Raw genomic sequence first — 57,671 nt, forward strand, 5'->3', positions numbered from 1 at the left:
GTTCATTCGGATCAAACTGTTTACCAACAGCTGCAATCGCTTCAACACCTTCCTTAGTCAACGCTTCTAGCAATTGACGATGCACCATTTCCATACCTTGTAACAAGGATTTCGTTTGCTCGTCAGTCGTTTCCACTTGCATCGCTCTTTCAAAATTATCAAGAGCTGGCAAAATATCTGAAACTAGACTTTGTGCTCTATATTTATCAGCAGCCTGTTTATCCATTTGGACACGGCGCTTATAATTTTCAAAATCAGCTTGTAGACGTAATGTGCGACCTTCCGTTTCCGTTAGTTTCGCTTGTAACTCATCTACTTTTTCTTGTAAAAGAGCAGCCTCACTTTTTTCTTCTACAGTTTTTTCACTGTTTTCTGGCGTGACAGCTTCTTCAACTTGCGCTTCTTTCACTTCTTCTACCACTTGTTCGTTACGCTCTTCCACAATTTTCACCTCCTTAAAAGGTATTAGGTATCATGCTTAGCATGATTACCTAAGCATTATATATTACACACAGCAATGAAAATTTCATCACTTGAGCGAATGTATTACTCTCATTTACTTTTTAAGTCCGTCTGTAAATTGTCTTGTAAATAACTGCAGTAAACTAATTACACGAGAGTATTGCATTCTCGTCGGACCTAAAATTGCAATTGTTCCAAGTTGCTCTTCTCCAATCGAATACGTTGCAGAAATCAAACTGCAATCCTCCATTGCCGTAGAAGAATTTTCTCTACCAATTTTCACTTGAATTCCGACTTGTTTATGACGCAAAATGTCATAAAACGCAGCCTCATTATCGATCATCGTCAGCAAAGATCTTACTTTGTGAATGTCATGGAACTCTGGTTGCGAAAGCATATTTGCTTTTCCTCCAAAGTATATCTTTTCCGATAAAGGGACTTGAAATGTACCATCTAACATTTTTATTGCACTATCGTAATTATGAACATACCCACGCAAGACTGTAACAATCTCTTTAAAGATTTTATTATGAAGTTCTGCCATAGGTATACCAGATAGCTTTTCATTTAAAATATTAACCATTTTTTCTAAATCTGATAAATCAACAGATTCCGGAACGGTAATCGTTTTACTTTGCACATGCCCTGTATCTGTTACAATAATAGCGACTGCTGTTTGACGATCAAGCGGTACAATTTGTACATTTTTAAGTTTATTTGTGCTCAATTTGGGACCAAGAACAATGGCCGTATAATTCGTAAGCTCTGATAAAATTTGAGCTGATTGTTGTGCAATTTTTTCTGCTTCAAAAATTCTTTCAGCAAATAAATCTTTAATTTGTACAATTTCATCGGTCGGTAAGTTTTGCGGCGCTAAAAGATGGTCTACATAAAATCGGTATCCTTTTTCAGAAGGAACACGCCCAGAAGAACTATGCGTTTTTTCAATAAATCCTAGTTCTTCTAAATCAGCCATTTCATTTCGAATAGTAGCTGAACTAAACGTAATTTCATCTTTCTTAGCCAACGTCCTCGAACCAACTGGTTGCGCTGATCCAATAAAGTCATCAACAATTGTTTGTAAAATTAAGAGCTGACGTTCCGTAAGCATCTCATCATCACCTCTGTTAGCACTCTTTGTCTTCGAGTGCTAAATCTATTAATAACTTACCAAAATTGACATTCAATTGTCAACGGAAACGTCACGAAATAACAAAAATTTTTCGCGCTTATGGCACATTTAATTAATCAATCAAAAATGACTGGAATACTTCATTCCCTAATAGTTTCCCTTTCCTCGTTAAACAAACATGTCCATCTCTGTTTTCAAGTAATCCTTGTTCTTGATTACTTTGTAACTGCTTTGCAAAAACATGGTCCATCTCCACATTAAATTTCTTTTGGAATTCTAACTTAGAAACACCTTTTGTTTTTCGAAGTCCTAAGAACAACTCTTCTTCCATTTTTTCTTTCTCTGTCACTGGGTGAACATCTAAATATGGAAATCCTGTCTCATCAATTTTAGTGAAATATTGCTTGAGCGGACCTACATTTTGAATTCGTTCCCCGTTCACATAGCTATGCGCTCCAGCTCCAAATCCATAATACTCTTCATTATTCCAGTATGTGAGATTATGTCTACTTTCATTATTACCTTTTGAGAAGTTACTAATCTCATACTGGTTATAACCATGTTTCTCCATTTCATCCATTACCATTTCGTACATTTTCGCTTCATGGTCTTCACCTGGAAGTCTTAATTTCCCTTTATTCATTAAGTTATAAAACACGGTTTTCGGTTCCACAATTAAGGAATATGCCGAGAAATGTTGTACACCAAGCGTAAAAGCAATGTCTAATGTTTCCTTTACATCTTCTATCGTCTGTCCTGGCAGAGCATAAATTAAATCTACATTAATATTTGTAAAACCGACTTCCTGCGCTTCTCGAATTGCTACGAATGCATCTTCTCTCGTATGTCTGCGTCCAATCTTCTCAAGTAGCTCATCACGAAACGTTTGCACACCAAAACTAATTCGGTTTACTCCACCTTCTAGCAATACGTTCAACTTCTCTTTCGGTAAATCACCTGGATTCGCTTCAAATGTTAATTCACAATTCGGCGCAAATGGGCGCAAACGACGGTTAATGATGTCGAGTAGTTTTTTTGTTTGCTCCATATTTAAAGCTGTCGGAGTTCCTCCGCCAACAAAAATCGTTTTCATACTTTCAAACGGTACTTTTTGAACCGTATTTATTATTTCTTTCTCTAAATATTGTAAGTATTGATCAACCGGTTGGCGTTCAATAAATACTTTATTAAAATCACAATAGTGACAAATATGCTGACAAAATGGAATATGAATATATGCAGCTTGTACCAAATATAACTCCTACCTTTCTAAAAAGAAAACCTCCGCACTCCGGAGGATTCTTTACTTCTCTACTGTATTACGGATTTGTTCCATTCGCATTTTTCCCCAATCATACATCATTTCAACGATCGGTAAAAGCGACATACCTAATTCCGTCATATAGTACTCAACACGCGGAGGAATTTCCGGGTATACCGTTCGATCAACAATCCCGTCCTCCATTAACTCTTTCAATTGATTTGACAACACTTTATGAGAAATGCTCGGGAACAGACGTTGCAATTCACTAAAACGATGCGGACCTTCCACACCTAAGTGCCACAATATCACAACTTTCCACTTCCCACTAATTATAGAAAGCGTCAGTTCCTTTTCGCAATTAAAATTACCTTTTTGTATTTTCTCTCGAATATCTTTTCGAATATTTTCGGACATTAATAGTCTCCTAACTCTATATCAATCACTAAAAAGCTCTCTCACTATTGTAAATGAGAGATGATAAGATGTCTAAAAAGTAGCATATAAAAAAGAAGCCGAACGAACGGCTTCTACTTTTATCACGATTGGTGCGGGCTAATAATTAGCGAAGAATAGAAAAATCTCCACTAATTATAGTTCACTCCATTAGTTATCATCCATTTTCAGTACAGCCATGAATGCTTCTTGCGGCACTTCTACAGAACCAACAGACTTCATACGTTTTTTACCTTCTTTTTGCTTATCAAGAAGTTTACGCTTACGAGAAATGTCACCACCGTAACATTTTGCAAGTACGTTTTTACGCATCGCCTTAATTGTAGAACGAGATACAACTTTATTTCCGATAGTCGCCTGAATTGGCACTTCAAACTGTTGTCTTGGAATTAATTTCTTTAATTTCTCTACAATTACTTTACCACGGTCATACGCTGAATCACGATGTACAATAAATGATAAAGCATCCACTTGTTCATTATTTAAAAGAATATCCATTTTCACAAGTTTAGATGGTTTATAACCAATTAACTCGTAGTCAAATGATGCATATCCTTTCGTATTTGATTTCAATTGATCGAAGAAATCATATACGATTTCTGATAACGGGATTTCATATGTCAATGTAACACGTGTTTCATCTAAATATTGCATATCAATAAACGTTCCACGTTTCCCTTGGCAAATTTCCATTACAGCTCCAACATAGTCATTCGGAACCATAATTGCAGCCTTCACAAACGGCTCTTCTACACGATCGATAGTCTGTGGATCTGGCATATTAGATGGATTATCAACAATAAAATCTTCACCGTTTGTTAAATACACTTTATAAATAACACTTGGCGCTGTTGTAATTAAGTCAATCTTGAATTCACGTTCAATACGTTCTTGAATAATCTCCATGTGAAGAAGCCCTAAGAAACCACAACGGAAACCAAAACCTAAAGCTTGAGATGTTTCAGGCTCAAATTCAAGAGCAGAATCATTCAATTCTAGTTTTTCTAACGCATCACGTAAGTCGTTATAACGTGCAGAATCGATTGGATATAAACCACAGAATACCATTGGGTTTAATTTTCGATACCCTTTTAACGGCTCTGCAGCCGGACGTTTCGCATGTGTGATCGTATCACCTACGCGTGTATCGCCTACATTTTTAATAGATGCTGCCAAGAAACCTACATCACCTACTGTTAACTCGTCACGTTGCGTCGTTTTCGGTGTAAACACACCTACTTCTGTTACTTCAAATTCTTTTCCAGTTGCCATCATACGTACTTTATCGCCAACTTTTACCGTTCCATTTACAACACGGATATATGCAATTACACCACGGTACGGATCATATAAAGAATCGAAAATCATACATTGTAACGGCTCTTCTGAATCACCTGTTGGAGCTGGTACCTTTTCAACGATTTGTTCTAAAATATCTTCAATACCAATGCCAGCTTTCGCTGAAGCAAGTACAGCTTCCGATGCATCTAAACCAATTACATCTTCTACCTCTTGACGTACGCGTTCTGGGTCTGCACTTGGTAAGTCGATTTTATTAATAACTGGTAAGATTTCTAAATTATTATCAAGCGCTAAATATACGTTCGCTAATGTTTGCGCCTCAATTCCTTGCGCTGCATCCACTACAAGAATTGCACCTTCACAAGCCGCTAAACTACGAGATACTTCGTACGTAAAGTCGACGTGTCCTGGAGTATCGATTAAGTGAAGAATATACTCTTCACCGTCTTTCGCTTTATACGTTAGTTGTACTGCATTTAATTTAATTGTAATACCACGCTCACGCTCCAACTCCATAGAGTCAAGCAATTGCGCCTTCATTTCGCGCTGTGCCAACGCGTTTGTTTTCTCCAAAATACGGTCTGCCAACGTTGATTTCCCGTGGTCAATGTGAGCAATGATGGAGAAGTTACGAATTTTGGACTGTCTTTTTGCTCTTTCTTCTTTATTCATCTATGTTCTCAACTCCTAATAGTCTCGCCAATATACACTAGCACTGATTATATCAATAGAGCAGCAAAGATTCAATGAAAACTCGTGCTGCTTACAATACAAATCACTCTATCTATATCTTATGCGAACAAACCATAAGAGACAAACCTTTTTCAAATTAAAAGACAGCTCTCTTACAAACATAAGACAACCATCCTTCCCGCTACCCTTAACTAAAAATTCCTTTTATTGCCCCAACAACTATATCCGTTCCAAACTTTGTCATATCACGAGCAACACTTGCTATCGCCATACCGATACCTTCTACAACATTAAAACTTCTTAAGCTTTCTAACTGTTTTTGTTTTTCAATAATCGAAAACGTCTCTCCCGAAATTTCCGATTCAGCCCCATCGCCTTCTGTTCCTGTCATATGAGCAATTTGTTCATATGACAGCTGACGATATCCCTTCATACTTTTTAGACCATGATTAGCGAGTCCCACTCCAGCTATCATCATAAGCAAACATAAGACTGTACCGCATATACATAACAGCGTAAATTGACTCAAGCTATTTCTGCCTCTTTCCATCAATGTGTATATGCCCCTGTATTATCCTGATCAATCTGATGATGCAGCGCTGCATTTAAACCGCTGGCTATTACATTTGCCATATCCTCAATAAACGCATCTACTTCTTTTGGAGTTACCATTAAATTATGACCAAGAGGAGATAACACTTCATAAATTAACTTTCTCTTTTCTTCTTCTTCTAACGTACCAATAGCTCCTAAAAACATATTTCGACTCTTTTCATCTGGCATATCTTCTTCTGTTAATTTTTTCTTTTCTCCAAATGTAAAACCTGCTGGCAATAAAGAGCGTGACGGTTTGTTTCCTTCTTTCAGTTCCCGGCCAAAATGTTTCAAAATAAAATCAATTGTATCACTCGTAATCGAAACAGCATCTACCACAGTTGGCACACCAATTGCGATAACAGGAATACCTAATGTTTCTTTACTTAGTTCCTTACGCTTATTCCCAACACCAGATCCTGGATGAATTCCTGTATCAGAAATTTGTATCGTACTATTTACTCGTTCAATAGAACGCGCAGCTAATGCATCAATTGCGATGACAAAGTCTGGTTTTGTCTTCTCAATAATTCCGTAAATGACATCGCTCGTTTCAATCCCTGTAATTCCCATTACCCCTGGACGAATGGCACTAACAGGTCTAAACCCTTCTTCCACACTTTCAGGCTGCAATTTAAACAAATGTCTCGTCACCAATACGTTCTCTACAACTATCGGTCCGAGTGCATCCGGCGTTACATTCCAATTCCCAAGACCTACGATTAAACAACTCGCTTCTTTTGAAACTCCAACCTCTTCTAAGAAATAAGAAAATTCTTTTGCAAAAATACGCTCTACCTTTTGCTGAAGTTCCGTATCTTGTTGTCGTATACCTTGCACCTCAAGAGTTAAATAACTTCCAGGTTTTTTCCCCATCGACTCAGATGCAATTTCATCAATAGTTACTTTTGTAATTGTAACTCCCTCTTCTTCCCTCTCTTTTACAATAACTCCCTGTATCCCTTTTTGTTCTTCTTGGCGCTCTTGTAGCATTTGGTGCGCCTCTACAGCAAGGTCAGTTCTAACACTATATTTACTTAAATCTAATGGTTCTTTCATCGTATCTCCTCCGTAATTCATAGTAAATATCGTTAGATTTCCCCAAGTTATATTAGGTCATTCTTTCCTTTACGTGAAATTTCATTGATATACTATTGCAATTCTCTTCACCGTTTGATAAAATATCACTTGTTCTATGTAAGAATCGAGTCATTCGATTGCACCAGGGAGGTGAAAAGTATGGCAAACATCAAATCTGCTATCAAACGCGCTAAACTTAGCGAAGAGCGTCGTTCACATAACGCTTCTATCAAGTCTGACATGCGTACTGCTGTTAAAACTGTAGAAACTTTAGTTACTAATAACGATCTTGAAAATGCTAAAGAAGCTTTCAAAACTGCTTCTAAAAAACTTGACAAAGCAGCTCGTAAAGGTCTTATCCACCAAAACGCTGCAGCTCGTCAAAAATCTCGCTTAGCGAAACAAGTAAACGCGTAAGGCGTTTAAAAAACGATCCATTCGGATCGTTTTTTATATACACAAAAAAGTTCACGTACTAAGTACGTGAACTTTTTTGTGTCACTACATATGATTTAACCGCATTAAGAAAAACTCAAGCACAAGTTTCTTATCCATCTTTCCAGTCTTCATACTATAATCAGCTTCCGCCAATTCTATAATAACTTTTTTTAATTCTTCAAAAGAGAAAAACTTCGTTTGATTCATCGCCAACTTTACCCGGTACGGATGTACACCAATATGGGACGCGATTTGATTTTGTCCGTAACCACGCTGTTGCAACTCTTTCACTTGATGTAGCAAGCGGAACTGACTTACTAATAAAGCGAGCAGTTTAATCGGTTCTTCCTGCTGTGTAAATAATCCGTCTAAAATTTGCATCGCACCAGCGATATCTTTTTTCACCACTTTTTCTGTTAAAGCAAACACGTTTTGCTCAACAGATTTCGGCACAAGTTCCGTGACAAGTTTTGGCGTAATTTCTCCGCCCATACCGACGTATAACGTTAACTTGTCCATTTCCTTCGCCAACATTGTTACATTACTTCCCACAAGCTCTAACAATAAACTAACAGCTGCATTATCAATATGCACATGCACCTCATCCGCACGAGAAACAATCCACTTCTGAACATCCTGCACTTGCATCGCATTTGCTTCTATTACATCCGCTGTTTTCTTTAATAGTTTTGTAATTTTTTTTCGTTCGTCTAATTTTTCATAAGGCGCAACAAAAACAAGAATAGAAAAAGGAGATGGCTCCCCAATATATTCTTCTAAAATTTTTATATTTTGTTCTAATTTTTCTTTTTGTGCCGTTAAAAATAGTGGTGATTTTATTAATATAACTTTACGCTCTCCAAAAAAAGGAAGCGTATGCGCATCCTCAACTACATCTTCTAAATACGCTTCTTCCAAATCGTATGTCACAACATTAAACTCTCGATCTTCCTCTTCAAGCGCTTCCGTTGTAATAAGCTTTATCGTTTCATTTATAAAATAGGCTTCCGTTCCATACAGTACATACAACGGAGCGAACTGTTTCTTTTTAATCTTCTTATGTATATCACTCATATTTTTTCCTACTCCCTAACTTGGCAATATATATTTATACTAATGCCCTAGCTTTTGTTTTACAAGTACAAAGGGACGGTCTTTATAACCCGCCCCTTTATTTATATAAAACGCCACGCAATAAGCCCCGGATTTCTTATTGGTGTGCGGTAATCACCTTCCCTTTATTATTTACAATAATAATCTTAGTATAAGTGCCAACTGTTAACATGATTGGAAATGAAAAATTCACGCTACTTAACTAACTAGAAAAAGTATAAAAATACTCTATTTCACTTCATATGGAAATTGTAGATTTTTTTCTGACAATATTTTATACTAAAATGGAATGTTGGGGAGGGATTCTAAATGAATGATTTTGAACAAAACGTTCAAAGTAAACGCAATGACGCTATTGATTCAGGGGTAGGATTTATCGTCTCATTTGGTTTTTTCGCAACACTTTTCATTATTGCAACTGTTATTAAATTCATCGGTTCTTAAAGGCTGCTGCTTAACGGCAGTCTTCTTTTTTTCATCTTCTATGTGTTTCATCATATGTGATTTTACTTTGAAAGGTTCCTTTTTCTCCATTAAAAACATAGGAAATAGCACCTTGCTTATCCGTACGCCATATATCAATACCCCTCTTCTTAAAACGCTCTATAACTTCCTTATGCGGGTGCCCATACCTATTACGCTCCCCCACAGAAATAATCGCTACAGCAGGCTGTACAAGGCTTAAAAATGGATCTGTAGACGATGTTTTACTCCCATGGTGGGCAACTTTTAAAATATTAGCCCGCAAATCAGGATATGTTGATACTATAAACTTTTCTCCTTCTTCTTCTAGATCACCCGTAAATAGCCATGTTAGTCCCCCTAGTCTGGCCCATAGTACAATCGAAGAGTCATTTTCTCCCTTTTCTTTCCCCTTTGGAGCTAATACGAAAAATTCCGCTTCATTTACCCTCCAACCTTCCCCTTCTCCTACTACACTTATCTTCATGCTCTTTTCTAACGCCTTTTTCTTCACCACTTTTTCCAATACAGCATCTTGTTCCTTTCTCCCAAATACAACTTCTTTTACAATAATAGATGACAGCAAATCCAGCGCAGCACCTATATGATCCGCATCTCCGTGCGTTACAATTAATTTATCAATCGTTTTTATACCTTCTTTTTGTAAAAAAGGAACAAGAATATCATGCCCAACAGAAAATTCATGCTTTTTCTGTTGCCACGCTTCCTTCTTGACAGGAAGGGCTCCTCCTGTATCAATAAGATAAACCTCTTTATCGTACGGAAGACGAATTAATATCGCATCTCCCTGTCCAACATCAAGAAATGTAACACTCCCACTTTCGCGAAAATATGGATATACATAATGACAAGTACTAATAAAAAGAAACACACCCACAACTATGCACAAAATTTTTTTCGTTATTACCCTTTCCCAAAACACAAATATACTAACGATACTAAAACAATATATAGCCACAAGAAATAAAGGAGTTTGACCAAAAGTAAGTCGGATGAAAGGGAAACTTTCACAGTAACTTAGAAAATCATTAGAAATGGTTAAACATAGTGAAAGTACATATGCAATTCCTTTTGCGAAAAATGGAATAACCGGCATACATATAAGAATAATGATGCTACACGGCAATACAATAATGGATAGAAAAGGAACATATATAAGATTGAGGAAAATGCTATAAGGAGAAAAATAACCAAAATGATATAACAAGATGGGGGTACTAGCGAGCTGTGAAATTATAGAAATGTAAATAGAATTTCGAACTATCCCATTACTACGCCCTAATAATATCGGCGCAGATAGTAGTAAAGAAAAACTACCTACAAATGAGAATTGAAATCCAATGTTGAAAATAAGATACGGATCGTATATAAGCATACATATAGCCGTTATACTTAAGGCGTCTAGACTAGATAAGCGAACAGAGCACATGAAAGCTACCAATAATAAAACTCCTGTTATAGAAGCCCTCACAACAGATGGCGACGCCCCAGCTATGATCATATACAGAGGAATGCAAACTATAAGGCATACTGTTGCTATCTCTTTCGTCACACCACTTCTTAGCAAAACAAAATACATTATAACCATTAATAATACGATATGCGATCCTGAAATTGCTAACAAATGTATAAGACCAAATTGTTGATATTGCTCTTCTACCTCAAACGTCATTTGTTGTCGATCTCCAAATAATAATGCGTTCATAAATGCACCTGATTGTTCCGGGAACATTTCTGTAACTTTCGAGATTGTTTGTTGCCTGAGAAGGAAAATCCATTGCACGAGTGACAACGATGTTTTTTGACATTCAGAAATGTATGTCACATCAAATATAAAATGTATTTTTTGCTGATATAAATAATTACGATAATCAAAAACATGAAAATTCCGGGCAGTTTGTGGTTCTTTCACCTCCCCTTTAAATGTACACGATATACCTGCATGTAATTGTTGCAACTGCTTCTTTTCCGAAGCAGATTGTATTTTATAATTTAACTGCACTAAGTTTTTATTCTGATCTTCAATTTGAAAAGAGAGACGATCCCCATTAATTAGAGGTGTATTTTGCACGACCCCTCGTGTAACTTCATAGGACTCCCCTAGTGGCTTATTTAGACTCTGAACATACGTGGTGTACATAACGCCACTAAAACACGCTATTATACAAAATATGAAGGTTTTACGCGAAGTACGATATAAACAAAATAAAACATAACAAACGAAACAACAAGCAGCCAACAAATGCGATGCGGAAAAGGTAATTGCAATCCCAATTATAAACGAGATTGCAACATAGCCCCATTGCCCATTCAACTCATACTCACTCCTTATAGCATCATTTTCGCTTTAGTGAATACACGCTGTAATTCTTCCATTGATAAATTATCTTTTTCTAAAGCTGCGAATAATTCCTTTAGCTGTAAATGACGCTCTTGTTCCTCTAGCGATGTAATATCGTATTCTAGCGGAACGTGCTTTACTGTTACACTCGCTTGTTCAAATAACTCTACGGCATACGGATGATTTTTATAGTCCTGTGCATAATAAACCGCTGTAACACCACTTTGAATAATCGCCTTACAGCACTGCAAACAAGGAAAATGTGTGACATAAATTTCCGCTTCCTCTGTTTTTGCACCAAATTTCGCACATTGCAATAAAGCATTCATTTCAGCATGAATTGTACGAACGCAATGATTATCAATGACATAGCAACCATCGTCTATACAATGCACACCACCTTTAATTGAACCGTTATATCCACCAGCAATAATTCGTTTATCACGAACGATTGTCGCTCCTACCGCAAGCCTTGTACATGTACTACGTAAAGATAGTAGATGGCTTTGCGTCATAAAATATTGATCCCATGAAATTCGTTCCATATTTTTCACCTTCTTTTTTGTCTACTTGTAGTGTAGCGAAAAAAGAAAAACTTCGTCAATCTTTTATGGAATAATAATTTGATCTTTTATTTTCTCTAAAGACTTCGCACCAATCCCATCAATTTCTAATAAATCTTCTATTTTCTGAAACGGACCATGTTCTTCTCGGTATTTCAAAATACTTTCCGCTTTCCGAGAACCAATGCCTGTTATTTTTTCAAGTTGCTCTTTAGAAGCTGTATTTATTTGCACTTTACCCTCGCTTTTTGAAAAAGTAGCCCCTTCTTGCACTGGCTCATTCTTGTTAGGAACATAAAGAAGCATTTGGTCTTGGACCATTTGCGCCAAATTCACTTTCTTCACATCTGCATCCGGCAACAAACCACCAGCTTTTTCAACCGCCTCCTTCACCCGGTCCCCTTCCTTCATTTCATACACACCCTCTTTAAAAACCGCCCCTTTCACATCAATTATAATTATTTTTTTCTGCTCCTTTGTATCCAATACTTTCGGTTTACTTTTTTTCTCCACATCTTTCACTTGAACTTCCGTTGTAATGAGCGATTGCTCTGTTTGCTGATTCGTTTTCCAGAAAAAAAGAAAAATCAAAGTGCCAATAATAACCACTAATCCCAACCATTTTTTCGGAAAATCCCACATCATTTTACACCTCTAATCATAAATTTATAACATCATTCATATTGTTTAGGAGAAAGCTGTTACGAAGGAGGGATGAAACATTGAACATAGGAATTATAGGGACAGGGAACATGGGGAATATACTAATCGATGCCTTTTTAGAAACCCGTGCTGTCAAACCTTCGTGCCTTACTATTATTAATCGTACGCCTGCCAAAGCATATCATATAAAAGAAAAATACCCTTCTGTTCATATAGCCAAAACAATCCAAGAGGTAATCGAACAATCCCAGCTTATTTTCATTTGCGTAAAACCGATAGATATATACCCTATTCTACAAAAATACGCTGACCATTTTTCAGACGAAGATTGCTTAGTTTCTATCACAAGCCCTATATCTCCATCACAATTAGAAACACTTATACCTTGCCACGTCGCTCGTATCATTCCAAGCATCACAAACCGCGCCTTATCCGGCGCATCACTATTTACATTTGGAAATAACTGCTCTCTAGAATGGCAACAAAAACTACTTCGTCTATTCAAAAACATTTCTACTCCCCTTGTTATAAAAGAAGATATAACGCGCGTTTCATCTGATATAGCAAGCTGCGGCCCTGCTTTTTTTAGTTATTTATTACAATGTTTCATTAACGCTGCTGTAGATAAAACAAATATTACACATGAAGAAGCCACTACTTTAGTAAGTGAAATGGTCATTGGAATGGGGAAATTACTCGAAAAAGAAATTTTTACATTACCTACTTTACAAGAAAAGGTATGCGTTAAAGGCGGTGTTACAGGAGAAGGTATTCGTATTTTAGAAGAGCACGTTGGGGATATGTTTCATAAATTAATCGAACGGACACATGAGAAATTTGATGAAGATTTAAAATGCGTTGAGCAGCAATTCAATAAACACACATAATAAATACGCCATCGTAATCCCAAACCCTTTTTATTAATACTTATCTTTTTCATGCTACATTTTCACTAAAACTAGCATTTTTACACTTTACACATATCATCTTTTTATTTTTCTAGAACTAAAACTACATCTTTTCTATAAAATAAAAGCAACCTTATCGGTTGCTTTTGTTTTATCCATTCTTCTTCGCCATAAAAAAGATGCGCTCTGTTTGTTCTGTCACTTCAATTCGTTCAAAGTCACCTGTGACGCGAAGCACTGTAAACCCAGCTTCTTCAAGCCATTTTGTTAACACTTCAACCGAATACGCACGTTGCACGTGACATTCGTCAAAACGATGATACACATCTTCTTCTGAATCTTGTACAAAGAATGTCAAATCATGTTCCACACTATCTGATTCTTCTCCAGGGAAGCAGTTCCAAATAAGTGATATTTCTTCGCCGTTCACTGTATATGTTTCATTTTGAAATACGTGATGTATTTTATATAAAGAGTGTACATCGAATAAAAACAAGCCATCCTGACGTAAATGGTGGAAAACTCTTCTAAATGTTTCTTGCACTCCATCTTCTTGCAATACATAATTTAATGAGTCACAAAAGATTGTCACACAATCAAATTCACCAGGAACATCGAGCTCTCTCATGTCTTGTTGGTAAAAAGGAATAAAATAGCCTTCTCCCCCCAATTTTTGCTGCGCGACAGTTAACATTTCTTCCGAAAGATCTACACCAATTAAGTCATAACCTTTTCGCACAAGCGGAAGTGTTACGTTACCAGTTCCACATGCTACGTCAAGGATTCTTGCCTCTTTCATAGATGCCTGTTGTAAACTTTCCTCTGTGAATTCCACCCATTTATCATAAGGGACATCATTCATCAGTTCGTCATACAGCAAAGCAAATTGTTCGTATTTCATTGATCTAGCTCATCTGCAATATCTTCACGCGGCACATCGCCCCATAGACGCTCTAAATTATAGTGATTACGCTCATCTTTATGGAATACATGAGCAACCACATCACCAAGGTCTACTAAAACCCAACGTGCTTCATCAAAGCCTTCCATACGTTGTACGTTAATTTCGAACTCATGTGCCTTCGCTTTAATTTCACGTGCAATTGCTTGTACTTGCTTGTCTGAATTTCCGTGACAAATAATAAAATAGTCTGCAATCGGTGAAATACCTTGCATATTTAGTACAACCATATCTTCTGCTCTCTTATCATCAGCTGCTTTTGCCGCTAATACTAATAACTCTTTATCTTTCATTTATTAATTTCCTCCTTGATAACTTCATTGTATGTTTGGAATGTTAATGGATAAATCGTTTGATCTTTTTCCATTAAAAATTGAATTGTTCGCTTTAAAGCAAACAGTAAAGCTTGATTTATATCTTTATATGCGAGTTTCCTCGCTTCTTCCACACCAGGAAACTTACGTCCTGGTTCAATGTAATCTGCTACATAAATAACTTTATCTAACATTGTCATTTTTTCATGACCACTTGTATGATATGTAATAGCTTGTAGAATTTCAGGATCAGTAATGCCTACTTCTTTTTCTACTAAGTATGCCCCAACAGGTGCATGCCATAACTCTTTGTTATAGTGCAGTAGATCCTTTGGCAACGCTTCTCTCTTGATAATCTCTTCCATTTCTGGAATCGCTCTACATTTTGCATAATCGTGAAATATAGCAGCCGTCTCTGCCTTTTCCTCATCTACACCATATAACCGAGCAAGTTCAATCGCTGTTTCCATTACACCAACCGTGTGTATATAACGTTTTTCATGCATTTGTTGTTTGACAATACTAAGTGCTTCCTCACGATTCATACAACCCATTCCTCTCGATATATACCTGTACTTTTTCGGGGAGTAAATATTTGCACGTTTTCTTCGTCATATATCTCTCACGTAACAGAGAAGAAGAAACTGCAAACTCTGGAATTTCCACTTTTACGATATCATAAGGCGTATGTAATGTATAACCTGGTCTTGCAACTCCAACGAAAGTTACAAGCTTAAGTAACTTTTCAATGTTATACCACTTCGGCAAATACTCAACCATGTCTCCGCCAATAATAAAGTGAAACTGCACATCCGGATACTTCTCCGTTAATTGTACCATAGTATCGTACGTATAAGATGGGCCTTCTCTGTCTAGCTCTTCTAAACAAATTGAAAAGTATGCTTCTTCCTCAATCGCTATTTGCAGCATGTTTAATCGACTTTTCACACTCGTAATGTTACGTCCTTGCTTGTGCGGTGGAATTTGATTCGGCAAAAACCATACCTCTTCCAACCCTAAAGCATGATACACTTCATTTGCAATTAACAAATGCCCATTATGAGGTGGATCAAACGTGCCACCAATAATGCCAATTTTTCTCAAAAGAAACGCCCCTTCCTTTTACATACAGCAACTCTCCCCATACATATTCGAAGAGAGCCCACTGTTAATAAAAGTTCAATTGATTTCACTCTCTATCTATCAAGCGTCAATTATGGAAATAATATACGTGATTTTTATCCTGCTATTTGCCAACACCTCAAAAGTCACTGACAATAACTAGGTTAGATGGGAAATTAACTGCACACAAAAGCCCAATTGGTGAAGGCTAAAAAACGCAAATTAAAGTTTCAATTTATCGTGGAAGCTTAATCTGCTTATTTTCTCTTGATTCTTTGTATAAAACAATTGTGCTTCCGATTACTTGAACGATTTCAGCTCGTGCACCTTGTGCAAGCTCTTCTGCAACTTCACTACGATCAAATTCACAGTTTTGTAATACGCTCACTTTAAATAGTTCACGAACTTCTAATGCTTCTCCAATTTGTTTCACCATATTTTCATTCACGCCGCCTTTTCCAACTTGAAAAATCGGTGTTAAATGATGTGCCTTTGCACGTAAAAATCTTTTTTGTTTTCCTGTTAACATATAATTAGCCTCCAAGCTCTCTCATTACTAATTGTTTCATTCTATCAATATTCGGCACGCACCCTGTCCACATTTCAAACGCAAGTGCACCTTGATAAACGAACATATCGATTCCATTTTGAATTATTGCACCTTGTTCTTTCGCATCGCCTAAAATTTTCGTCTCAAATGGATTATAAATAATATCAGAAACAATCGTTCCTTGTTTCAATGAACGAATTTCCAGCGGCGTATACTCAACATGTGGATGCATACCTATCGTTGTTGTTTGGATGATAATATCATATTCCCCTTGATTTTCTGCTGCACATTCTAACGATAGAGCATGCGAATTAACATTTGCCATGCACCCAGAGATAAGGTTTTTCGCCTTATCTCTCGTACGATTAGCAATATCAATTTCTTTCACACCTACATCGGCAAGCGAGAAGTAAATAGCTCGACTAGCACCACCTGCACCGATTAATAAAATACGTCTCTCTTGAAGTGGATCTTCACTAATTGACTGCAGGGCACGAACAAAACCAATTCCATCTGTGTTATACCCAATCAATTTTCCATCTCGATGAACTACTGTATTTACCGCACCGATTTGCCTTGCTAACGGGGCAATCTCATCCAAGTACTCCATAATTGCAACTTTGTGCGGAGTCGTTACATTAAATCCTGAAATACCTAATGCTTTCAAACCTTTTACTGCTTCCCCTAGCGCTTCTTCTTCTACAAGAAACGCATGATAATGGGCATCCATATTCAAGTGTTCAAATGCATCGTTATGCATAACGGGTGATAATGAATGTCCAATTGGATTTCCGATTACACCATATAATTGTTTCATAAATCCCTCTCCATATTAAATTAAAGATTTACGTAATGAAACACTTACTCCCTTTGGTACATGAGCAACAATTTTCGCTCCTGATTCATTTACAGTAACCCAGCCCAATCCAGAGAATACAACATCCGTTTTTGGCTCACGAATATTAAATTCATATTTCACAAACTTAGGCATATTTTCTAATTCTTCTGGTGTCGGTGGATTCAATAATTCTCCAGCGTGTTTTTCGTACAATTCATCAGCCTTTTCAAGCTTTGTACGATGGATTGTTAAACGGTTTGAGAAATGACAAGTGAATGCACGACGGCCCCCACTTACATAATCAAATCGTGCTAATCCACCAAAGAATAATGTTTGTTCTTCGTTTAATTGGAATACCATTGGCTTAACTTCTGTAGTCGGTGTAATAAGCTTTAAGCTTTGTTTCCCAACATAATGCGCCATTTGATGATGATTAATAATACCTGGTGTATCGTATAAAGATGACGTTTCGTCTAATGGGATATCAATTAAATCAAGCGTTGTTCCTGGGAAATGTGATGTTGTAATTACATTCTCAGTCTCATCACTAAACTCTTTAATCATACGATTAATAAATGTTGATTTACCAACATTCGTACATCCAACAACATAAACATCTTTACCTTCGCGGTAATGCTCAATTGCATCAGCAAGTTCAGCGATTCCTTGTCCTTTAGCTGCACTAATTAAAAAGACATCTTCTGGTTTTAAACCAAGTTGCTTTGCACTATAGCGCATCCAATGTTTTACTTTATCATGCTTAACTGACTTTGGAATTAAGTCAGCCTTATTCCCTACAAGTAATACTTTATTGTTCCCTACAAAACGATGTAAGCCCGGTAACCAGCTACCATTGAAATCGAAAATATCTACGATTTTAACCACTAGTGCGTCTGACTGTCCAATTCCGTTCAAAATACGAAGGAAATCATCATCTGTTAAAGATACATCTTGAATTTCGTTATAATGTTTCAAACGAAAACAACGTTGGCAAATTACTTGTTCTTTTTCTAAAGATGATACAGGAGCGTATCCTACTTCATTTTTATTTTCTGTTTGAATTTCTACACCGCAACCAATACATTTAATTGTTTCAGTCAAACTTTATTCCTCCCAGTTAATTAAGCCTTTTTTCTTCATGTTTCTCATAATTCTTCGTTCAATTTTCCGATTAAATCGTGTCACCAATCCGTCCGTTTGCGCTACCGGTACAACTAAAATTGTATGAAGTCCCACACGATTCCCGCCGAGCACATCCGTTAGTAACTGATCTCCAATTACTACAACTTCATCTGGCTGCAGGTGCATCTCATGTATTGCACGCTTAAATGCGCGAACAAACGGTTTGCGCGCACTATGAATAAACGGAATACCTAATGGGTCAGCGAAGTCTTTAACGCGTTGCTCGTTGTTATTTGAAACGACCGTTACTTGAATATCATTTTCTTTCATTTTCAAAAACCACTCTTCAAGCTGTGGCGTTGCGTTTGGACGATCCCATTCAATTAAAGTGTTATCTAAATCAGTAATAACTCCTTTAATTCCACGTTTTTTCAAATCTTCTGGTTGAATATGATATATATTTTTCACATATTCATTTGGTAAAAATAACTTCAATTTCTTTCACCTCTTTGAGGATTTTCCATAAAATTTTTCGACAACATTTTTCGATAGATAACCTGTGGATAAACTTGTACACACTATCCACGTTAATTTTTCAGCCAATTTGGAATTTACTAACAATCTATCCACATTTTATCCACTGAGTTATGTGGATAACCTCTTGTTTGTGACTGTCATATTTTTTTGGTACATTAAATGCAACAACGAATCAATCCTTATATTATTAGGAGGTGACTCACCTTGAAAACAAAACATATGGAACAGTTATCTACTGATTTACTCACTGAGTCTTATTATAAAGCAAAAGAACTAAAATTAAATCCCGACTTCATTTTACTTATAAAACAAGAAATTATTAGACGCTCGTTAGAGGACAAGCTCGTCAAATCTTCTTGAGTACATATAGATTGCTGATTGGCCTGTAAAAAGAGCCATCCTGCGATGGCTCTCGAATAAACAAGTACTCCCATCTAGGGGATTTCTTCATTAAGCATCTTTGTCCACATTTCTTAATTAGAGCTTCATAAGTATATTATAAAACCTTTTCTTTACTTATGAGATACTCGGGTTGCAATTTTTTCACCAAGACGCAGCTCTTGCCCACTTGTCAATTCCTGCACTGCTTTAATCATATCTTTTTCAAATAATAAAACAACTGTTGAGCCAAATGTAAAGTATGCCATCTCTTCACCTTTTTGAACAGTACTTCTTTCATGAAGGAGCTCGATACTATTAACAAACATAGCACCTACTTTTACAAGCGCCATATGTTCGCCTTCACTATTTACTTCTGTAACAGAGCGATAATTTTTTGACAATGGTTCTTTCCCATACTCCATACCCGCTGCATTTACCGGATATGATTTTCTGCCGAGTACAAATCTTTCAGTCACAGAGCCAGAGAGCGGGCTATGAATACGATGATAATGACTTGGACTCAAATAAATTACCATATATGTACCGCCTGCATATCGCTTTGCACGCTCTTCATTACCTAGCATATCCACAATTGAATAACGCTTTCCTTTTATATCGAATGTTTTTGTATCCTCAATAGGACCTTGATCAGCAAAAACACCATCAACAGGACTAACGATACTCGATGCATCAGTATCAATACTACGCTTTCCTTCTTTTAGCCTACGTGTAAATAAATCATGCAATGTTCGATATTCCTTCAAACCCTTTTCCATCTCATCTTGATTAATTTGAAAAACTTTCACATACGATGGAATAATGATAGAGCTCAAACGAGATTGTGCAAATTTACGTAATATATAAGAAGTAAAACGACCATTTGTAAGTTCGATCATAAGTCGATATAATGTCCGTCGCAAATTACGAAACCTCCTAATCAGCCTATAACTTTAGTTTCCCCTTCTTTTCTCTCTATATCATATGTAAAATTGGTTCTTATTCCCACATATAGAATGGAGCCGTCTCGTTATACACGAAGAAAAACTAAGTATAATTTTTATTCTTAAATTGTTTAGCACCTTCTAATATTACAGATAGAACCCGCCATTTTCAACAGTGAACATGTATTTCTTCTTAGAACAGCTCGTTTTCTTTCCGTTTTCCCGAAAGAAAAGCAGCCACTTTTAAAGTGTAGCTGCTTACAATACACATTATTCTTTTGCTTTTTTCTCTTTCTCAGCCCGCACAAATTCATGGAACATTTTCATTAAAGCACGCTTTTCAATTCGCGATACGTAGCTTCTTGAAATACCGAGTGCCTTCGCAATCTCCCTCTGTGTTTTCTCTTTATCAAGCCCAAGTCCAAAACGCTTCACAATTACTTCTTTCTCTCGTTCGTCCAAAATATCGATATACTCTTTAATTTTTTCTAACTCCATACTAAGCTGAATCATATCAATTACATCTTCAGATTCTGATTTTAATATATCAATAAGTGATATTTCATTACCCTCTTTATCTTGCCCAATCGGATCATGAAGTGAAACGTCTTTTTTCGTTTTCTTCAGCACACGTAAATGCATCAAAATTTCATTTTCGATACAGCGTGCTGCATATGTTGCAAGCTTAGTTCCTTTCCCTGCTGAATAGCTTTCAATCGCTTTAATAAGCCCAATGGTACCAATTGAAATTAAATCTTCTGCATCTTCACCAGTGTTTTCGAATTTCTTAACAATATGAGCTACAAGCCGTAAATTATGTTCAATTAAAAGATTTCTCGCTTGAGCATCACCTTGCTCCATTAACTCTAAGTACTTTCTCTCATCATCTGATGATAACGGCTGCGGGAACGCATTGTTCTTCACATAAGAAACAAATACAAACACTTCTCGAACCATATATCCAATTGCGGCGAATAGACTCAAACCTTTCACCTCCGCCAAAATAGTGGTCTTTACTATGTGTATGTGGGCATGAGGTTGTTTGTGTCTGTACGATATCATTCCAACATGTTTTTAAGCATGATATTTGTCGCACAAAACTTCGTTACGTATACTTAAACAAAAGATAGGAGGGTAAAATGTGAAACATTTTATTACCTTCTTGTACCAGAGTAGCTTGTAAGAGATGAACTCCTTGTACGCTCTTGCAAGCTGCTTGTACTACAAGGAGGGATTACAAATATGAAATTTGAAAGAACACGCGCTTATACAAGACACCAACGTCAGCGTACAATGCACCGAAAGATGAATATTGCAAAACACGCATGGGGATATACTCCTGAAATTGTCGGTATTTTTGCAAAAGGAAAAGTTCACTGTTCTTGCGGAATGTGTACAACAAAGTGGAGAACAGAAGGACCACCTGCCAGTGTACAGAAGTGGTTATACAAAATTGATACATGCGAAGAATAATCGTTCTTTCTAAAAAAGGTCTTCTCTCGAAGACTTTTTTCCCTATTTAAAGACTTATTTACTCCAAATCTTTTCCCCAGTGTGGGCATCAATATAACGAATTTCTCGACTACAATCGAAGGGCTCTTTATGATTTTCACTCGTCGTTTGTTTATACAGCAGTTTATATTTCATTTCCTCTGCATCATGATCTATACACCATTCTAATTTTACTCGAATTACCTCTTTATATATTTCTAACGCTTTTTCTTTTGTTACTTTTGGTGTTGTTTCATATGCAAGTAATTCTTTTATAAAGTTGCTAGATTCTCCTGAGTAGTGCATCACAGCACCATTTTCTGTATTGATGTTGATCATAAATTGCATATAGTCTATTGGAATTCCATTCACATATACGGAAAAGGTAAATCTTTCAATCCCATCTTCTGCTTCTTCACGTTCTTCCCAAAGACGAAGATATTGTGTGGTATCTGGAATAACTCGTTCTAAAAATTGAAGTGCTTTTTCTAAACATTCCTCTCTAGACAGTATTTGTTTTACTTCTTTATCGTCTGCCAGTTTTATAAAACCAATTAATTCATTGGTTGATTTATCAATCATAATGCCAACTAAATTATTATATTTTAACATCGGTAAATGCTTTTTAAAGAATTCATTCATTAAATATGGATTCTTTTCCTCTTTCTGTTTTTGCAATTCCTCTTTCAGCACAAATTCCATCCTTATTTCATCTTCATTTTCCGTCTCAGCTACTTTTGTAAAGCTATCTTTATTCCAGTCAAATAAATCAAATATATCACCTTGTTGACCACCTTTTTTCGGTTTTTCAACAGCTACAGTTGGAGGCAATTTATAATGATCTGGGCCAAACAAATCTTTACTTGTACTTGCATCAATAAACGCATGACTAGGTTCTGGCTCATACACAAGATGGTACCCTTTTACTTCTTCTCCACTTTCATATTCACATGAGGAGTATGTTAAATCAGCAAATACAAGTCTTATATCTTGTCTAGCCTTGAGGTTATCTAAAACCGTGCTCTCATCAACAATTTCAATTGGCCATAACGGTTTTCCCTGTATACTTTCCCCTCCGTTATAACGGAAATTCACAACATTACCTGAAGGATGAACTCGCACAACACATCCTGTATCCGGCAATGGATATCCATTCACTTCTTGCATATAATTTATTTCTTTCCAACCACGCCAGTCATCCTTAATTGACACATATGTATAAAATTCTAATTCTTCTTCCACATATTTTTTTATAAATACATTTGCAATCTCTCTTGCCTTATTCTCCTCTATCACTTCTTTATCACTCGAAAAATAATTTTCATCATCTATCCTGAATTCAAATAAATTACCCGTATGTCTATTTAATGTAATTTGTATCTTTTTCTCCTCATCCTCTTTATGCCCCCACCATAATAGATGATACGGATCATCCACTCCTTCTTGATCATCTACAACAAGCCTATATTCATCTGGAATTTCAATAATATGAGCCACTTGCTCTTTTCTTTTTTTATCTTTTGGATTCATCATACCCTCTCCCTTATTACAATTTAAGGTAATTACAACAAACAAAACCAAAAATCATTAACAAAAAGACAAAAAGCTGAAACAATTAGTTCATACGAATTTCACATGAATCTATTACTATAAGAATTGTACATAGTGAAATTACTAACAATGACGTTTATTCATATATAATTTTATTTGAAAGGGGTTGAAAAGATGAAAACTAAATATCGCTTTATGATCTCATCATTTGCTGCTTGCGCCTACATGATTTGGTGTTTAGTATAATAACAACTTCACTTGTAAATAAGAAAAGGTGTGTATATAAATGGAATATAACCAATCAACCGTTAACTACTGGAAAGCTTTTGTATTACCTTATACATTTGCTTTAGAAGAGTTAAAAACTAAATTTGAAATTATGAACCGGGAAGCTCAATTTTTAGAAGACTACAACCCGTTTGAACATATAAAAACAAGACTTAAACAACCCGAAAGTATCATCAGGAAGCTTGAGCGTAAAAACTTATCACCAACAGTTGAAAATGCTCAAACACAATTACAAGATATTATTGGCATCCGTATTACATGTTGCTTTGTAGAAGATATTTATCATTTAAAAGAAGTTATTGAAAATCGTGGAGATATGGAAATTGTAGAAGTAAAAGATTATATTGCTAATCCAAAAGGAAATGGCTATAAAAGTTTGCATATGATTATTAAATATCCATTGTCACTAAATTCTGGTACGAAAGATGTCTTTGCAGAAATTCAATTACGTACACTTGCCATGGACTTTTGGGCAAGTTTAGAACATAAGCTTTACTACAAATATGAAGGAAATATACCTGACTATTTGAAAGATGAACTACATGACGCTGCTATGAAAGCTGAAGACCTCGATAATAAGATGGCAACAATCCGTCAAGATATTGATGACATTGAAGCATGTTCAAATCAAATTTTATTACCACTTTAAAAGGTTCTCTCCTATGAGAACCTTTTTATCCCGCTATTTGCGTGCAGTAAGACTCCCACTGATTAAAGTTTCACTTTATTTCTTCTCTATCGTACGAACCTCTTCAATCTTCCACCCTTCTTCTTCTTTTCCAAGTGCGTACTGCATTTTCTTCTGAAGAGTAACCTCTCCATCTACTTCTTTTTCCTCCGTTTCAACAATAACAAGCCCACCTTTAAGAGCTTTCATATTCATATGTTCTAACTCTATTTTCTTATTTCCCTTTTGAAATGCCGCTTCCTTTTGTGTTTTTAAGTCTTCAGCACTAGGCATCTTCTTTGAAAATAACTCCATATGTTCAGCAAGATTTTTTTCATTCGTCGTCCGTACAAATGCCTCAATAACATCTTGAATGGATTTCTCTTCTTCTTTCGTTATATGTACCTTTTCCTCAGTTTTCCCAGCAGATTTTTGTTCTATATTATTCTCTTGAGATTGACATCCAACTAGCAATAATACGAATACTAGAAGGAATCTTAATTTCCCTAAAAAAAATCTCATCTTTCCATCTCCTAAAAAGAAAAGTGAGGCATTTCGCCTCACTTTCATTTATAATTAGCGTCTTCCTTTATTCGGATCGCCACCGCCAACGATGTCAAAGACACGTTTAGCTATATTTGTATTCTCTTGAACGCCAGAGAATAAGTATTTACCTGGTCCGAATGCATATACGTTCACATCTTCACCTGTATGTCCACCCGTTGTCCAACCTGTAACCGAACGCTTATTGAAGATATCTTCAATTGCATTATCAATCTTTGTTACATCTTTTGATGGAGCTATATCATTTACAGCTTTAATTTCTTCTGGTGTTAATTGTAGATCAATATACTTTTTCAATGTTTCTTCTACATTTGCACCTTTTACAATCTCACTTGCCATAAAGTCTGGCGTACGTTTCGCAGCTTTAATCGGATCTACTTTAAAATTATACTCACCATTCGCACCTAAAGATAATCCGCCAGTAGCATGATCTGCTGTTGCAACAACTAATGTGTTCTTATCTTTTTTCGCAAACTCAATTGCTGCTTTAAACGCTTTTTCGAAGTCTTCCATTTCACTCATTGCACCGACAATATCATTATCATGTCCAGCCCAATCAATTTGACTACCTTCGACCATTAAGAAGAAACCGTCTTTATTTTTGTTCAAGCGCTCAATCGCTGCATTTGTCATCTCTTCTAATGAAGGTGTTTTGTCAGTACGGTCAATCATTTTGTCTAAACCACCTGGTGCAAATAAGCCAAGAACTTGATCGCTTTTATCATTTAATAATTGATTACGATCTGTTACATAACTATAACCAGACTTCTTAAATTCTTCTGTAAGATTGCGGTCTTTTCTAACAAAGTTCTTTACGCCCCCGCCAAGCATAACATCTATTTTATGCTTACCTTTAATTTTTTCATCAAAGTAATCATTTGCAATTGCGTCCATATTTTTACGACTAATATCATGTGCACCGAATGCAGCTGGTGTTGCATGCGTAATTTCAGAAGTTGCAACGAGTCCCGTTGACTTCCCTTTTTCTTTCGCTTGCTCCAATACTGTTTTCACTTCAGCTTTATCATTATCTACTGCAATAGCTGCGTTATATGTTTTTATACCTGCTGACATCGCAGTAGCTGCCGATGCAGAGTCTGTAATATTTTCATGTTCATCTTCTGGATATGTTTTTTGTGTTCCTACAAGATGCTTATCAAATTCTGTAGATTCCATCTCAAATGTTTTTGGATTATCTTTCATATAACGATGAGCTGTCATATATGAAGGCCCCATACCGTCCCCAATTAATACAATGACATTTTTAATTTTTGCATTGTTTCCGTTCTCATCTGCATTAACCTCACTAGAACGCGTAAAATTCCATGTTGCTACCGAAGTAACTGCTAACGACGCCACAACTGCAAATGGCCATGCTTTTTTTACAAACTTTTTCACTGTCTTGTCCCCCTAATTAGGTTATTCATTTCCCACTATCAAATTTAATAGAAGACTGTTAAGAGAAAATGAGTTATATGTAAATTTTTTGTTAACTTATGTAAATTTAAGTTATAATTTGTATAAGTTTGTCTTTTCATATCAAGCATACTCCCCTTTACAAAGATAAATATAAACATGTTGGATTTCTTTTAATACGAACCTATTATTTTACATTTCTTAATATTATTCTTATTTTTTCTAATTTAAATAGAAATATGGTGAACTTTATGAAAACAGTAAAACTAGACGAATCTTCCATTCCAGATTTACTCTCTCTTTGCGAATCAGTTGGGTGGTTACAGCATGAGAGTTTTATGAAAGAGCAATTCCATATGTACCTTTCCATTGGCACAATTTTTGGCTATGTACATGAGAATAAACTTGTTGCAGCGGGCGGGGTCTTTTCGTTTGCCCATGGATTTTCTTCTATCGGTATGTTAATCGTGCATCCTGATTTTCAAAGAAAAGGAATTGGCCGTATTTTGTTAAACAATAGCTTAAAAGTAACTTATCCATCGCTCCCTATTACGCTCATTGCAACAAAAGCTGGTGAATCCTTATATGAATCTTATGGATTTCAATCAATAACAACAATTCATCGTTTCGAAAAACAAGCGGCTCATATAAGTACAAATTCTTTTCCCATAAAACAAATTCAGCAAGCCGATCTTCAATCTCTCATTTTTCTTGATCAAACTGCGACTGGTGCAGATCGTTCTAAGCTTTATTTATCACTACTATCGAGAGCTACTTACTCCTTTAAAATAGAGCCGGATAATCAAATAGATGCTTTTGCTTTATGCATACAAAAAGGAAATGTACTATGTATCACTCCGCTTATTTCAAAAAAAGAAAAAGACGCTATTCAGTTATTAGAAATAATTTGCAACTCGTGGAATGGGACAATACGCATTGATGTTCCGCACTCACAATTCATTTTCCGTCAATTTCTTCAAACAGAAAATTTCCAGGAAACGCTCCTTTCACCTCTTATGATAAAGAACGGTAATCAACTTCCTGGAAATCGTAATATACTATTTGCTATGATAGATGCAGCGTTATGTTAGAAAGGGGACACCTAATTGAAGCGATTTAGCTATTTTATGGTAGGTTGTCTTACTCTTACACTATTAGTAGGATGTAGTGCAGCAGAAAAGCCAGTAGAACAAGTAAAACAATTTAAAAATACAATTACAGCGAAACTAACTACCGAGGAAAAAATGGTAGAGATAGATGGTCAAACGATTTACTTTAAAAAGATTGGTGATGAAAAACCACCTTTACTTATGATCCATGGATTTGGAGGATCATCCAATGGTTTTCAAAAGGTTTACTCAGATTTAGCAAAAGATCATACGATTATTTCTGTTGATGCTTTAGGATTCGGACGTTCCTCTAAACCGATGGATTTTTATTATTCTTTCCCAACTCATGCAAATTTGTATTATAAGTTAATGAAAAAATTAGGGTATGACTCATTCGCAATACTGGGACATTCTATGGGCGGAGAAATTTCTCTTAATTTAACATATTTATACCCCGAAGCGGTTACCCACCTTATTTTAACTGATGCTACAGGCGGCCCTCATACGTTCGTTAATAAACAAGGTTCACCAAAACCAAAGTTGTCGACTGATTTAAGTGCCGTTTCTTCTATTGCAGATTATGATGAGAGCAAAGTTAAATTCAAGCGTAATGATGAAGAGCATTATAATAAAATGAAATTATGGCCTAGGCGTCTTCAAATCAATGCAACTGAAATTAAGCAACCAACTTTAATTATATGGGGAAGAAATGATAGTAGCGTTTCTTGGAAAGAAGGAGAAACTTATCATCAATTCTTAAAAAATAGCACTTTCCATATTATTGAAAAAGGTTATCATGCTCCATTTCGTCAAGAGCCACAAGAATTTGTAGGGTATGTAAAAGATTTCTTCGAGAAAAATGCTATAAGTGCTGAAAAATAAACGGGTATCTCATTTTGAGATACCCGTTTTCATATATTAAGCAGCTTGCTTTTGGCGTTTTTGAATTTTTGATCCTAGTACTTTTGGAATAACTAAGCCATCAATTCCAAGTTTTCCAGCATTCATACCAGAAACAAGAACGAACATGGATAAGATAACCATTTCAGGGTTTACACCAATTGACCCACTAAACATATAGGAAAAGTTCATTACAAGACCGAAAAAGACCGCTGTTTTTGTTAAACAGCCTACAATTAAACCAATTCCGACTAAAATTTCTCCCCACGTCACAAGTGTATTAAATAAATCAACGTTTGGAATTGCAAAATCTTGTAAGAATGATGCCCACCAAGATTGAACAGCTGGTTGTGCTCCTTTAGATTTTTCAATTGCACCTTGTAAATAACCAGTTGCATCGAAGCCTTTTCCTTGTAGTTTACCGATTCCAGCCATTACCCATGTGTAACCAAGATACACTCGAATTATCGCTAAAACAAAAGAAACTGCTTTGTTTTCTCTTAAAAATTGAATAATCATATCTTCCTCCTAAAGTTGTAATTAAGTCAGTTACAGATAATATAATAACATTAGTTACTTACTTTTAAAATGTTAATCGTGAATAATTTGTGACATACATAAAAAACATTAAATACTAACGTTTATATAGTAACTTTTATTACCTGTAAAAACTTGAACATATCATACCACAGGTGATAATCATTTTCATTGAAAAAAATGTAAAAAAACTGTGAGTTAAATGTGAAACGCATTCATTCGAATATAGAATAAATCCGTTTCATATTGTTTATATACTCGAAATGCACATGTCTCCTCATCGGTTAATCTCGCTTCTCGAACAACTTCTTCTAACATTTTGTCATGGTTAATAAGCCTGTAAAATACAGCGTATTGTAAACATAAGTACTACATTTCCATCTACATAATCTATCGATCTAACATGCGATTTTGCACCATTATGTAAAATCGATTCTACTAGTTTCAACTCCCCAAACTTATACCAACCATTTACAATATGTGCAATATGCAATTTTGCATATTATTTAATTTCCGCTACGCTAAAGTATACTCTCGGCTCATTTAAGTCGTATACATCTTCTCCTAACTCTTCCATTACAAATTTCCTCTCCTATAAGTCCATTTCATATATATCCGTTTCTTTCAAAAAATCAGCTCTAGTTAAAGCGACTTTCTGTAAATATTGCCTATACGCTGTAATTGTTCCATCGTGTGCAACGATACAAATTTTTTCTGCTTTTAACTGATAGCACCAGTGCAGAAATTCATCTACTATTTGCTGAAATTCCATCTCCGAGATGATATTGACTCCCTCATTCCATAACAATTCATTTCTACTTTCTTCTAATGAAAAATGTGGAAATAATTTTTGTATTATCTTTCGATCTAACAATTGATCGCACGGTAATGTTTTGGCGGATTCCCGATAAGGAAAAATACGCGAGGATATATATGGGTGAACAATTTTTTGACAAGCAACTTCCGCACTCCATATTGTCGCAGTTTGTAAAGTTCGAAGTGTAGGACTAGCGATTAATATATCCTTTTCTTGTAATGGTACATCGCACTGAAGCAATTTAGCCTGCTTCTTTCCCACGCCTGTCAATGGCGGATTCACTGCTTGTAAACTTAATGGTAAATCTTTCGTATGTTCACCTTCACCATGCCGAACAAAAATAAGTTTCATTCTCCTCTTCCTCTCACTATCAAATAGTCTCACATATTTCTTCCCTATTTTTTTCTTTACTCCTGCTATTTTAAAAAGCAGAATGTAAAAAGTGTTTGACACCAACGTTTGAAAAATATTACAATTATATATGTAAAATACTTTTTACAATAAGAGGAGGATTACAAATATGAAATGGATTATCGTCTTTATGGGAATGATCATATGGGGATACATAAATGGCTTTTTTAATAGTGATAAAACTGCTAATCCTTGGATTACAGATGATGAGCGTGAAACAAAAATTAAACAAAAAGCAATTATCGCAAGCTGGTCTGGTGTTTTCATATTTTGTATCATGAACCTCTTAAACAAATGGTTAGGTTTAGGAACGAGCGCTACATCACCTTACTTACCATCTTCTGTCGCAACTATTTTAAAAGAAAATGTAGAGTTACAAGTTTTACTTATGTTATTCATTACATATGGCATATTTTACGTATACTACCGAAGAAAACTAAGTGCTTAACTTTTATCTCATGATTATCCTCCTAAATGGTTATAGTAACTAGGACGCAATGAAAAAAGGAGAGATATAAAAATGAGTAACTCAAATGACTTTTTAGATACATTACATGAAAAACAAGCAAAAGATGAACAAAATAGAAAGCGCCAAGGGAACGGAAACCCTGCGAAAAAAAAGCCAAATAAAACACATAAATAACATTGAAAAACCTGCCTAAAAATTATATTTTAGGCAGGTTTTTTTTACTCGTCTTTAACCGAAACGACATCTTCCCAATTCCATTTCTCATAATACCACTCTGGCACATCTATATTTTCAATCCACTTCTTTTCATGTTTTTCATCGCTATGAGCAAGCCATACATCAGCTTTCTTACGATTTGAACGGAGCCACATTAATTGGTTGCTTTTCTTACTAAAAATAGGGTTATAATCGCCTTGGCTATTTGATGGCTTTGTAATTTGATGTTGTTCATCTGTTGTACTATTTATTTCATATAAAGATGGTAGTGGTCTTTTTTCTAGAGGGACCGATAGCTCTGCTTCCTTTGCCCTTGAAACGATAATTACATTATCGTTCTTCCATGTGAAATCCCAATCAACATAGCCTTTTGGAGTAAATGTATTTTGCTGGAGAGCCGGCAATTCTTTTATTTTTAAATGCTTATTCTCTAAAGCCACTCTCCCGCTTCCTTCAATATAGGCTAATATATTCTTTGATGGCGCCCATTTGAACCATTGTGTGTTTAATAACATTTGATCTACTGTTTCAAAACGACTGCCCTCTGCTCGAATTAAGCAAAGGGTATTACCATCAGCTGACAAAGAAGCTGTTGGTACTGCCAAAAACGAAATCCATTTTTGATCTGGCGACCACTTAAATCCACTTCCAACTAATGCTAAAAAGTCATCATGCTCATTCGGTAGTGCATATAAATGTTTCATCTTATGAGGATTCATATTTGCATCCTTTTGTATTTCATATAACTGAGCACCTGTCCATCCTGTTGGAAGCAAGTACGCTTCTGATGATACAAGAAACTTCTTACCATCAGGATACCATGCATAGTCACCTACACCATTAGCTACGTTTTCAAAATCTGCTTTCTTTTTTTCAGCATCAAATGTATTTAATGTGCGTGCAAATACAAATGCAATTATATTCTCTGTTGGTGACCATTGATAATTCGATGCTTCTGATTGAGATGGCGTAACTTTCTTTCCATCTTTCAGCCGATACAGTTCAAAGTGATTTCGCTTCTTTCCTTTTGCATATGCAAGCCATTCTCCATTGTGTGACCATTTCGGCCCTGTTATGTACTCTCCTTTTGTAATTTGTTTTTCTTTTTCACCGACTTTAATCCATAGATTATGATTACGAATAAAGGCAACTTTTACTCCATTGTTTTCTGCGCTAGTAATAGAACTTGAACAGAAAAAAAGGAACAAAATCACGATTCCACTTACTATAAACCTTTTCATATAGCACCCCCATTTCCCCCTTTAGCATTCCTCATATTCCGCTTACTATATGCAAATATTATCCATTCGACATAATTCCAAAAAATTTCCCAAGAAATTTTCAATTCAAAGAGGTTTGGTATGAATTATGTCGAATGTATAGTTTAGCCAACATCCGTTCCTATAATTAACGATAAAAATGTAATATTTATTTTCGGAAAATTGGCACTTTTTATCAGGGGGAGTTTCAATGAAGAAAACTACATCAACACTATTAAGTATGGCGCTCGTCTTTTCGAGCTTTGGAGCATTAAGCGCCCATGCTGAATCACTGCAAAAAGAGAAGCAATTTAGCCCACAGTTAAAAGCAAATATTGAACAATGGGGAGAAAACAAAATCGCGCAAAATGTTGAAACAAAAACATCAAAAGAAATTTCAGTTATTGTAGAATTGCAACATGCTCCACTCGCTTCACAAAGTAACATTCAACATGCTCCGGACCTACAAAATAGCAATGTGCAATCATACCATGCACAACTAAAAAAAGCACAAGAGGATACAACAAAGAAAATAAAAGAAAAAGCACCGAAAGCAACCATAAAAGAAACGTATAGTACGTTATTTTCTGGATTTTCTATTTCTATCCCAGGGGATCAAATTGCCGCTCTAGCTTCTTTACCTGAAGTAAAAGCAATTTATCCGAACTTAACATATAAATTACATGAAACGTCAAAAAGCCTAGCAGATCAAGAAACACCAAACGTTGGAGGCCCTACAGTTGGTGCACCTGAAGCTTGGAATTTAAAAGATCCGACTGGCAAATCCCTTGATGGAAAAGGGATGAAAGTCGCTATTATCGATTCAGGTGTCGACTATACCCATCCTGATTTACAAGCAAATTATATCGGTGGCTATGATACAGTCGATGAGGATAATGATCCGATGGATGGAAACGTTCACGGTACCCATGTTGCAGGAATTATTGCTGGTAACGGAAAAATAAAGGGGATTGCTCCGAATGCTTCTATACTTGCTTACCGTGTCATGAATGATGGTGGTACTGGTACGACCGAAGATATTATTCAAGGTATTGAGCGCGCTATTCAAGATGGTGCCGATGTTTTAAATCTATCTCTTGGTCAAGATTTGAATGTACCTGATCAACCTGTAACAATGACGTTAGAACGCGCAGCAAAACTTGGTGTTACTGCGGTCGTCTCAAATGGAAATGATGGACCAAAACCTTGGTCTGTTGACGCTCCTGGTAACGCAAGTAGTGTCATCTCTGTTGGAGCATCTACAGTTTCTATTCCATTTCCAACATTCCAAGTAGCTGGTTCCAATAAATCTTACCAAGGATTACCGTTATCAAAAGCAGACTTCCAAGTAGGAAACGATGCTCAGCTTGTATATGTTGGCTACGGTAATTCAAGCGATTACGCTAAACAAGATGTAAAAGGTAAGTTCGCCCTTGTTTTACAAGGAACTTCGAGCACATTAGTAAAAGCAGAACAAGCGAAACAAGCTGGCGCTCTTGGCGTGCTACTAATTTCTAACGAAAAAGAAATTAATCTTATGCCCGAATATTTTGCACGTGAAGATGTAGCTCTTCCAGTTATGCAACTATCAAATACAAATGGCGAAGAGTTAAAAACTTTAATTACAAAACGAAAGAAAAATATAAAAATTGGACAACCAAAGCAAACAGAACTTATTGGTAACTTTAGTTCAAGAGGACCATCACAAGGTAGTTGGCTTATAAAACCTGATATAGTTGCACCTGGAGTGAAAATTACTAGTACAGTGCCGAGAGGTGGCTATGAATCTCACGACGGAACAAGTATGGCTGCGCCACAAGTAGCGGGAGCCGTTGCCCTGCTGCGTCAAATGCACCCTGATTGGACGACAGAACAATTGAAAGCAGCTCTTGCCAACACTGCAAAAACATTAAAGGATGTCAATGAAAATGCATATCCTGTCATGGCACAAGGATCTGGTTTAATTAACATTCCAAAAGCAGCCCAAACAGATGCATTAGTGAAACCTAACAATGTAAGTTTCGGTCTTATTAAACCTAATAGCGGCAAAGTGAAGTTAACACAAAATATTACGTTACAAAATCTTTCTAACAAAAAGAAAAACTTTTCAACTCGCATTGAATTACTAGATACAAAAACAAAAGTCCAGACTTCTTTCTCTTCTTCTATTAGTGTGAAACCTAATAGTAACATTGAAAAGCCTTTTACTATTACTGTAGATAGCTCCTTACCACAAGGTGTATATACAGTAAATCTATATGTGAAAGAGCAAGGTAAGACTGAAGAAATGCGTATTCCATTTACGTTTAGCATTGATCCGAAAGAATACAAACGTATTGATGGTCTTGAAATCGTTAATTCTACTTTTAGTCCAAATAATGATGGAATACTAGATGACAACCTGATCAATTACTATTTAGTTACACCAGTGGAGGATGTAACATTTCACGCTAATTTAATTACGAAAGACCGTGTAACATATCAAGGCATGATACATCAAGGTAAAAACGAAACACCTGGTTATAAATCTTTCAAATGGAATGGTACGAAAACTGACGGATCTCCTCTACCTGATGGCTTATACCAAATCGAAGCTGTTGCTTCTAACTCTGGTGGAGAAACGAAACAGACAGGAGCTGTGTTTGTCGATCGTACTGCACCGAAATTATCGTCTGAAGTAGATCAAGAAAACCTCGTAATTAGAGGTAAAGTAGATGATATACTTTTGGATTGGATGGCAGAATCCGGATGGGTTGCTCCAGGACATCCCGTAACGATACAGTATGAAATTAACGGAAATGGAGCATGGGAAAGTGCATACCTAAATCCTTGGGAGAAAAACTATGAAATTTATTTCGATCGTAGTCAATTACAACAAGGAAAGAATACAATTCATATTGTAGCAACCGATGCAGCTGGAAATAAATCTAATTTAAACGTCGATTTAGAAGTGAAATAATAAAATTATTGTTGACAAACTTTTAAATATAGTTTTATAATACAAAACATAGTTTAGTTGAACGAATTATATATCGGCTTTGAAGGAATACTAGTAGCGACTTATATCCCTGTCTCAGAGAACTGATGGTTGGTGCGAATCAGTACATATACAAGCGTGAATTACAATTCTGGAGCTTCTTTCCCGTAATGCTTTTTATGCATGAAGAGAAAGACGGATCTTTCCGTTATCTTAAAGTAAGTGGTAAACAATTAATTGTTTACAAATAGGGTGGTACCGCGATTTTTATCGTCCCTATCGGATTTTCCGATAGGGGCTTTTTTGCGTCCTTCCCTTTTAAATAACTTCATATATACGCGTTGAAAGAATCGCAGTAGTATTTTGTATCCCTGTTTCAGAGAGCTAATGGTCGGTGGGAATTAGCACATATATAAGTACGAATTACAATTCTGGAGCTTCTTTTTCGTAGTGCTTTTATGCATGAAGGAAAAGACGGGATTTTTCCGTTATCATTAGTTGAGATGTAAGTATATTTTCACTTACAAATAGGGTGGTACCGCGATTTTTTCGCCCCTATCGGATTTTCCGATAGGGGATTTTTCTATTTCTCACGCAAACAGTTGTTAAAGAATTTCGAATGTTATGATAAAATTTTATAAGCGCTTACAATTATGAAAGGAGGTGGTACAAGCTATACAAAACTGGTATTCATTTTTATAGAGAAAAAGGAGGACGTCTAAATGACAAAGAAAAAAGAAATTCCATCACATTTAAAACCATTCGTATCCACACAGCATTATGATCAATACACACCGGTGAATCACGCTGTTTGGCGTTACATTATGAGACAAAACCATAGCTTCTTAAAAGATGTTGCTCATCCATCCTATGTTAACGGACTACAATCATCTGGTATTAATATAGATGCAATTCCAAAAGTAGAAGAAATGAATGACTGTTTAGCACCAAGCGGCTGGGGTGCCGTAACGATTGACGGACTTATTCCCGGCGTCGCATTCTTCGATTTTCAGGGGCATGGATTACTACCAATCGCAACAGATATTCGTAAAGTAGAAAATATCGAGTATACACCCGCTCCTGATATCGTTCATGAAGCTGCAGGCCACGCACCGATTTTGCTTGATTCTACATATGCAAAATATGTGAAACGCTTTGGACAAATTGGAGCGAAAGCTTTCTCCACAAAAGAAGAACATGATGCTTTTGAAGCCGTTCGTACATTAACGATCGTAAAAGAAAGCCCTACTTCTACACCTGAAGAAGTTGCAGTTGCTGAAAATGCTGTAATCGAAAAACAAAACTTAGTTTCTGGTTTATCAGAAGCAGAACAAATTTCACGTTTATTCTGGTGGACAGTGGAATACGGCTTAATCGGCAATATAAATGATCCGAAAATTTACGGTGCTGGTCTCCTTTCCTCTGTCGGTGAAAGTAAGCATTGCTTAACAAACGCTGTAAAGAAAGTCCCATTCTCAATTGAAGCTTGCACCGGGACAACTTATGATGTAACAAAAATGCAACCACAGCTATTTGTTTGTGAATCATTTGAAGAATTGACTGAGGCCCTTGAGCAGTTCTCTACAACGATGGCATTTAAAACAGGTGGAACAGAAGGATTAGAAAAAGCAATCCGCTCCGAAAATCATGCTACAACTGAGCTAAGTAGTGGATTACAAATTACGGGTACATTTACAGAGACAATTAAAAATGATACTGGTGAAGTTATTTACACACGAACAAGCTCACCAACTGCATTAGCAATTCATAATAAACAACTAGCAAATCATTCTACATCTGTGCACAGCGATGGATTCGGGACACCAATCGGATTACTAGATGGAGATATTGCATTAGAAAATTGTACAGAAGAACAATTACAATCATTAGGCATTACAATTGGAAGCAGTGCAGAGTTTACTTTTGCAAGTGGCATTCATGTAAAAGGAACAGTAACAGACATTGTAAAGAATGATAAAAAAATTGCTCTTATCTCCTTTATAAATTGTGCAGTTACTCATAAAGATCGCTTATTATTTGATCCTTCATGGGGAGCATTTGATATGGCTGTCGGCTCACAAATCACTTCTGTATTCCCAGGAGCGGCAGATGCGGCTGCATTTTTCCCGATGAATGAAGAAGTACAAGAAACGCCTGATCCACTTGTACTGAATAAGCTTGAACGTATGTATCAAACAGTTCGAGATATACGTAACGATAGTATTTTACACGATACTCATACTGATCAATTAATAGCTATTCAAGAAGTATTAAATAAATTTCATCCGAAAGAATGGTTGCTTCGTCTTGAAATTTTAGAATTGCTTTTAGAACATAACAAAGGTCACGAAGCATCAGCAGCATTATTACAACAACTTTCTACTTTCACAACTGAAGAATCTGTAACACGTCTTATTAACAATGGTCTTGCGTTACTGCAGGTAAAGGATGTGAAAAATGATGCTACGATTAACTAATGAAGAAGTACAAGAGGAGTTAGCAAAGCTGGATAAATGGACAGTGAAAGATGAAAAATGGATTGAAAGAAAATATATGTTTTCCGACTACTTAAAAGGAGTCGAATTTGTCTCTGAAGCCGCCAAACTATCAGAAGAACATAATCACCACCCATTTATCCTTATCCAGTATAAAGCAGTCATTATTACTTTGTCATCTTGGAATGCAAAAGGTTTAACGAAACTAGATTTTGACCTTGCAAAGCAATTTGATGAACTATTTTTACAAAATGAAAAAGCTATTATAAGAAAGTAAAAAAAAGAGAAGCCTTTATTTAGGCTTCTCCTTTTACTTTAAAATGTATACAATGTCCAAACGGATCCTTGGCCTGTAATATTCCATCTTTATACGTAGCCACTACGCCAATATATTTTAAGCTTTCACACACTTGCTCTTTTTGTTTTTCATCTGCTAGTATAATTGTGAAATACTTTAAGCCAACGGAATTTGGCATTTGTGATGGTATACCTTCACCTTGCCATGTATTTAAACCGATATGGTGATGATAACCGCCTGCTGACACAAACAGTGCTCCATTACGAGCTGGGATCGTTACATCAAAGCCAAGACCATCAACATAGAAACGTTTCGCTTCCTTCAAATCAGCTACATGGACATGAATATGCCCCATCACAGTACCAGCTGGAAATCCACTCCATGTACTTCCTTGCTGTAATAATCCTTCGCCGTCTAACGGGTTACTAACAAATGGTAGCTCTCCATTTTCATCATGCCAAACTTCTTTTTGGCGATCATGATAAATTTCAATCCCGTTTCCATCTGGATCAGCTAAATAAAGAGCTTCACTAAAGTAATGGTCGGCTCCGCCGTGCAGTGGATATACCATCTCTACAAGATGACGAAGAATGTTCGCTAAGTCCTGTCTGTTTGGTAATAAAATCGCGTAATGATATAACCCTGTTCTCCCTCTTTGCTTTGGTAAAGCTTCTTTCTTCTCTTCAATAATAAGGAGTGGTTCTTCATTTTCATTCCCAAATGTAACGACTGTTTCCTCTTCTTTTAGCACTTTCATACTTAATACTTCTGTATAAAACTCTAGCGATTTCTTTAAATTTGATACATATAAATGAACAACCCCAAGTGTTGTTTCGGGATGAAGTGGAAAGCCCATTTTGTTATACCCCCATTTTAATTAATTCTTCTTTAACATTTTCTCTTTTAAGAAATTATCTACAAAACCATTAGCTTTCGCAACAAATAAGTAAGCACCCATCGCTAATAATGCAAGTTCTAACTCAAATCCAGGATTTTTCCCGTCTCCTAACAAACCAGCTGACCATTTTACTTTCACAATCGCTCCAACCATAACAAGTGCAAATAATAAGCCAATATACCTTACGCCTAAACCTAGAATTAACAATAGACCTCCAACTAATTCAACTGTTGCTACACCGTATGCAAGTCCTCCTGGTAAACCAATGCTTGTAAACCACCCTGCAATATTGTCAATTCCTGATTGGAATTTTGTTAAACCGTGCATAAAGAACGTTACCCCTAACACGATACGAATAATTAAGTTACCAATATGTTGATTCATTTCTTTCTCTCCTTTATAGTTTTGTTATACAAAACTTTTATTTACATTACAAAACATACACTAATTATTTTTATTCGTCAATTCATTTTTCATGAGAAAAAATATTTTTTTTTTGCTATGATACAAATAGTTGTTTACAAAAAGGAGCATGATTTTATGAATATCGGTTCTGCGATTCGTGAAATTCGTCAACGTAGAGGAATTACGATTGCCCAAATTTGTGAAGGAACAGGTCTTTCTAAAGGCTTTATGAGTCAGGTTGAAAACAATAAAACATCACCATCTATCTCAACTTTAGAAATGATCGCTAATTTTTTAAATGTTCCCCTTCCATATTTATTGTTAGAACAAAAAGATCGTTTGAAAATTGTAAAAAAAGAAGAGCGTAAATACAGTGTGTATGGAAAAGATGAACAAAGAATTGAACATGTTGCGGAGCAAGGTGGTCTCCGCCTATCTCTAGTAGAAATTTCTGCCGGATTCCCGAAAGAAAACTCACCAAATGCTCATGAAGGTGAAGAGTGTCATCTTGTATTACGCGGAAAACTAGAAGTTCAACATGGAGAAGATATTGCGATTGTAGAAGAAGGTGATTCTTTCTCTTGGAATGCATGCGTTCCTCATATTGTTCGCAATATAGGTGAAGAATCTGCATTATTACTTATCTCTAGTCATGCGGAAAATCGAAAACGTGTTTACTAAACGATAAAAAAGAAGCCTGTTTCGTAACAGGCTTCTTTTTTATTCCCTTATAATTCCATAACTCGTCCCAACTAGTACGGTCTTTTCATGTTGATTGCGATAAACTGACTCAATTGAAACTTTTTTATATCCTTCCATTTGCTCAATATTTGTTAAAGTTAATTCACAAGTAACCGTATCCCCTGTAAAAACTGGTCTAATAAACTCACTTACTAATTCCCTCGCTATGTAATGTAACTCTTCGCCTACTTTCGTCCCAATGCTAGCAGTCAATAAACCATGGACCATTAATCGTCCATTCTCATCATATTCCATATGATGTCTACCTTTATCGCCTGTAATATTTGCAAATTCAAAAACTTCTTCCTCGGTAAATCTTCTTTCGTATTTAAATATATCCCCAACTTTTACATTCATTTTTATCCCCCGTTTAATAAACTGAATTTTCTTTTATTTTACCACAAAATGAGTCTCAGTTCAGTTTATATTATTAAAATAGCAATCCTTTTTCTTTATTACCTTATAAGTTATCGATGCCCTTCCTTTTTTGCCACTTGATACCCATAGTACGCACATGTTCCATTTCTTGATAACTCTCTTACTTCAAAATCACAACTTCTATAAAAATCAAAATTGTTAGCGGACGTATGCGCAAACCAATCGCCATGCGGAAGCTTTTGTAAACAAAGAGCTACAAGTTTCTTACCTAACCCTTTCCCCCTATACTCACACTTCACAACTAAATTTACTATGTTAGCAACCATGATTTGATCAGAAATAACTCTAACCATCGCGACCATTTCTTCTTCATCCCAAATTGTGAAAGCCCATGTTGAATTTTCAAATGCAATCGTAAACTTTTCAATTTGCCAAGAAGGGATATTATCATTACTCCAGCCAGCATCTTCAAATAATGTCTTAATCGCATATGCTGGCACTCCATTCGTTCCTTCACGAATAATTAGTCCATTATGATAAATATACATGTAATCCCTCCCTTTATTTTTTATATACCATTCTCCAAAAAATGCAATTCACCTTTTTTCATCCAACCCGCTTAATGGAATAAACGAGAACATCCATCTCATGAAATGAAGTTGTTTTCTCATAACTAAGCCCTGTTTTTCTAGCAACAAATATTGAAGCTGGGTGGTTCGGATTAATAAGTGAAATTAATTTATTCATTTGTAATGCTTGAAAACCATAGTCTCGAAATGCCGCCGCAGCCTCTTTCGCATACCCTTTCCCCCAATACTTAGGAAGTAGCCAATAGCCAATCTCAATTTCCTCTTTTCCATCTACCTTCTGCTTGACAAGTCCTGCATGACCAATTCTTATCCCAGTTTCCTTTTCAATCATTACAAATAAACCGAGACCATTTTTATAATTTGGAAGTACCCTCTCCTCCAAACTTTTTTTACATTGCATAAATGTTTTTAACGTTCCATTTCCAATATAGCGCATTACCTTCTCATCCCCCCATAAAGAAGCATAAAATGGTAAATCATCCATTGTATATTTGCGAAATTGTAAGCGATCTGTATGGAACACTCTTTTATTCACTCCCATCATTTTGAACCTCATTACATAACAACATATTTCAAACTACGTAAGTGTTGAATAATTCATATCAGGAAAGTTACCAAAAAGAAAGAAAATTCAATCTTATAAAAGTGTATTATATCAAAAAAAAGCAGTAGACAAAAGAGTGTCTACTGCATCCATATCATAACTAGTATAAAGAAAACTACAATTGAGGGGGTGTAGGATTTTCAAATATACTAGATACTTATCCCGTTCTAACGGGCGGTAAACCTTCCAATCCTTTGAGTGGAAAGTTTACCGCACATAAGAACTTTGCGGTCATTAAGAAAGCACTGTTAAGTACTCAAATACACGCTGAGCTTTTTCTCCACCCATTCGTGCATGTTGAAGAAGAGAGATGCCATGTGGGCCAGATGCACGTAATGCTTCTGGTTGTGCTACTAAAATGGCTTGTACGACTTCAAGTTCACCCAGCATAGCTGCTGCAAAAATATCCATCCGAGCTCCCTTTTCCAGTAAATAAAGAGCAATATCTTTACGGCCTACATGGGCCGCTGCTCCTAAGGCACTTTCCCAATCTGAGCCACCCCAATTATAAGAAGCATGAAGTAAGCTCGGTGATTCGGCCAAAAGCTCCTGTACTCTTTCTAGATCTCCGTGAGCTGCCATAACAAATTCCCTTACTAACTCAGTGGTAATACGCTCGTCTGTTTGCATCTCTCTTCTCCCTTTTCACAAATTCGTTTCGGTGTAAAAAATGGCTTGTCACTCCCTTGGAATATATCAACTTCAATTCCAAATACACGCTGAAACATTTGATGACATAGTACTTCTTCTGGTACGCCATCATACTGAATCTTCCCTTGTTTTAATACGAGTAAACGATCGCTATATTGAGCCGCTTGATTAATATCATGTAAAACCATTACAATCGTCATACCAAACTCTTCGTTTAATCGTTTAACAAGTTCCATTACTTCTAACTGATGGACGATATCTAAAAAGGTTGTTGGTTCATCTAATAGTAAGACATTTGTGCGTTGTGCAAGCGTCATTGCAATCCAAGCACGTTGCCTTTCTCCTCCTGATAAGGATTGTAAAAGACGATATTCATACCCTTCAAGCTTTGTAACAGACAATGCCCAATCAACAATTTCTTCATCTTCTTTATTTAAGCGACTACTCCATGATTTATGAGGACCTCTTCCGAACTCTATTAGTTCTTTCACTGTTAAATCTAATTGATGATCGTGCATTTGTGGTAACATCGCTAATTGCTTCGCTACATCTGCACTCTTCATCGTATAAATATTTTCCCCATCTAAAATGATGTCTCCTTCGCTTTGTTTAAGTAGCCGTGCTATTAAACGAAGCAAAGTAGATTTCCCCGATCCATTCGGACCGATTAAACTAACGATTTCTCCAGCTTTAATATGTACATTCATATTTTGCATTTGAAATCTTTCAGAATGTGCGTAAAACACTTTGTTAACGGAAATCACGTTGTTTTCCTCCTCTATGGATTAAATATAAGAAGAACGGACCACCTAAGAAGGACAATAAAATACCAACAGGCAATTCGATTGGATCGAACCAACTTCGAGCTATCGCATCCGCAAAAACAAGTAATATCCCACCGCCAAGGCATGATAATGGCAGTAAATATTTATAGTCATTTCCAACTAATAAACGTAACATATGCGGTACAACAAGACCGACAAATCCAATAAGACCAGAAACACTAACTGCTATTCCAGCTAACATTGTACTTACTACTATTAAATAAAACCGACTTCTTTCCACGTTATATCCTAATAATTTTGCCATTTCATCCCCAAGCATTAATACTCGAATATGTTTAATACCGAAGAAAGCTAATATAATAGCGAATATCGCATAGTAAATAATCATATTTAAATGTGCCCAACTAACACCACCAATACCACCAGCTAACCACGGTAAAACTGATTGTACTTTGTCGCTATGTAATAACATTAGCGCTGAAGTCGCTGCACCAATTAAGGCGTTTATTGAAACACCTACTAATACAATTCGTGAAGGTGGCGCCCCCTTTTGCCATGATAGTGCGTAAATGACCATTGCTGTAATAAAAGCTCCTAAAAACGCTCCTAGTGGTAAGAATGCCATATGTTGAGGAAATAAAATCATGATTATAATTGCTACAAGACCTGCTCCTGATGAAACTCCGATAATTCCAGGATCTGCAAGAGGATTTCTCATAACCCCTTGCAATAATGCTCCTGATGCAGCTAAACACGTTCCTACTATAAAACCAACGAGCACTCTCGGTATACGAAGATCCCATACAATTCGATGAACTGTCGAACCTTCATCTTGTATACCTTCTATAATGTCTCGTAAAGAAAAAGATAAGCTCCCTGCAAAAAGGCCATAAAAAAGACCTAGAACAGTTAATACGACTAAAGTAACTGTTATTATCCACCTTTTTCTCGCAAAAGGATGTTCCTTTTCTCTTACTATTTCACTACTCTCCATACTTATCATTTCCTTACATCTTGTATACTTTTATACATAAAGTCCATCGCTTCTGTAACTTTTGTCCCAGGATTTGATCCAAATAAATCTGGTGGTAAAATAACTACACGATTTTGTTTTACTGCATCTAAATTTTTCCATGCTTCATTTTTCATCATTTCGCCTTCAAATGCTTTTTTCACACTATTGGGATCTCCATGTGTAATTAAATAAATCACATCTGGATTTGCTTCAATAATACGTTCTACACTTAGCTGTGCATATTGCGGATACTCTTTCATTTCTGGAAAACTAGCTGCGATATTTTTCCCGCCTGTTTTTTCTAAAATATCCCCTGATAGAGATGTTGGTAATGCTGCTAAATAAGTGCCTGGTGCTCCATAAACTAGCAACGCTTTAACATCACTCTTTTTCTCATATTTCTTCATTTGATCATTAATTTTTTGGTTAAGCTCTTTTGCTTTATCTTCTTTCTTCATTACTGTTCCATACATTTCAATACCCTTTTGAATATCTTTTACAGAGTTGGCTGAAGAAATGATTACTTTTGTTCCTTGTCCTTCGACCGTTGGAATGTTCTTTTGGAATCCATTGTTAGCAACAAGTACATCCGGTTTTAAACTAGCAATTTGCTCAAAGTTCGGTTGATGTGCATTCCCGATTACTTGTGCTTTCTTTAATTCCTCTGGGAGAGTTAATTTTGTATCAGGACGACCTACTATTTTTCCACCTAAAGCATGAATGATATCCATGTCTCCCATACTCAACGTAGCAAAACTTTCAGGAACTTTATTGAATGTTATCTTTCTGTCTGAGAGATCGGTAATTTCGATTTTGTCTGTTCCTTTGTCTGTTTTTGTTGCGGATGCTTTTTCGTTTTCTTTTGCACTGCAACCTATTAATAAGAAAAAAATAGATAAAATCGCTGTGAACAGCGTAATAGATTTGTTCATTCTTTCACCTCTAATTGATAATAATAATCATTAACTACTATTCTACTTTAATTGATAAGGATTATCATTGTCAATATGAAACGCATACATTTTCTACAAAAATGAAAAAACGCTACAAAAAGATTTCTTCTTTTCGTAGCGCCCTATTTAACAATTTTCTTCATATTCGCTCTCCTCTAATTGATCACGCATCGTTCTAACACGCTTAAAGAAGAAAAAAGCAAGAACTAAAAATACAATAATACTCCCCATCATAACAAAAGACTGTACCATACTTTTTATTCCACTTGGAATTAATAAACCGATCATTAAAAATGTACTTATAGCTAAAAGTACTTGTGCAAACCGGGTATAATCTGCTATTTTTTCTTGTAATTCTTTCATCTGCTTATCACTCCCATCCTCACTTTATCACATTCTATCAAGCTTAAAGACAAGTAAATAGAACCAATCTGGGAGATGTTTTCCAAAGTAAAAAAGAGCCGCTTACTCGCGGCTCTTTTTTATCTATTATACGCCTTTATATGCTTCCATATAGATTTCTTTCAGCTCTGAAATGAGCGGTAATTTTGGATTAGCTGTTGTACATTGATCTTCAAAAGCTCTTTCTGCTAATAATCCAACAACCCCTTCAAATTGGTCTTTAGCAACTCCTTGTCCTGCAATACTCATATTTATATTTAAGCTTTTTCCAAGCTCAATAATTGCTTGGACGAGTGATTCCACACCTTCCGCTGTTGAGCTTGCTGGAAGCCCTAGCATTCTCGCAATATGTGCATAGCGTTCATCAGCCACAAAGTGCTCATATTTTGGGAACAATGCGTGTTTTCTTGGCTTAATAGCATTATAGCGAACTACGTGCGGCATAAGAATTGCATTCGCACGTCCATGCGGAATATGGAATTCCGGTCCAATTTTATGCGCTAAACTATGATTAATACCTAGGAAAGCATTTGCAAATGCCATCCCTGCGATTGCGGAAGCATTATGCATTTTTTCTCGTGCTTCTTCATCATTTCCATTTTTATATGCTCTCGGTAAATATTTAAATACGAGATCAATTGCTTTTAATGCTAAACCATCAGTATAGTCATTTGCCAGAACAGACACATACGCTTCAATTGCATGTGTTAATACGTCCATACCAGTATCTGCCGTCACATGAGGTGGTACTGTCATTACAAATTGCGGATCAACAATCGCTACATCTGGTGTTAATTCATAATCCGCAAGCGGGTATTTAATATTATTTTTCTTATCTGTAATAACCGCAAATGGCGTCACTTCTGATCCCGTCCCTGATGTTGTTGGAATGGCAACAAATTGTGCTTTATTTCCCAAGTTCGGATACTTACATGTACGTTTTCTTATATCTAAAAACTTCTGTTTTATTCCATAGAATGTCGTTTCTGGGTGCTCATAGAATAGCCACATCCCTTTTGCTGCATCCATAGCTGAACCGCCACCAAGCGCGATAATTACATCTGGTTTAAAGCTTTTCATCATGTCCGCACCTTTAAATACAGTTTCATCTGATGGATCTGGCTCAACTTCAAAGAAAACTTCAACTTTCACATCATTTGCATGCTTACGTAAATAGTGCGTAACTGTATCTACATAACCGTGCTCAACCATCCCTGGATCCGTTACAATAAATGCGCGGGAAATGTTAGGCATGTTTGCTAAATATGCTGTCGCATGTTTTTCAAAATAAATTTTGGGTGGTAATTTGAACCACTGCATATTCTTTTTTCTATTTGCCAACCTTTTTATATTTAATAAATGAGTCGCCGTTACGTTTTGGGAAACTGAGTTTTTCCCGTAGGAGCCACAACCAAGCGTAAGTGATGGAATAAATCCATTATATATATCACCAATTCCACCTTGTGATGAAGGTGCATTTACAATGAGACGGCAGGCTTTCATACGTAACCCAAATTGTTTTTGTACTTCTTTATTTGTAGAATGGATAACCGCTGAATGCCCTAGGCCACCAAGCTCTAACATTTCTTCGCAATATGTAAATCCTTCTTCTAATGAATTTGCTTTTACACAAGCTAACACTGGGCTCAGTTTCTCACGAGATAGTGGATACGCTGCTCCGATGCCTTTAATTTCAGCTGCAAGCATTTTTGTATGTTCAGGTACAGTAATTCCTACTAATTCAGCAATATACTGTGCTGATTTCCCAACAATATCACTATTTACTGCACATGTATTTTCATTAATAACAAGCTTTTCTAATTTCTTTCTCTCTTCCTCTGTTACAAAATAACAATTATTTGCAATCATTTCTGCTTTAACATCATTATAGATTTCCTTATCTACAATGATGGCTTGTTCTGACGCACAAATCATACCGTTATCAAATGTTTTCGATAAAATCAAGTCATTAACAGCACGTTTTACATGTGCCGATTTCTCTATATAACATGGTACATTACCTGGCCCTACACCTAGCGCGGGTTTACCAGTAGAATAAGCCGATTTCACCATACCAGCCCCTCCAGTTGCTAGAACGAGTGCGACACCATCATGGTTCATTAATTGTTTCGTTGCTTCCACAGAAGGTCTTTCAATCCATTGAATACAATGCTTTGGTGCACCAGCTTTCACTGCTGCATCATATACTGTTTTTGCCGCTGCAACGGAACAGTTTTGTGCAGAAGGATGAAATGCGAAAATAATTGGATTTCTCGTTTTTATCGCGATTAATGCTTTAAACATTGTTGTCGATGTTGGATTCGTTACTGGCGTTACCCCAGCTACTACACCGACAGGTTCTGCGATTTCTATTATTTCTTCATGAGGATCTTCATGAATAATTCCTACCGTTTTATCTTTCTTTATACTATGCCAAATATATTCAGTGGCAAAAATATTTTTAATGCATTTATCTTCATATACGCCACGGCCCGTTTCTTCAACAGCCAACTTCGCAAGCGGCATATGTTGATCGACACCCGCAAGCGCCATTTCATGAACAATGTTGTCAATTTGCTCTTGTGTAAAACTTTCTAATGCTTGTAAAGCTTTTTGACCGTTATCTACTAACGTATCAATCATCTCTTTTACCTCTTGCATTTCATTTACAACTTTCTCTTTGACTACCATGTAAATTTCCTCCTATTCTGCTATCTTGGACTTCATAAGTCCCTATAGGTCATAAAAAGTCCCGATTAGCGTAAAAAAATAGAGTTACCTTCCTACATGAATCCCATCACTTGTGAAACATTTCACAAGTTTGTTCGTGAATAATATTTCATGAATTCAATATACATGAAATCATTTCATTTGTGTATGTCTAATTTGTGAAATATTTCACATATTAATATAGTAAAAATGCACTGCTCTATATTAGCAGTGCATTTTTACTATGCTAGTGCTTGTGCCAAATCTTCAATTAAATCTTCTCCATCTTCAATACCAACAGAGATTCGAATTAATGTATCTGTAATTCCTAATTCTTTACGGCGATCTGCTGGGATTGATGCATGTGTCATTTGTGATGGAATGGAAATTAAGCTTTCTACTGCTCCTAAGCTTTCAGCAAGTGTAAAGTACTGTAACTTCTCAAGTACTCTATTTAATGTTTCTTCACTATCTACATCGAATGAGATGATTGCACCAAATCCGTTCGCCTGTTCTTTTGCTAATTCATGATTTTGATGTGATTCAAGACCTGGATAATATACTTTATTTACTTTCGGATGGTTATTTAAAAACTCAGCAATTGCGCGTGAATTTATTTCATGCTCCTCCATACGAATTCCTAATGTTTTTAAACCACGAAGTAGTAAGAAGCTGTCTTGTGGTCCAAGAATACCTCCTGTTGAGTTTTGTACGAAATGAAGGTCTTCTGCTAGTTGCGGGCTATTTACAGCTACTAGGCCTGCAACTACATCACTATGCCCACCTAAATATTTCGTTGCACTATGAAGTACAATGTCTGCTCCTAAAGAAATTGGCGACTGCCAATATGGCGTCATGAATGTGTTATCAATAATTGTTAATAAATCGTTTTCTTTAGCAAGAGCGGATATTTTCTTAATATCAGTAATTTTCAGTAATGGATTCGTTGGTGTTTCCACATAAATCGCTTTCGTATTTGGGCGAATTGCTTCTACAACTTCCTCTAGGTTTGTTGTATCTACAAATGTATGCTCAATGCCGAAACGGTTTAGTACTTTTGTAATAACGCGATACGTACCGCCATAAACATCATCTGTTAAAATGACGTGATCTCCTTTTGAGAATAGCATAATAGTTGCTGTAATAGCTGCCATCCCTGAACCAAATGCAAATCCAGCATGACCATTTTCTAACACTGCAATCATTTCTTCTAAAGCTGAACGAGTTGGATTACCTGTTCGTGAATATTCATATCCTTGATGCTTACCAACTGCTTCTTGTTTGTACGTACTCGTTTGATATATCGGCACGTTTACAGATCCAGTTGAAGGTTCTCCTATGCGAATACCATGAATTAACTTTGTCTTTGCTCTCATTTTTTATTCCCATCCTTTGTATATGTCTTTACTTAAATAGCGCTCACTACTATCAGGAAAAATCGTTACAATATTTGTACCTGGTGCTGCGTTTTCTGCCTCAAGTAAGCTTGCATGAAATGCCGCTCCTGAAGAGCTTCCAACGAGAAGGCCTTCCTTTTGCGCCAATTCTTTTACACGTAAAAATGCATTTCGATCAGAAATCGTATGAATTTCATCAAAATAAGATGTTTTTAAAAATGGTGGAATGAATTCAAGACCAATACCTTCTGTTTCATGTGAACCAGCTTTACCGCCATTTAAAATAGATCCTTCTGGTTCTACAATAACCGTTTTAATATCAATATTTCTTTCTTTTAAATAAGACGCAGTTCCCATAAACGTACCACCAGTTCCTGCCCCTGCAACAAATATATTAATCTCTCCATTCAGCGCATCCCAAAGTTCAGGACCTAGTGTTTTGAAATAAGCACGAGGGTTTGCTTCATTAGCAAACTGACTTGGAGAGTATGAATTTGGTATTTCCTTTACTAATTCTTTTGCCTTTGCAATTGCGCCGGTCATTCCTTGCTCAGTCGGTGTATGCACGACCGTTGCACCTAGCGCTTTCATTAATTCTTGTTTTTCAATACTAAATTTCTCTGGTACACAAACAATGACGCGTAAATCATGTTCTAACGCTGCAAGTGCCAGTCCAATGCCAGTATTCCCAGCCGTCGGTTCAATAATTGTTCCGCCCTCTGCAACAAGCCCTTTTTCTAGTGCATCTTCGATTAATTCTCTTCCTAAACGATCCTTAACGCTTCCGCCTGGGTTGTAAAATTCAAGCTTTGCAAATAAACGGACTCCTTTCGGAAGTGAAAAACGAGTAATTTCCACGATTGGTGTATGACCAATCAACTCATGAACTCCACGATATACATTCATCGTGTTCTCCCCCTTATTTGCCAATAAAGAAAAGGCAACTGTATGTATTTTCTTTATATGAGACAGTTGCCTTTTTGTTACATTACTTTAACTCTTCTAGTACTTTTACGATAAAGTTTGTAGAATGAAGAGCTGCTTGATCTAAAAATTGATCAAATGAAACATTTGATTCTTTACCAGCAATATCAGAAAGTGCACGAATAATAACAAACGGAACTTCATATTGGTGGCATACTTGCGCAACAGCTGCTGCTTCCATTTCTACTGCATAAAGATCTTCAAATTTATCACGAATTGCTGCAACACGGTTCGGATCACTCATAAATGAATCACCTGTTGCAATCATACCTTTTACGACTTGAATATTTTCTTCTGCCTGCATACATTTCTCAGCTAATGCAACTAATGCCTCATCAGCTTTAAATCCAGGTGGCATTCCTGGCACTTGACCATATTCGTAGTTAAATGCTGTTACATCTACGTCATGGTGACGAACTTCTGTTGAAATAACCACATCTCCAACATTTAAAGAATGATGAAATCCACCAGCTGAGCCAGTATTAATTACTTTTTCAGGCTTATATTTTTCTAATAAAATTGTCGTTGACATCGCTGCATTTACTTTACCAATACCAGACTTTAGCAAGATTACTTCATGTCCTGCCAATAGCCCTTTCGTAAATTCACAACCTGCAACAGTTTCTGTTTCTGCTTGTTCTAGTTTGTCACGTAAAATACGTACTTCTTCTTCCATTGCTCCAATTACAGCAATTCTCAATCTAATCCCTCTTTCTATTGCTTAGTTGCCTCCATTACCCAAACGAAATGATTTAATCTCGTAAACGTTACGTGGAAGCCATTGTTTTCAAAAATAGATTGCATGATCGGAATACGTGTATAGTATTCTGTTTGCAAATCGTTTGCTAACTGATGAAAACCTCTTTGTTTTGCTACTTCGACAGTTTTATCATATGCATCTTGATCTGCAAATATCGTATCAGCAAACACTATTTTACCACCTTTGTTTAGCAATTGACTATACTTCGCAATTGCTACGTCTTTTTCTTCATCTATTAAATGATGAAATGCGTAAGTGCTCACAATAGTATCGATTGAATTTGGGACTTCAAATGAAAGAAAATCACCCTCTGTAATTGAAAACTCTTTTGGTAATTTCTCTTTTGCAATAGTACGCATTTCGCGTGACGGTTCTATACCGTAAACTGTGCGACCAGCAAGTAATAATTTATTTGTTAAATTGCCAGTACCAACACCGAATTCTAATACGTTGCCAAATGACTTGTTAACTACATCCTCTAAAATGTCCTCATAATGGGCGAAAACTTCTTTATATTGTATATCTTCGCCTTGTACAAATGAGTCGTACGTATGAGCCCATTCATCAAATAAACCATTAAATTCTGTTCCCATAAAAATTCCCCTTTTTCTTATCGGTTTTATCAGTATGATATTCTCTCTTTCTAAAAATGTCAATTGAAATGTACGTAGTATTTCCTTCTTTTCTTTGTTACACTATAGGTGATTATCATAGGAGAGGGGGCATCTTCGTGTCATTTACCTTTGAAATGTTAGAAGATAAAGTAGAATTTTTCGAGGCTGCAAACTTAGTTTCTCTAGAAAAAAAAATTAACGAACAAATCGATAATAATAAAGCACTTATGCTCGAAGTTCATCATATTTCTCACCAAATGATTATGGATCCTGAAAGCAAAAGACCTTATTATAGTGCGGTTGTTCATTTTAAATTAAAGAAATTACGCTAACTAAAAAAAGAGAGGCTCTTAAGAGCCTCTCTTTTTTTAGTTTAGAGTTTGAACGAGTACTGGTTTCCAGCCCTCATTGTCTACCCAATCAATATTTACATAATATTTTTTACCTGATTGTTTATCTTGTACGTTACCGTAAGCTTTATTCTTACCGTTATTTCCAATTCTATGGATAACTAATTGATTTACTGGAACGTCAATTGCAGCTGAAATCGCTTGATTCATCTCATTCCAATCTGCTGTACCTTTTTTAAACGTCATCGCAGGTGTTGCACCTTGCTCTGTACCTACTGGCTTCCAAGAAGATTTCGTATAAGCATCTGTTGCCTGTGACTGTGTTTTTTCAGCTGGTGCTTTCTCGTTAGCTTTCGCTTCTTCTTCAGCTTTTTTCTTTTCTTCCTCAGCCTTTTGCTTCTCTTCTTCTTCCTTCTTCTTAGCCTCTGTCTTATCTTGCTCATTCTTCTTCGGCTCTTCTTTACCTTTAGCTTTCTCAGCTTTATTCTCTTTTGTTGTTTGCTGAGTTACTTTTTTATCACTAGAAGACGCTTGCTCTTTTGTACCAGGAACAAACAATTGATATGCTACAATAGCTACTGCTACTAATACAATAGCAATCGCAATATTTAAAACACCGTTTTGACGACGTTTTTGTTGTTTCTGTTGGAATCTAGATCCTCCTGCCATTCTTCAAACCTCCATGCAGTTTTTCATACTTGCTATTGTAACATTAAATCTAGAAAGGTTGAACATTTACAATAATATTTTCACGAAATGAAAACATTTCATAAATAATTGCAAGATTACTTTTCAATTTCTAATTGATGGATTGCCTCTACCATTTCTGCAAAAACTGGTGTGACTACATTTTCATTACTATCTGTTTCTATATCAACTACAACTAAAGCATATCTTGGGTTTTCATATGGAAAATAACCTGCAAACCAGCGATTCACCCTCTCTCCTTTTCCTGTTTGTGCCGTCCCAGATTTTCCAGCGACAGTTAGTGGCAACGAACGGAATGCGGTTCCCGTTCCTTTCTCCATCGTTACAACGCCTCTTAACAACTGTTGTAATTTTTTCATCGTTTCATAAGAAAGCTGTTTCCCATTTAATTTATGATTTTCAAATGTAAAAAAGTCGGTTCCATTTTTATACACTATTTTTTTAACGACTTTCACTTCCATCTTCTCTCCACCTCTAGCAATTGTCGCCATCATATTCGCTATAGCTAGAGGTGACACACGTACATCTTTTTGTCCGACCATCGTTTGAGCAATCGCTTTTCTACTATCTTTATTTTCTTCACTTTCCCAAATAATAGCACTCTTTTCTTCTGGCAATTGCTCAAATTCTGGTGTATGAAATACCGAACCTTTCCAACCTACCTTCTCACGTGCTCCTAAGGCCTCTAAATACGTTTCTAACAATTCCCTATCCTTTTGCATTAGTTCACCACCTAATACAGCAAACGTTCGATTACAGCTTCTAGCAAAGCTTTCCTTAAAGTTTAATGACCCCATCATAACTTGTGGAAGATTTTCACCGTATAAATCTGTATTACAGTTAAATGTACGATTAAACCGCACCAAATTCTCATCAATTCCTGCTGCTGCAACTACTGTTTTAAAAACAGACCCCGGAAAATGAGGAGTTAACATTTGATTTTCAAGTGTAGCTTTATATATCCTCCTATCATTCATCTGTAAAGAAGGCCTACTTACCATTGCTACAACTTCACTATTCTTTATGTCTAGTAATACTAACCCACCTTTTTTTATTCCGTTTTCATCTATAATCTTCTCTGCTCGTCGTTGCAACGTTTTATGTATTGTTGTTTGAATAGTAACTGGATAAAATGGATTTCCTGGTGAAGTGTATTTCGCCTGCTTCCCAAAAATCGGTTCTCCTTGTCGATCCACTTGATATAGTACTTTCGCTTCTCCATCAGTCAGTAAAAATTCATCAAATGATTGTTGCAATCCAGAAATACCAATTGGCGTTTGTTTCGAAGTTTTTTTCATTTCTCCATAACGCTTTTGAAATTCCTGTTCATTCTCTCCCACATCACCAATTAAATGATCTGCCTCTCCCATTTGCTTCAGTCGAACTTCTGCTGCTACAATACCTAAAATATCTAATTGATTTACCTTCTTCATCTGCTCGAGCGTTAATTGAAATGGGGTATTCTCCCTTCGTAATATAAATGCTTGATTCTTATTTTTCATTTGCAGTCTTATCTCTTGTCTCGACACACCAATGATATGCGCAATTTTCTCTAACATGTCATTTTTTATTTGTAAAAATGGAAAAATAATTAAGACTGGATATTTCTCTTCACCAATTTCCTTACCATTTCGATCTGTAAAATGCCCTCTTCCATTATCTACTGTAAGTGATTGTGTTCGTTGCGTAACACTTTTTTCAATCAGATTGATATTTCGGTCAGTAAATGATTCCGTATCTATAATCTGTATTTGGATTAAACGACAAAGTAATAAAAAAATCACACCCATAAAACAAATTAAAACAATTATAATTCTCCGTTTCATTTTCATAAAAAACACCTCGTCTATTGTAGTTTAGACGAGGTGTTTCACCTTTTATACAAATAAAAAATCACTCGTTTTTACACGAGTGATTTTTTACGTTATTTTACAGAGATAATCTCTACTTGCATTTCTCCGCCTGGTGTTTGGATTGCTACCTTCTCACCAATTTGCTTACCTAATAAGCTTTTTGCGATTGGAGAATCGTTAGAAATTCTTCCTTCAAATGGATCGGCTTCTGCGCTACCTACGATTATGTACGCTTCTTCGTCTCCACCTGGTAACTCTTTAAATGTTACTGTTTTACCTAATGTTACAACTGTAGACTCTTCACCATTGTCTTCAATGATAACCGCATTACGAATCATGTTTTCAAGTTGTGTAATACGTCCTTCTACGAATGCTTGCTCATCTTTCGCTGCATCGTACTCAGAGTTCTCAGAAAGATCTCCGAAGCTACGTGCGATCTTAATACGCTCTACAACTTCTTTACGTCTTACTGTTTTTAATTGTTCAACTTCGTTCTCTAGTTTTTGCTTACCCTCTTGCGTCATAGGGTATGTTTTTTCTGTTGCCATGTTTTCCACTCCTTTTATATACCAATCCCCCGAAAAAAAGAGGAGTTCCATATGAAAACTCCTCCGCTTATATAGCGGAGGTTTCTAGCACACGTAGCACTAGTGGAGTTGTCACATACAACCCCTTATTCTCCAATTCTTCCTTATATAAAGAAGGTATGTATGGAAAGTTGATATAAATATGCCCTCACCTATTGGTAGGTGAGGTTTCATGTTTCATTGTATTCGATAAGAAGGGAAAAAATCCCTTCCTATCGTATATCTTTTACTATGCTATTACAAATTTACTTTTTGTTCAAGAATTGTTGCAATTTTTGTAACCATAATATCAATTGCAACATGGTTTTGTCCACCTTCAGGGATAATAATATCTGCGAATTTCTTAGAAGGCTCAATAAATTGATTATGCATTGGACGTACAACGTTTACGTATTGGTCGATAACTGAATCCATTGTACGACCGCGCTCTTCAATATCGCGCTGCATGCGGCGTAAAATACGAAGGTCTGCATCTGTATCAACGAACACCTTAATATCCATTAACTCACAAAGACGTGGGTCTTCTAAAATAAGAATTCCTTCTAAAATGATTACATCTTTCGGCTCAACTGGAATAATTTTTTCTGAACGCGTATGCAATGTATAGTCATATATAGGCTTTTCCACTTGCTCATATGCAAGCAACTGCTGCAAATGGTCAATTAACAAATCATTATCAAACGCTAACGGATGATCGTAATTTGTTTTTAAACGTTCTTCCATTGGTAAATGGCTTTGATCTTTGTAATAATAATCTTGCTCCAAGATTAAAATGGAATGACCTTTAAAATGGTCAAAAATCGCTTTCGTTACACTTGTTTTTCCTGATCCTGAACCACCAGCGATTCCAATTACAACAGGCTTATTCGTCCCCATTCGACTACCACTCTTTCTTATTGAAGTATGTTTTTGCGCATCATATTATTCACATACACTGGTTGATCCACTTTGAATTTCACGATTTGCAACGGATGTCTCGCTGCATCTAATTCGTTTCCATCCTCATCCCAAATTTTCTCCACCGTCTGCGTAAAGTTTTCTATTTCTGGCCCAAAGAACTCCACTTCATGTCCTGGTTTGAAGTGATTACGTTGCTCAAGCGTTACGATGCCCGTTTCTTCATTATAATCTAACACTAAACCAGCAAAATCATACGTTGTTTTCTTACTATGATTTCCAAACATTTGCTCTTGATGTCCTGGAACCCCTTCAAAGAATGCAGGAGCTGTATCACGATTTGCACATTTATCAAGTTCATCTAACCATTCTTGTTTAAACTCAAAGTTATCCGGATCCGCACAATACGCATCAATTACTTTACGATATACAGTTGCTACAGTCGCTACGTAATGGATAGATTTCATACGTCCTTCAACTTTTAAGCTATCAATTCCAATTTCAATCATTTTCGGAATTGATAAGATTAAATTTAAATCTTTTGGGCTCATCGCAAAGTGAGCATCTTCTTCTTGGAATAGAGGAAGCTCTTTTGCATCTTTATGTTGTGATACCGTTTGAACTAAATCATAATCCCAGCGGCAAGATTGACAACAACCACCACGGTTAGAGTCACGCGCTGTCATATGGTTACTTAATGTACATCTCCCTGAATACGCGATACACATTGCACCATGGACGAATGCTTCAATTTCAACATCAACTTTTTCTTTAATTTCTTTCATTTCTTCATAGCTTGCTTCACGAGCTAATACAAGACGATGTAAACCTTCTTCTTTCCAATACTGTGCTGCTTTCCAGTTGGATAGTGATTGTTGTGTACTTAAATGCACCTCAACAGAAGGAGCTACACGTTTACATGTCTCAATAATAAGCGGATCGGCAACGATAATTCCCGTTACGCCAGCTTTTTCAATCCCTTTTAAATATTCCTCTAGCCCATCCATATTTTCATTATGTGCAAAAATATTTGTTGTTACGTATATTTTTGCTCCATATTTCTTTGCAAATTCAACGCCTTCTGCCATGTCTTCCAGCGTAAAGTTACCTGCATTAGAACGAAGACCAAATTCTTGTCCACCTAAATATACAGCATCTGCCCCATAATGGATAGCTACTTTTAATTTTTCTAAGTTACCCGCAGGGATTAACAGTTCAGGTTTTTTCACAATAACGCGTTTGCCATCGATCACTCGTGAAATTTCTTGTACAGTCATTTCCTACACCCTCCTCGTTTAGTAAACCGTTTCTTTAAAGAAGAATCCTGTATCTAACGGACGATTTACCGGTTGTATTTCTTCTATCTCTTTAAATAAATCATCTTTCACGTCATAATACGCATCACGATCTTCTACACATAAATCAATCGCCTTACGATATTTCTTCGTTACCTCAATAATGTACTCAGAACTTTTTAGGACACCATCAATTTTTAAGCTATCGACTTCAGCATCGATTAGTTCCTCTAACTCATCGATGAAACAAATATCATTCGGACTCATAATGTGAGTACCATTTTCATCTTCATAAATTGGATATTTGTTATTACGTTCCGGGTCGTATAAGAACATATTCTCTTCATACTTTTTCTTTTCGATGTCGAGATTACG

Annotated in this window: 63 protein-coding genes, 1 pseudogene and 2 other annotated features (2 of these 66 only partly in view); of the genes and pseudogenes, 15 read left to right on the plus strand and 49 right to left on the minus strand. The window is 36.2% G+C overall.

What is annotated here, in order from left to right:
* From grpE to gpr, 7 genes are all read right to left on the minus strand, one after another.
* Window positions 1–442, minus strand: partial view of a nucleotide exchange factor GrpE gene (grpE, locus tag QCI77_RS22075; RefSeq protein WP_193652049.1) — the 5' portion only. It extends 125 nt beyond the left edge of the window; the window shows 442 of its 567 coding nt (coding positions 1–442); its start codon is at window positions 440–442; its stop codon lies beyond the left edge, outside the window.
* A gap of 114 nt (window positions 443–556) precedes the next feature.
* Window positions 557–1,573 (minus strand): heat-inducible transcriptional repressor HrcA, encoded by a 1,017-nt coding sequence (gene hrcA / locus QCI77_RS22080; protein ID WP_002015201.1) that lies wholly within the window; start codon window positions 1,571–1,573, stop codon window positions 557–559.
* A 133-nt stretch (window positions 1,574–1,706) separates the two neighbouring features.
* Window positions 1,707–2,846, minus strand: a complete 1,140-nt coding sequence (gene hemW / locus QCI77_RS22085; RefSeq protein WP_002015202.1) for a radical SAM family heme chaperone HemW — start codon at window positions 2,844–2,846, stop codon at window positions 1,707–1,709.
* 51 nt (window positions 2,847–2,897) lie between these two features.
* Window positions 2,898–3,272, minus strand: coding sequence for a winged helix-turn-helix transcriptional regulator (locus tag QCI77_RS22090; protein ID WP_002015203.1), 375 nt, complete (start codon window positions 3,270–3,272; stop codon window positions 2,898–2,900).
* Window positions 3,273–3,461: 189 nt separating this feature from the next.
* Window positions 3,462–5,285 (minus strand): elongation factor 4, encoded by a 1,824-nt coding sequence (gene lepA, locus QCI77_RS22095; RefSeq protein ID WP_002034072.1) that lies wholly within the window; start codon window positions 5,283–5,285, stop codon window positions 3,462–3,464.
* A 208-nt stretch (window positions 5,286–5,493) separates the two neighbouring features.
* Window positions 5,494–5,856 carry a DUF3679 domain-containing protein gene (locus QCI77_RS22100; RefSeq protein WP_215600717.1) on the minus strand — a complete coding sequence of 121 codons (363 nt, stop codon included), beginning with the start codon at window positions 5,854–5,856 and terminating at the stop codon, window positions 5,494–5,496.
* Window positions 5,856–6,959 (minus strand): GPR endopeptidase, encoded by a 1,104-nt coding sequence (gene gpr, locus QCI77_RS22105; RefSeq protein ID WP_002088693.1) that lies wholly within the window; start codon window positions 6,957–6,959, stop codon window positions 5,856–5,858. Before gpr ends, QCI77_RS22100 begins: the two co-directional genes overlap by 1 nt.
* Window positions 6,960–7,139: 180 nt before the next feature.
* On the opposite strand from gpr, the gene rpsT reads away from it, so the two are divergent.
* Complete coding sequence (rpsT, locus tag QCI77_RS22110) at window positions 7,140–7,397, plus strand: 30S ribosomal protein S20 (protein WP_002088694.1); 258 nt, start codon at window positions 7,140–7,142, stop codon at window positions 7,395–7,397.
* An 84-nt stretch (window positions 7,398–7,481) separates the two neighbouring features.
* Here the strand turns inward: rpsT and holA are convergent, their stop codons facing one another.
* Window positions 7,482–8,492 carry a DNA polymerase III subunit delta gene (gene holA / locus QCI77_RS22115; protein ID WP_002034073.1) on the minus strand — a complete coding sequence of 337 codons (1,011 nt, stop codon included), beginning with the start codon at window positions 8,490–8,492 and terminating at the stop codon, window positions 7,482–7,484.
* A 348-nt stretch (window positions 8,493–8,840) separates the two neighbouring features.
* On the opposite strand from holA, the gene QCI77_RS22120 reads away from it, so the two are divergent.
* On the plus strand, window positions 8,841–8,975 hold the full coding sequence (locus QCI77_RS22120; protein ID WP_000997609.1) for a YqzM family protein: 135 nt from the start codon (window positions 8,841–8,843) through the stop codon (window positions 8,973–8,975).
* 31 nt (window positions 8,976–9,006) lie between these two features.
* Here the strand turns inward: QCI77_RS22120 and QCI77_RS22125 are convergent, their stop codons facing one another.
* From QCI77_RS22125 to QCI77_RS22135, 3 genes are all read right to left on the minus strand, one after another.
* On the minus strand, window positions 9,007–11,328 hold the full coding sequence (locus QCI77_RS22125) for a DNA internalization-related competence protein ComEC/Rec2 (protein WP_353825481.1): 2,322 nt from the start codon (window positions 11,326–11,328) through the stop codon (window positions 9,007–9,009).
* 14 nt (window positions 11,329–11,342) lie between these two features.
* A complete protein-coding gene (locus QCI77_RS22130) occupies window positions 11,343–11,900 on the minus strand; it encodes a ComE operon protein 2 (protein WP_002088698.1) in 558 nt (185 codons plus the stop codon).
* Window positions 11,901–11,963: 63 nt separating this feature from the next.
* Window positions 11,964–12,563, minus strand: a complete 600-nt coding sequence (locus QCI77_RS22135; RefSeq protein ID WP_016092336.1) for a helix-hairpin-helix domain-containing protein — start codon at window positions 12,561–12,563, stop codon at window positions 11,964–11,966.
* Window positions 12,564–12,640: 77 nt separating this feature from the next.
* Between QCI77_RS22135 and comER the strand changes: the two genes are divergently transcribed.
* Window positions 12,641–13,468, plus strand: a complete 828-nt coding sequence (comER, locus tag QCI77_RS22140; RefSeq protein WP_016092337.1) for a late competence protein ComER — start codon at window positions 12,641–12,643, stop codon at window positions 13,466–13,468.
* A gap of 172 nt (window positions 13,469–13,640) precedes the next feature.
* Here the strand turns inward: comER and QCI77_RS22145 are convergent, their stop codons facing one another.
* From QCI77_RS22145 to QCI77_RS22180, 8 genes are all read right to left on the minus strand, one after another.
* Complete coding sequence (locus QCI77_RS22145) at window positions 13,641–14,390, minus strand: class I SAM-dependent DNA methyltransferase (protein WP_002088700.1); 750 nt, start codon at window positions 14,388–14,390, stop codon at window positions 13,641–13,643.
* The gene (gene rsfS, locus QCI77_RS22150; protein WP_000653209.1) at window positions 14,387–14,743 is read right to left on the minus strand and encodes a ribosome silencing factor; all 357 of its coding nucleotides are present in this window, start codon (window positions 14,741–14,743) and stop codon (window positions 14,387–14,389) included. The genes QCI77_RS22145 and rsfS overlap by 4 nt, the downstream gene beginning before the upstream one ends.
* Window positions 14,740–15,309 (minus strand): bis(5'-nucleosyl)-tetraphosphatase (symmetrical) YqeK, encoded by a 570-nt coding sequence (yqeK, locus tag QCI77_RS22155; protein ID WP_002138392.1) that lies wholly within the window; start codon window positions 15,307–15,309, stop codon window positions 14,740–14,742. The genes rsfS and yqeK overlap by 4 nt, the downstream gene beginning before the upstream one ends.
* The gene (locus QCI77_RS22160) at window positions 15,299–15,868 is read right to left on the minus strand and encodes a nicotinate-nucleotide adenylyltransferase (protein ID WP_002067321.1); all 570 of its coding nucleotides are present in this window, start codon (window positions 15,866–15,868) and stop codon (window positions 15,299–15,301) included. Before QCI77_RS22160 ends, yqeK begins: the two co-directional genes overlap by 11 nt.
* A 253-nt stretch (window positions 15,869–16,121) precedes the next feature.
* Entirely contained in the window at window positions 16,122–16,415 is a 294-nt protein-coding gene (yhbY, locus tag QCI77_RS22165) for a ribosome assembly RNA-binding protein YhbY (RefSeq protein WP_002015220.1), read from the minus strand.
* A gap of 4 nt (window positions 16,416–16,419) precedes the next feature.
* Window positions 16,420–17,253 (minus strand): shikimate dehydrogenase, encoded by an 834-nt coding sequence (aroE, locus tag QCI77_RS22170; RefSeq protein WP_002138395.1) that lies wholly within the window; start codon window positions 17,251–17,253, stop codon window positions 16,420–16,422.
* Window positions 17,254–17,268: 15 nt separating this feature from the next.
* Window positions 17,269–18,375 (minus strand): ribosome biogenesis GTPase YqeH, encoded by a 1,107-nt coding sequence (yqeH, locus tag QCI77_RS22175; protein WP_002015224.1) that lies wholly within the window; start codon window positions 18,373–18,375, stop codon window positions 17,269–17,271.
* A gap of 3 nt (window positions 18,376–18,378) precedes the next feature.
* The gene (locus tag QCI77_RS22180) at window positions 18,379–18,891 is read right to left on the minus strand and encodes a YqeG family HAD IIIA-type phosphatase (RefSeq protein WP_002015225.1); all 513 of its coding nucleotides are present in this window, start codon (window positions 18,889–18,891) and stop codon (window positions 18,379–18,381) included.
* Window positions 18,892–19,137: 246 nt separating this feature from the next.
* Between QCI77_RS22180 and sda the strand changes: the two genes are divergently transcribed.
* Window positions 19,138–19,293 (plus strand): sporulation histidine kinase inhibitor Sda, encoded by a 156-nt coding sequence (gene sda, locus QCI77_RS22185; RefSeq protein WP_002015226.1) that lies wholly within the window; start codon window positions 19,138–19,140, stop codon window positions 19,291–19,293.
* A 152-nt stretch (window positions 19,294–19,445) separates the two neighbouring features.
* On the opposite strand, the gene QCI77_RS22190 is transcribed toward sda, so the two are convergent.
* The gene (locus QCI77_RS22190) at window positions 19,446–20,234 is read right to left on the minus strand and encodes a phosphatidylserine decarboxylase (protein ID WP_002138397.1); all 789 of its coding nucleotides are present in this window, start codon (window positions 20,232–20,234) and stop codon (window positions 19,446–19,448) included.
* Window positions 20,235–20,525: 291 nt separating this feature from the next.
* Entirely contained in the window at window positions 20,526–21,239 is a 714-nt protein-coding gene (sigK, locus tag QCI77_RS22195) for an RNA polymerase sporulation sigma factor SigK (RefSeq protein WP_000051382.1), read from the minus strand.
* Window positions 21,240–21,497: 258 nt separating this feature from the next.
* On the opposite strand from sigK, the gene QCI77_RS22200 reads away from it, so the two are divergent.
* Complete coding sequence (locus QCI77_RS22200; protein ID WP_002138398.1) at window positions 21,498–21,728, plus strand: hypothetical protein; 231 nt, start codon at window positions 21,498–21,500, stop codon at window positions 21,726–21,728.
* A gap of 54 nt (window positions 21,729–21,782) precedes the next feature.
* On the opposite strand, the gene QCI77_RS22205 is transcribed toward QCI77_RS22200, so the two are convergent.
* The gene (locus QCI77_RS22205; RefSeq protein WP_353825482.1) at window positions 21,783–23,279 is read right to left on the minus strand and encodes a YcdB/YcdC domain-containing protein; all 1,497 of its coding nucleotides are present in this window, start codon (window positions 23,277–23,279) and stop codon (window positions 21,783–21,785) included.
* A gap of 304 nt (window positions 23,280–23,583) precedes the next feature.
* On the opposite strand from QCI77_RS22205, the gene QCI77_RS22210 reads away from it, so the two are divergent.
* The gene (locus QCI77_RS22210) at window positions 23,584–24,234 is read left to right on the plus strand and encodes a GTP pyrophosphokinase (protein ID WP_002015229.1); all 651 of its coding nucleotides are present in this window, start codon (window positions 23,584–23,586) and stop codon (window positions 24,232–24,234) included.
* Between the two features lie 75 nt (window positions 24,235–24,309).
* On the opposite strand, the gene QCI77_RS22215 is transcribed toward QCI77_RS22210, so the two are convergent.
* Entirely contained in the window at window positions 24,310–24,774 is a 465-nt protein-coding gene (locus QCI77_RS22215) for a hypothetical protein (RefSeq protein ID WP_353825483.1), read from the minus strand.
* A gap of 54 nt (window positions 24,775–24,828) precedes the next feature.
* Window positions 24,829–26,214, minus strand: coding sequence for an alkaline phosphatase (locus QCI77_RS22220; RefSeq protein ID WP_002143184.1), 1,386 nt, complete (start codon window positions 26,212–26,214; stop codon window positions 24,829–24,831).
* Window positions 26,215–26,483: 269 nt separating this feature from the next.
* On the opposite strand from QCI77_RS22220, the gene QCI77_RS22225 reads away from it, so the two are divergent.
* Window positions 26,484–27,323: a GNAT family N-acetyltransferase gene (locus tag QCI77_RS22225; RefSeq protein WP_353825484.1), complete on the plus strand. Its 840-nt coding sequence runs from the start codon at window positions 26,484–26,486 to the stop codon at window positions 27,321–27,323.
* Between the two features lie 15 nt (window positions 27,324–27,338).
* Window positions 27,339–28,223 (plus strand): alpha/beta fold hydrolase, encoded by an 885-nt coding sequence (locus QCI77_RS22230; protein ID WP_353825485.1) that lies wholly within the window; start codon window positions 27,339–27,341, stop codon window positions 28,221–28,223.
* 36 nt (window positions 28,224–28,259) lie between these two features.
* Here QCI77_RS22230 and QCI77_RS22235 read toward each other — a convergent pair whose 3' ends face one another.
* The 3 genes and pseudogenes from QCI77_RS22235 to QCI77_RS22245 all read right to left on the minus strand — a co-directional run bounded on the left by QCI77_RS22235 (window position 28,260) and on the right by QCI77_RS22245 (window position 29,946).
* A complete protein-coding gene (locus QCI77_RS22235; protein WP_002015237.1) occupies window positions 28,260–28,760 on the minus strand; it encodes a DoxX family protein in 501 nt (166 codons plus the stop codon).
* A gap of 216 nt (window positions 28,761–28,976) precedes the next feature.
* Window positions 28,977–29,370: pseudogene (locus QCI77_RS22240) on the minus strand (hypothetical protein); the annotation flags it as partial.
* Complete coding sequence (locus QCI77_RS22245) at window positions 29,371–29,946, minus strand: histidine phosphatase family protein (RefSeq protein WP_353825486.1); 576 nt, start codon at window positions 29,944–29,946, stop codon at window positions 29,371–29,373. It abuts the pseudogene before it with no gap.
* Window positions 29,947–30,115: 169 nt separating this feature from the next.
* On the opposite strand from QCI77_RS22245, the gene QCI77_RS22250 reads away from it, so the two are divergent.
* Window positions 30,116–30,454 (plus strand): phosphoglycerate mutase, encoded by a 339-nt coding sequence (locus QCI77_RS22250; RefSeq protein WP_113769196.1) that lies wholly within the window; start codon window positions 30,116–30,118, stop codon window positions 30,452–30,454.
* A gap of 72 nt (window positions 30,455–30,526) precedes the next feature.
* Window positions 30,527–30,649, plus strand: a complete 123-nt coding sequence (locus QCI77_RS22255) for a DUF4023 domain-containing protein (RefSeq protein ID WP_000071861.1) — start codon at window positions 30,527–30,529, stop codon at window positions 30,647–30,649.
* A 44-nt stretch (window positions 30,650–30,693) separates the two neighbouring features.
* Here QCI77_RS22255 and QCI77_RS22260 read toward each other — a convergent pair whose 3' ends face one another.
* A complete protein-coding gene (locus QCI77_RS22260; protein WP_353825487.1) occupies window positions 30,694–31,932 on the minus strand; it encodes a TolB family protein in 1,239 nt (412 codons plus the stop codon).
* Between the two features lie 229 nt (window positions 31,933–32,161).
* Here QCI77_RS22260 and QCI77_RS22265 point away from each other — a divergent pair, with 229 nt between their 5' ends.
* The 3 genes from QCI77_RS22265 (at window position 32,162) to QCI77_RS22275 (ending at window position 37,699) form a co-directional block, all read left to right on the plus strand.
* Window positions 32,162–34,909, plus strand: coding sequence for a S8 family peptidase (locus QCI77_RS22265; RefSeq protein ID WP_353825488.1), 2,748 nt, complete (start codon window positions 32,162–32,164; stop codon window positions 34,907–34,909).
* Window positions 34,910–34,979: 70 nt separating this feature from the next.
* Window positions 34,980–35,208 (plus strand) — a binding site (T-box leader).
* A gap of 51 nt (window positions 35,209–35,259) precedes the next feature.
* Window positions 35,260–35,487, plus strand: a binding site (T-box leader).
* A 162-nt stretch (window positions 35,488–35,649) separates the two neighbouring features.
* Window positions 35,650–37,404 carry an aromatic amino acid hydroxylase gene (locus QCI77_RS22270; RefSeq protein WP_002167645.1) on the plus strand — a complete coding sequence of 585 codons (1,755 nt, stop codon included), beginning with the start codon at window positions 35,650–35,652 and terminating at the stop codon, window positions 37,402–37,404.
* Window positions 37,385–37,699, plus strand: coding sequence for a 4a-hydroxytetrahydrobiopterin dehydratase (locus tag QCI77_RS22275; RefSeq protein ID WP_353825489.1), 315 nt, complete (start codon window positions 37,385–37,387; stop codon window positions 37,697–37,699). Before QCI77_RS22270 ends, QCI77_RS22275 begins: the two co-directional genes overlap by 20 nt.
* A 19-nt stretch (window positions 37,700–37,718) precedes the next feature.
* Here QCI77_RS22275 and QCI77_RS22280 read toward each other — a convergent pair whose 3' ends face one another.
* A complete protein-coding gene (locus QCI77_RS22280) occupies window positions 37,719–38,576 on the minus strand; it encodes a VOC family protein (protein ID WP_353825490.1) in 858 nt (285 codons plus the stop codon).
* 21 nt (window positions 38,577–38,597) lie between these two features.
* Window positions 38,598–39,002: a DoxX family protein gene (locus tag QCI77_RS22285; RefSeq protein ID WP_002015248.1), complete on the minus strand. Its 405-nt coding sequence runs from the start codon at window positions 39,000–39,002 to the stop codon at window positions 38,598–38,600.
* A 156-nt stretch (window positions 39,003–39,158) separates the two neighbouring features.
* Here QCI77_RS22285 and QCI77_RS22290 point away from each other — a divergent pair, with 156 nt between their 5' ends.
* Window positions 39,159–39,704: a helix-turn-helix domain-containing protein gene (locus QCI77_RS22290; RefSeq protein WP_002015249.1), complete on the plus strand. Its 546-nt coding sequence runs from the start codon at window positions 39,159–39,161 to the stop codon at window positions 39,702–39,704.
* A gap of 39 nt (window positions 39,705–39,743) precedes the next feature.
* On the opposite strand, the gene QCI77_RS22295 is transcribed toward QCI77_RS22290, so the two are convergent.
* From QCI77_RS22295 to QCI77_RS22355, 13 genes are all read right to left on the minus strand, one after another.
* Complete coding sequence (locus tag QCI77_RS22295; protein ID WP_002015250.1) at window positions 39,744–40,121, minus strand: hotdog family protein; 378 nt, start codon at window positions 40,119–40,121, stop codon at window positions 39,744–39,746.
* Window positions 40,122–40,231: 110 nt separating this feature from the next.
* Complete coding sequence (locus QCI77_RS22300) at window positions 40,232–40,690, minus strand: GNAT family N-acetyltransferase (RefSeq protein WP_002015252.1); 459 nt, start codon at window positions 40,688–40,690, stop codon at window positions 40,232–40,234.
* 58 nt (window positions 40,691–40,748) lie between these two features.
* On the minus strand, window positions 40,749–41,276 hold the full coding sequence (locus QCI77_RS22305) for a GNAT family N-acetyltransferase (protein WP_002015253.1): 528 nt from the start codon (window positions 41,274–41,276) through the stop codon (window positions 40,749–40,751).
* A 294-nt stretch (window positions 41,277–41,570) separates the two neighbouring features.
* Window positions 41,571–41,966: an ankyrin repeat domain-containing protein gene (locus QCI77_RS22310; protein ID WP_002129192.1), complete on the minus strand. Its 396-nt coding sequence runs from the start codon at window positions 41,964–41,966 to the stop codon at window positions 41,571–41,573.
* The gene (locus tag QCI77_RS22315; RefSeq protein WP_002129193.1) at window positions 41,933–42,751 is read right to left on the minus strand and encodes an ABC transporter ATP-binding protein; all 819 of its coding nucleotides are present in this window, start codon (window positions 42,749–42,751) and stop codon (window positions 41,933–41,935) included. The genes QCI77_RS22310 and QCI77_RS22315 overlap by 34 nt, the downstream gene beginning before the upstream one ends.
* The gene (locus tag QCI77_RS22320) at window positions 42,738–43,766 is read right to left on the minus strand and encodes a FecCD family ABC transporter permease (protein WP_002015259.1); all 1,029 of its coding nucleotides are present in this window, start codon (window positions 43,764–43,766) and stop codon (window positions 42,738–42,740) included. The genes QCI77_RS22315 and QCI77_RS22320 overlap by 14 nt, the downstream gene beginning before the upstream one ends.
* Before the next feature lie 5 nt (window positions 43,767–43,771).
* Window positions 43,772–44,719, minus strand: a complete 948-nt coding sequence (locus tag QCI77_RS22325; RefSeq protein ID WP_002015260.1) for an ABC transporter substrate-binding protein — start codon at window positions 44,717–44,719, stop codon at window positions 43,772–43,774.
* A gap of 147 nt (window positions 44,720–44,866) precedes the next feature.
* A complete protein-coding gene (locus QCI77_RS22330) occupies window positions 44,867–45,103 on the minus strand; it encodes a YrhC family protein (protein ID WP_002034123.1) in 237 nt (78 codons plus the stop codon).
* Between the two features lie 126 nt (window positions 45,104–45,229).
* Window positions 45,230–47,833 carry a bifunctional acetaldehyde-CoA/alcohol dehydrogenase gene (gene adhE, locus QCI77_RS22335; protein WP_002190733.1) on the minus strand — a complete coding sequence of 868 codons (2,604 nt, stop codon included), beginning with the start codon at window positions 47,831–47,833 and terminating at the stop codon, window positions 45,230–45,232.
* A 260-nt stretch (window positions 47,834–48,093) separates the two neighbouring features.
* On the minus strand, window positions 48,094–49,227 hold the full coding sequence (locus tag QCI77_RS22340) for a bifunctional cystathionine gamma-lyase/homocysteine desulfhydrase (protein ID WP_002034121.1): 1,134 nt from the start codon (window positions 49,225–49,227) through the stop codon (window positions 48,094–48,096).
* Window positions 49,228–49,230: 3 nt separating this feature from the next.
* Window positions 49,231–50,154 carry an O-acetylserine dependent cystathionine beta-synthase gene (locus QCI77_RS22345; protein ID WP_002143205.1) on the minus strand — a complete coding sequence of 308 codons (924 nt, stop codon included), beginning with the start codon at window positions 50,152–50,154 and terminating at the stop codon, window positions 49,231–49,233.
* Between the two features lie 82 nt (window positions 50,155–50,236).
* Window positions 50,237–50,932 carry a 5'-methylthioadenosine/S-adenosylhomocysteine nucleosidase gene (gene mtnN, locus QCI77_RS22350; protein ID WP_002015266.1) on the minus strand — a complete coding sequence of 232 codons (696 nt, stop codon included), beginning with the start codon at window positions 50,930–50,932 and terminating at the stop codon, window positions 50,237–50,239.
* Window positions 50,933–50,946: 14 nt separating this feature from the next.
* Window positions 50,947–51,585: a class I SAM-dependent DNA methyltransferase gene (locus QCI77_RS22355; RefSeq protein ID WP_002015267.1), complete on the minus strand. Its 639-nt coding sequence runs from the start codon at window positions 51,583–51,585 to the stop codon at window positions 50,947–50,949.
* A gap of 137 nt (window positions 51,586–51,722) precedes the next feature.
* Between QCI77_RS22355 and QCI77_RS22360 the strand changes: the two genes are divergently transcribed.
* Window positions 51,723–51,938, plus strand: a complete 216-nt coding sequence (locus QCI77_RS22360) for a YrzA family protein (protein ID WP_002015268.1) — start codon at window positions 51,723–51,725, stop codon at window positions 51,936–51,938.
* Window positions 51,939–51,974: 36 nt separating this feature from the next.
* On the opposite strand, the gene QCI77_RS22365 is transcribed toward QCI77_RS22360, so the two are convergent.
* From QCI77_RS22365 to QCI77_RS22390, 6 genes are all read right to left on the minus strand, one after another.
* On the minus strand, window positions 51,975–52,625 hold the full coding sequence (locus tag QCI77_RS22365; RefSeq protein WP_098777215.1) for a YrrS family protein: 651 nt from the start codon (window positions 52,623–52,625) through the stop codon (window positions 51,975–51,977).
* A gap of 116 nt (window positions 52,626–52,741) precedes the next feature.
* Window positions 52,742–54,496: a peptidoglycan D,D-transpeptidase FtsI family protein gene (locus QCI77_RS22370; protein ID WP_353825491.1), complete on the minus strand. Its 1,755-nt coding sequence runs from the start codon at window positions 54,494–54,496 to the stop codon at window positions 52,742–52,744.
* 92 nt (window positions 54,497–54,588) lie between these two features.
* Entirely contained in the window at window positions 54,589–55,065 is a 477-nt protein-coding gene (greA, locus tag QCI77_RS22375; protein ID WP_105584419.1) for a transcription elongation factor GreA, read from the minus strand.
* Between the two features lie 276 nt (window positions 55,066–55,341).
* Window positions 55,342–55,980, minus strand: a complete 639-nt coding sequence (gene udk, locus QCI77_RS22380; protein WP_002015274.1) for a uridine kinase — start codon at window positions 55,978–55,980, stop codon at window positions 55,342–55,344.
* A gap of 17 nt (window positions 55,981–55,997) precedes the next feature.
* Complete coding sequence (locus tag QCI77_RS22385; protein ID WP_002015275.1) at window positions 55,998–57,278, minus strand: peptidase U32 family protein; 1,281 nt, start codon at window positions 57,276–57,278, stop codon at window positions 55,998–56,000.
* A gap of 18 nt (window positions 57,279–57,296) precedes the next feature.
* A protein-coding gene (locus tag QCI77_RS22390) for a peptidase U32 family protein (RefSeq protein ID WP_002015276.1) crosses the window boundary here: on the minus strand, window positions 57,297–57,671 show its 3' portion. The gene runs 555 nt beyond the window's last position; 375 of the gene's 930 nt are visible here — the last part of the coding sequence; its start codon lies beyond the right edge, outside the window; the stop codon is at window positions 57,297–57,299.

Origin of the sequence: Bacillus cereus group sp. MG9, from assembly GCF_040459995.1 — a bacterium.
GTDB lineage: Bacteria > Bacillota > Bacilli > Bacillales > Bacillaceae_G > Bacillus_A > Bacillus_A mycoides.

Excerpts from the sequence above, each read along its gene's own strand:
- QCI77_RS22135 (WP_016092336.1), bottom strand. The coding sequence starts at position 12,563 with ATGATGTGGGATTTTCCGAAAAAATGGTTGGGATTAGTGGTTATTATT.
- QCI77_RS22245 (WP_353825486.1), bottom strand. The coding sequence starts at position 29,946 with ATGAAACTTATTTTTGTTCGGCATGGTGAAGGTGAACATACGAAAGAT.
- QCI77_RS22330 (WP_002034123.1), bottom strand. The coding sequence starts at position 45,103 with ATGAAAGAATTACAAGAAAAAATAGCAGATTATACCCGGTTTGCACAA.
- greA (WP_105584419.1), bottom strand. The coding sequence starts at position 55,065 with ATGGCAACAGAAAAAACATACCCTATGACGCAAGAGGGTAAGCAAAAA.
- QCI77_RS22320 (WP_002015259.1), bottom strand. The coding sequence starts at position 43,766 with ATGGAGAGTAGTGAAATAGTAAGAGAAAAGGAACATCCTTTTGCGAGA.
- gpr (WP_002088693.1), bottom strand. The coding sequence starts at position 6,959 with ATGAAAGAACCATTAGATTTAAGTAAATATAGTGTTAGAACTGACCTT.
- udk (WP_002015274.1), bottom strand. The coding sequence starts at position 55,980 with ATGGGGACGAATAAGCCTGTTGTAATTGGAATCGCTGGTGGTTCAGGA.
- QCI77_RS22285 (WP_002015248.1), bottom strand. The coding sequence starts at position 39,002 with ATGAATCAACATATTGGTAACTTAATTATTCGTATCGTGTTAGGGGTA.
- yhbY (WP_002015220.1), bottom strand. The coding sequence starts at position 16,415 with ATGTTAACAGGAAAACAAAAAAGATTTTTACGTGCAAAGGCACATCAT.
- QCI77_RS22255 (WP_000071861.1), top strand. The coding sequence starts at position 30,527 with ATGAGTAACTCAAATGACTTTTTAGATACATTACATGAAAAACAAGCA.
- aroE (WP_002138395.1), bottom strand. The coding sequence starts at position 17,253 with ATGAAACAATTATATGGTGTAATCGGAAATCCAATTGGACATTCATTA.
- QCI77_RS22260 (WP_353825487.1), bottom strand. The coding sequence starts at position 31,932 with ATGAAAAGGTTTATAGTAAGTGGAATCGTGATTTTGTTCCTTTTTTTC.
- QCI77_RS22225 (WP_353825484.1), top strand. The coding sequence starts at position 26,484 with ATGAAAACAGTAAAACTAGACGAATCTTCCATTCCAGATTTACTCTCT.
- adhE (WP_002190733.1), bottom strand. The coding sequence starts at position 47,833 with ATGGTAGTCAAAGAGAAAGTTGTAAATGAAATGCAAGAGGTAAAAGAG.
- QCI77_RS22210 (WP_002015229.1), top strand. The coding sequence starts at position 23,584 with ATGGAATATAACCAATCAACCGTTAACTACTGGAAAGCTTTTGTATTA.
- QCI77_RS22130 (WP_002088698.1), bottom strand. The coding sequence starts at position 11,900 with ATGGAACGAATTTCATGGGATCAATATTTTATGACGCAAAGCCATCTA.
- QCI77_RS22290 (WP_002015249.1), top strand. The coding sequence starts at position 39,159 with ATGAATATCGGTTCTGCGATTCGTGAAATTCGTCAACGTAGAGGAATT.
- yqeK (WP_002138392.1), bottom strand. The coding sequence starts at position 15,309 with ATGAATCGTGAGGAAGCACTTAGTATTGTCAAACAACAAATGCATGAA.
- QCI77_RS22090 (WP_002015203.1), bottom strand. The coding sequence starts at position 3,272 with ATGTCCGAAAATATTCGAAAAGATATTCGAGAGAAAATACAAAAAGGT.
- hrcA (WP_002015201.1), bottom strand. The coding sequence starts at position 1,573 with ATGCTTACGGAACGTCAGCTCTTAATTTTACAAACAATTGTTGATGAC.
- QCI77_RS22295 (WP_002015250.1), bottom strand. The coding sequence starts at position 40,121 with ATGAATGTAAAAGTTGGGGATATATTTAAATACGAAAGAAGATTTACC.
- QCI77_RS22275 (WP_353825489.1), top strand. The coding sequence starts at position 37,385 with ATGATGCTACGATTAACTAATGAAGAAGTACAAGAGGAGTTAGCAAAG.
- QCI77_RS22235 (WP_002015237.1), bottom strand. The coding sequence starts at position 28,760 with ATGATTATTCAATTTTTAAGAGAAAACAAAGCAGTTTCTTTTGTTTTA.
- QCI77_RS22270 (WP_002167645.1), top strand. The coding sequence starts at position 35,650 with ATGACAAAGAAAAAAGAAATTCCATCACATTTAAAACCATTCGTATCC.
- QCI77_RS22250 (WP_113769196.1), top strand. The coding sequence starts at position 30,116 with ATGAAATGGATTATCGTCTTTATGGGAATGATCATATGGGGATACATA.
- QCI77_RS22200 (WP_002138398.1), top strand. The coding sequence starts at position 21,498 with ATGAAATTTGAAAGAACACGCGCTTATACAAGACACCAACGTCAGCGT.
- QCI77_RS22280 (WP_353825490.1), bottom strand. The coding sequence starts at position 38,576 with ATGGGCTTTCCACTTCATCCCGAAACAACACTTGGGGTTGTTCATTTA.
- QCI77_RS22365 (WP_098777215.1), bottom strand. The coding sequence starts at position 52,625 with ATGGCAGGAGGATCTAGATTCCAACAGAAACAACAAAAACGTCGTCAA.
- lepA (WP_002034072.1), bottom strand. The coding sequence starts at position 5,285 with ATGAATAAAGAAGAAAGAGCAAAAAGACAGTCCAAAATTCGTAACTTC.
- QCI77_RS22345 (WP_002143205.1), bottom strand. The coding sequence starts at position 50,154 with ATGAATGTATATCGTGGAGTTCATGAGTTGATTGGTCATACACCAATC.
- QCI77_RS22325 (WP_002015260.1), bottom strand. The coding sequence starts at position 44,719 with ATGAACAAATCTATTACGCTGTTCACAGCGATTTTATCTATTTTTTTC.
- QCI77_RS22355 (WP_002015267.1), bottom strand. The coding sequence starts at position 51,585 with ATGGGAACAGAATTTAATGGTTTATTTGATGAATGGGCTCATACGTAC.
- QCI77_RS22305 (WP_002015253.1), bottom strand. The coding sequence starts at position 41,276 with ATGATGGGAGTGAATAAAAGAGTGTTCCATACAGATCGCTTACAATTT.
- QCI77_RS22310 (WP_002129192.1), bottom strand. The coding sequence starts at position 41,966 with ATGCAAACAGACGAGCGTATTACCACTGAGTTAGTAAGGGAATTTGTT.
- QCI77_RS22100 (WP_215600717.1), bottom strand. The coding sequence starts at position 5,856 with ATGGAAAGAGGCAGAAATAGCTTGAGTCAATTTACGCTGTTATGTATA.
- rpsT (WP_002088694.1), top strand. The coding sequence starts at position 7,140 with ATGGCAAACATCAAATCTGCTATCAAACGCGCTAAACTTAGCGAAGAG.
- QCI77_RS22120 (WP_000997609.1), top strand. The coding sequence starts at position 8,841 with ATGAATGATTTTGAACAAAACGTTCAAAGTAAACGCAATGACGCTATT.
- QCI77_RS22385 (WP_002015275.1), bottom strand. The coding sequence starts at position 57,278 with ATGACTGTACAAGAAATTTCACGAGTGATCGATGGCAAACGCGTTATT.
- QCI77_RS22340 (WP_002034121.1), bottom strand. The coding sequence starts at position 49,227 with ATGAGAGCAAAGACAAAGTTAATTCATGGTATTCGCATAGGAGAACCT.
- QCI77_RS22145 (WP_002088700.1), bottom strand. The coding sequence starts at position 14,390 with ATGAAATACGAACAATTTGCTTTGCTGTATGACGAACTGATGAATGAT.
- holA (WP_002034073.1), bottom strand. The coding sequence starts at position 8,492 with ATGAGTGATATACATAAGAAGATTAAAAAGAAACAGTTCGCTCCGTTG.
- QCI77_RS22300 (WP_002015252.1), bottom strand. The coding sequence starts at position 40,690 with ATGTATATTTATCATAATGGACTAATTATTCGTGAAGGAACGAATGGA.
- QCI77_RS22265 (WP_353825488.1), top strand. The coding sequence starts at position 32,162 with ATGAAGAAAACTACATCAACACTATTAAGTATGGCGCTCGTCTTTTCG.
- QCI77_RS22370 (WP_353825491.1), bottom strand. The coding sequence starts at position 54,496 with ATGAAAATGAAACGGAGAATTATAATTGTTTTAATTTGTTTTATGGGT.
- QCI77_RS22215 (WP_353825483.1), bottom strand. The coding sequence starts at position 24,774 with ATGAGATTTTTTTTAGGGAAATTAAGATTCCTTCTAGTATTCGTATTA.
- QCI77_RS22205 (WP_353825482.1), bottom strand. The coding sequence starts at position 23,279 with ATGATGAATCCAAAAGATAAAAAAAGAAAAGAGCAAGTGGCTCATATT.
- rsfS (WP_000653209.1), bottom strand. The coding sequence starts at position 14,743 with ATGAAAGATAAAGAGTTATTAGTATTAGCGGCAAAAGCAGCTGATGAT.